This window comes from Streptomyces sp. NPDC016469, assembly GCF_040632905.1.
In the GTDB taxonomy this organism is placed as follows: Bacteria; Actinomycetota; Actinomycetes; order Streptomycetales; family Streptomycetaceae; genus Streptomyces.
The window spans coordinates 57,672-114,862 of sequence record NZ_JBEYCQ010000024.1 but is presented as its reverse complement, the minus strand read 5'-3'; the positions used below and the strand labels follow the sequence as shown (position 1 = coordinate 114,862).

The window sequence follows — 57,191 nt, the reverse complement described above, 5'->3', positions numbered from 1 at the left end:
GCGCATGTACGGCGAACGGCTCGTCGCCGCGTTCGGCGAGGTCAAGGCGCTGCTGGACCCCGACAACCGGATGAACCCCGGCAAGGTCACAGATCCGTACCGCGCCGACGAGAACCTGCGGCTCGGCCCGCACTGGCGGCCCGCGAACGACGAGACGCACTTCCACTATCCGGACGACGAGGGCTCCTTCAACCGGGCTGTGATGCGCTGCGTCGGCATCGGCAACTGCCGCTCCCACAGCGGTGGCGTGATGTGCCCCTCGTACCGGGCGACGGGGGAGGAGGAGCACTCCACCCGGGGGCGGGCCCGGCTGCTCTTCGAGATGCTGGGCGGCCACCAGGACACGCCCGTCACCGACGGCTGGCGCTCCACGGAGGTCCGCGACGCGCTCGACCTCTGCCTCGCCTGCAAGGGCTGCAAGTCCGACTGCCCGGTGGGCGTCGACATGGCCACGTACAAGTCCGAATTCCTGGCCCACCACTACGCGGGCCGGCTGCGCCCCACCGCGCACTACTCGCTGGGCTGGCTGCCCCTGTGGGCCCTGCTCTCCCGCATCGCACCCCGCCTGGTCAACGCCGCGCTCGACGCCCCCGGACTCCGCCGCGTCGCCAAGCGGGTCGCCGGGGTCGCCGACGAGCGGCAGCCGCCCGCGTTCGCCGAGGAGTCGTTCGTCCAGTGGTGGCGGGCGCGCGGCAGGCCGGAGCCCGACCCGGCGGACGCCCGGACCGTGGTGCTGTGGCCGGACACCTTCACCTCCTCCTTCCACCCCGGCATCGCCCGGGCGGCGGTCCGGGTCCTGGAGGACGCCGACTTCCGGGTCGCCGTCCCGGAGCGGGCCGTGTGCTGCGGGCTCACCTGGATCTCCACCGGACAGCCCGCCACCGCGAAGAAGGTGCTGCGCCGGACCGTCGAGGTGCTGCGGCCGTGGATCGAGGCCGGCACCCCCATCGTCGGCCTGGAACCCTCCTGCACGGCCGTCTTCCGGTCCGACGCGCCGGAGCTGATGCCGCACGACCAGGACATCCAGCGCCTCGCCGGGCAGTTTCGCACCTTCGCCGAACTCCTGGTCAACGACGCCCCCGACGACTGGCGGCCGCCCGTTCTCACCCGGCGGGCCACCGTGCAGACGCACTGCCACCAGCACGCCGTCACCAAGTTCGACGCGGACCGCGAACTCATGCGCCGCGCCGGGCTCGACGCCGAGGTCCTGGACGAGGGCTGCTGCGGTCTCGCCGGCAACTTCGGCTTCGAACGCGGCCACTACGACCTGTCCATGGACATCGGCGAGCAGGGCGTCCTGCCCGCCGTCCGGGGCGCCGCACCCGACGCGCTGGTCGTCGCCGACGGATTCAGCTGCCGCACGCAGATCGAGCAGGGCGAGACCGGCCGCCGCGCCATGCACCTGGCCGAGGCGCTCGCGCTCGGACTCGACGGGCCGCTGCCCGCCGACCACCCCGAGAAGGCCACCGCCCGCCCCGGCCGACCGGACCCGGCCGCGAGCCGACTGGTGACGGGCGCCGCACTCACCGCCCTGACCGCGCTCGGCACGGCCGCGTACGCGGCCCTGCGCCGGAACCGAAGCACGACGCACCACCGATAGGAGAGGAAACCATGGCGACCAAGGTCTCCGACTACGTCCTTCAGCGCCTGCGTGAATGGGACGTCGACCACGTCTTCGCCTACGCCGGCGACGGGATCAACGGACTGCTCGCCGCCTGGGGGAGGGCCGAGAACAAGCCGAAGTTCGTCCAGGCACGGCACGAGGAGATGGCCGCGTTCCAGGCCGTCGGCTACGCCAAGTTCTCCGGCAAGGCCGGCGTCTGCGCCGCCACCTCGGGCCCCGGAGCGATCCACCTGCTCAACGGCCTGTACGACGCCAAGCTGGACCACGTGCCCGTCGTCGCGATCGTCGGCCAGACCAACCGCAGTGCCATGGGCGGCTCCTACCAGCAGGAGGTGGACCTGCTCAGCCTCTACAAGGACGTCGCCTCCGAGTTCTGCGAGATGGTCACCGTCCCCGAACAGCTGCCCAACGTCATCGACCGGGCCATGCGCACCGCTTACGCCAAGCGCACCGTGACCGCCGTCATCATCCCGGCCGACGTCCAGGAACTGGACTACTCGCCGCCCACCCACGCCTTCAAGATGGTCCCCTCCAGCCTCGGCGCGAGCATGTCCGCCCCCGTCCCCGCCGAGGACGACATCGCCAGGGCCGCCGAGGTGCTGAACGCGGGTGAGAAGGTCGCGATCCTCGTCGGGCAGGGCGCGCGGGGCGCCCGCGCCGAGGTCGAACGGCTGGCCGAGGTGCTGGGCGCGGGCGTCGCCAAGGCGCTGCTCGGCAAGGACGTCCTCCCCGACGACCTGCCGTACGTGACCGGGTCCATCGGGCTGCTCGGCACCCGTCCCAGCTACGAGCTGATGCGGGACTGCGACACCCTGCTCGTGATCGGCTCCAGCTTCCCGTACACCCAGTTCCTGCCCGAACTCGACCAGGCCCGGGCGGTACAGATCGATATCGACCCTTACATGATCGGTCTTCGCTACCCGTTCGAGGTCAACCTCGTGGGTGACGCGGCCGCCACGCTGGACGCCCTGCTGCCGCGCCTCAAGCGCAAGAAGCACGGCTCCTGGCGCAAGAAGATCGAGAAGGACACCGCCAAGTGGTGGGAGGTCATGGAGCGCCGCGCCGCCGTGGCGGCCGACCCGGTCAACCCCGAGTACGTCGTCCACGCACTCGACGCCCTCCTGCCGGACGACGTCATCGTGGCCGCCGACTCCGGCTCCGCCGCCAACTGGTACGCCCGGCACCTGCGCTTCCGGGGCGCCATGCGCGGCTCCCTCTCCGGCACGCTCGCCACCATGGGCCCCGGTGTCCCGTACGTCATCGGCGCCAAGTTCGCCCACCCCGCCCGGCCCGCCATCGCGCTCGTGGGCGACGGCGCCATGCAGATGAACGGCATGGCGGAGCTCATCACCATCGCCAAGTACTGGCACGAGTGGGAGAACCCGCGCCTGATCGTCGCCGTCCTCAACAACGAGGACCTGAACCAGGTCACCTGGGAGATGCGCGCCATGTCCGGCGCCCCGCAGTTCCTGCCCTCCCAGTCGTTGCCCGACGTGCGCTACGCCGACTTCGCCCGCTCGGTCGGCCTGGACGGCATCCGCGTCGAGAAGCCCGACCAGGTCGAGGGCGCCTGGCACCGTGGCCTGGCCTGCGACCGGCCGTTCGTCATCGACTTCCGGACCGACCCGGCGGTCCCGCCGATCCCGCCGCACGCCGGCCTGGACCAGATCGAGGCCGCCGCCCTCGCCGTCCTCAAGGGCGACAGCGACCGGGCGGACGTGGTGCGCCAGGGCTTCAAGGCCAAGGTCCAGGAGATCCTGCCCGGGCACCACGACGGGCGCCCGGGCAAGTGAGCCCGCGCCCCGGCGAGGCGGACGCCCCCCTGATCGACCGGGTGGAGACCGCCGTCTACACCGTGCCCACCGACGCCCCCGAGGGCGACGGCACGCTGGCCTGGGACGAGACCACACTCGTCCTGGTCCGGGTGGGCGCGGGCCCGGCGAGCGGCCTCGGCTACACCTACGGGGCGCCCGCCACCGCCGCGGCAGTCGACCAACTGCTCGCCGGGGTGGTCACGGGCCGCAGCGCCTGGGACGTGCCCGCCGCCAACGAGGCCATGAGCCGGGCCGTCCGCAACGCCGGGCGCCCCGGGCTCGTCGCCCAGGCGCTGTCCGCCGTGGACATCGCCCTCTGGGACCTCAAGGCCCGCCTCCTGGACCTGCCGCTCACCCGGCTCCTCGGGGCGAGCGTCCAGGACGTCCCCGTCTACGGCAGCGGCGGCTTCACCCCGTACGACGACACCCAGCAGGACCGGCAGCTGCGCGGCTGGGCGGAGGGCCGGGGCATCCCCCGCGTCAAGATCAAGATCGGCGAGTCCTGGGGCCGCGAGGAGACACGCGACCTCGACCGGATCGCCAGGGCCCGCCGCAGCGTCGGGGACAGCACCGAGCTGTACGTCGACGCCAACGGCGCCTACACCCGCAAACAGGCCGTCCGCGTGGCGCGGAGCTTCGAGGAGCACGGCGTGACCTGGTACGAGGAACCCGTCTCCTCGGACGACCCGGCCGGGCTCGCCCAGATCAAGGCGGCCACGACGGCCGATGTGACGGCCGGTGAGTACGGTTACGCCCTGCCGTACTTCTGGCAGCTGACCACCGCCGGCGCAGTGGACTGCCTCCAGGCGGACGCCACCCGCTGCGGCGGCATCACCGTGTGGCTGCGCGCCGCCGCGCTCGCCGAGGCCGCCGGCCTGGACGTCTCGGGCCACTGCGCCCCGCACGTCCACGCCCACGCCGCGGCGGCCGTACCGAACCTGCGCCACCTGGAGTGGTTCCACGACCACGTCCGCATCGAGGACCTGTTCTTCGACGGGGCGCTGGACCCGGCGGGCGGCACCGTACGCCCCGGCGCGTCCGGCGCCCCCGGGCACGGACTGGAGCTGCGCACCGGGGTGGCGGAACGCTACCGCGTCCGGTGACCGGCCGGACCCCACGAGGAGGCGCATGACCCGCCCGCACCCCCCGCACGACAACCCGCCGCCCCACGTACTGCGCGAGTACGCCCTCATCGCCGACGGGGAGCGCGGCGCGCTCGTCGGCCCCCAGGGCGACATCGCCTGGCTGTGCGCCCCGCGCTGGGACTCCGGCGCGGTCTTCGCCGCCCTCATCGGCGGCCCCGGCCACTACACCGTCACGCCCACCGAGCGCTTCGTATGGGGCGGCTCCTACGAGTCCGGGACGCTGATCTGGCGCAACCGCTGGGTCACCGCCGCCGGTGTCATCGAGTGCCGCGAGGCCCTGGCGTTCCCCGGCGACGCGCGGCGCACCGTCCTGCTGCGCCGCATCCACGCCGTGGAGGGCGACGCCCGGGTGACCGTACGCCTCGAACCGCACGCGGACTTCGGCGCGCACCGCTCCCGGGAGGTGCGGCGCGAGCGGCCCGGGGTGTGGACCGGGCGCACCGGCCCCCTGCACTGGCGGTGGACCGGGGCCGAGGCGGCCCACCCCGTCCGCGACGGCCACCGCACGGGCCTGGCGGCGGAGCTGACCGTACCGGCGGGCGGTCACCACGACCTGGTCCTCGAACTCTCCGAGGACGAGGACCAGGTCCGGCGCGGCGAAGCGGTGGACCCGGACCGGGCCTGGCACGCCACCCAGGACGCCTGGGCCCGCGCCGCCGAGCCGCTGCCCGACTGCCTCGCCCCCGACGACGCACGCCATGCCCACACCGTGCTGCGCGGCCTCACCAGCGCCTCCGGCGGGATGGTCGCCGCGGCCACCACCAGCCTCCCCGAGCGCGCCGAAGCGGGCCGCAACTACGACTACCGGTACGTGTGGATCCGCGACCAGTGCTACGCCGGGCAGGCCGCGGCGGCGGCCGGCGCGCACCGGCTGACCGACGACGCCGTCCGCTTCGTCGCCGCGCGCCTGCACGAGGACGGGCCCGGTCTCGCGCCCGCCTACACCGTCACCGGCGCGCCCGTCCCCGACCAGGAGAGGCTGCCCGTCCCGGGCTACCCGGGCGGGGGCGACCGGATCGGCAACCACGTCAACCGGCAGTTCCAGCTCGACGCGTTCGGTGAGGCGCTGCTCCTGTTCGCCGCCGCGGCCCGGGCCGGCCGGCTGGACCCGGACGGCCGGCGCGCGGCGGACATCGCGGTCGCGGCCATCGAACGGCGCCACCACGAACCGGACGCGGGCATCTGGGAGCTGGACAACCGGGCCTGGACGCACAGCAGGCTCATCTGCGCGGCGGGCCTGCGGGCCATGGCCGCGAGCGTCCGCTGCCCCGAGGCCGCTTCGTGGGCCGGGCTGGCCGACACGCTCCTCGCCCGGACGGCCGCCACCAGCACCCATCCCACGGGGCGCTGGCAGCGCGCGGCGGACGACCCCGGTCTGGACGCCGCCCTGCTGATGCCCGCGATCCGGGGCGGCATCGGCGCCCGCGACCCGCGGACCGTCCGCACGCTCGACGCCTACCGCGCCGAGCTGACCCACGACCACTACGCGTACCGCTTCCGGCACGACGAGCGCCCCCTGGCCGAGGCCGAGGGAGCGTTCCTGCTGTGCGGCCACCTGATGGCGCTCGCCGAGCACCAGCAGGGCCACGAACGGGAGGCGGTGCGCTGGTTCGAACGCAGCCGGGCGGCCTGCGGGCCACCGGGTCTGTTCACCGAGGAGTACGACATCGGCCAGCGGCAGCTGCGCGGCAACCTCCCGCAGGCGTTCGTCCACGCGCTGATGCTCGAAACCTCCGTCCGCCTCGCCGCACCGGCCCCCACCGAAGGAGAGACATCGTGAGCCAGAGCGTCGTCATCACAGGAGCGAGCGCAGGCATCGGCCGGGCGGTGGCCCGGGCCTTCGGGGCACGCGGGGCCGACGTGACCCTGCTGGCCCGGGGCCGGGCCGGTCTCGACGCGGCCGCCCGCGAGGTGGAGGCGGCCGGCGGGCACGCGCTGGCCGTCCCCACCGATGTGTCCGACCACCGCGCGGTGGAGGCCGCGGCGGACGAGGCCGTGCGCGTCTTCGGCCGGATCGACGTCTGGGTCAACTGCGGTTTCACCTCGGTCTTCGCCCCCTTCACCGAGATCGAGCCCGAGGAGTACGAGCGGGTCACCCAGGTCACGTACCTCGGGTTCGTCAACGGCACCCGGGCCGCACTCACGCACATGACCCCGCGCGACGCCGGGACGATCATCCAGGTCGGCTCGGCGCTCGGCGAGCGGTCCATCCCGCTCCAGTCGGCGTACTGCGGGGCCAAGCACGCCATCAACGGCTTCACCTCCTCCCTGCGCACCGAACTCATGCACCAGGGCAGCGGGATCCGGGTCACGGTGGTCCAGATGCCGGCCGTCAACACCCCGCAGTTCTCCTGGGTCCTCTCGCGCGTGCGTGGCAACCCGCAGCCCGTCCCCCCGATCTACCAGCCGGAAGTCGCCGCCGAGGCCGTGCTGTACGCCGCCGACCACCCCGGCCGCAAGCAGTACTACGTCGGCTCCAGCACGGTCGCCACCGTCGTCGCCAACAAGTTCGCCGCGGGCCTCCTCGACCGCTACCTCGCCCGTACGGGTTTCGACTCCCAGCAGTCGGGAGACGACGGCGACGGCAACCGCGAGCACAACCTGTGGCAGCCGGTGGACGACGGCACCGACCACGGGGCGCACGGCACCTTCGACCGGGAGTCCCACCGGCGCGATCCGCAGCTGTGGGCCTCCCGGCACCCCGCCCTCGCCGCGGTCATGGCGGCGGGGGCCGCCTGCGGCGCCACGGCGCTCGGCCGGCGCGCGGTACGGGGCAGGTGAGCGCCGATGACGGCACACGGCATTCCGGAGATCAGCCGCCCGGACAAGGTCCTCTTCCCGGACGACGGCATCACGAAGGCCGACCTCGCCGACTACTACCGCACGGTGGCCCCCCGCATGCTGCCCCACCTGCGGGACCGGCCCCTCATGCTGGAACGCTTCCCCGACGGCATCGGCGGCCACGGCTTCATGCAGAAGGACGTTCCGGACCACTTCCCCGACCGGATCCACCGCGCCGAACTCCCCAAGGAGGACGGCACCGTCACCTATCCGATCGCCGACGACACCGCCACGCTCGTGTACCTCGCGGGGCAGGCGAGCATCACCCCGCACCGCTTCCTCTCCCGCGCCGACCGGCCCCGCCACCCGGACCGGCTGGTGTTCGACCTCGACCCGCCCGGCGACGACTTCGCCCCGGTCCGCGAGGCTGCGCTCGGACTGCACGGACTCCTGGACGAGCTGGAGCTGCCGTCCCTCGTCATGACCACGGGCTCGCGCGGACTCCACGTCGTGGTGGCGCTCGACCGCCGGGACGACTTCGACTCCGTACGGGAGTTCGCCCGCGCGGTCGCCGACGCGCTCGTCACCCGTGACCCCGACCGCCTCACCACCGAGGCCCGGAAGAAGGCCCGCGACGGCCGCCTCTACCTCGACGTCCAGCGCAACGCCTACGCCCAGACCGCCGTCGCGCCCTACGCGGTCCGGGCCCGCCCAGGCGCCCCCGTCGCCGCGCCCCTGGCCTGGGAGGACATCGAGGACCCGGCACTCGACGCCCGCCGCTGGACCCTGCGGGACGCCGAGGCGCTCGTGGACCGGAACCCCTGGCACCACCCCCCGCGGCCCCGCTCCCTCGGCCGCGCCCGCACCCTGCTCGACGCGCTGACCGCGTAGAACCGAACGGAGCACCACCGTGTCCAGAGCCACGACCGTGCGGAACCTGCTGGACGAGCACGGGCAGACGTACGCCGAGGAAGCCGGCATCCGGCTCCGCGACACGCCCATGCCGCTGTACCAGCTGCTGACCTTGTGCACCCTGTTCTCGGTCCCCATCAAGGCCGGCATGGCGGTCGCCGCCGCCCGCGAACTCTTCGGCGCCGGAATGCGCACCCCCCACGCCATGGTGGAGGCGTCCTGGCAGGACCGGGTCGACGCGCTGGGCCGCGCCCACTACCGGCGTTACGACGAGAGCACCGCCACCGCGCTCGGCGAGGGCGCCCGACTCGCCCTCGACCGGTACCACGGGGACCTGCGGAGGCTCCGCGAGGAAGCCGGCGGGGACGCGGGGAAACTGCGCGAACTGCTCACGGAGTTCCCCAGGATCGGGCCCGTGGGCGCCGACATCTTCAGCCGCGAGGTCCAGGGGCTGTGGCCCGAACTCCGCCCCGCCTTCGACAAGCGGGCCCAGGACGCGGCCGAGGAGCTGGGGCTGCCGCGCTCACCGGAGAAGCTGGCCGGTCTCGTCCCCGACGACGATCTGCCCCGGCTGGCCGCCGCGCTGGTCCGGGTCGGGCTCGAGTGACCCGCCCCGCCGTCACCAGCCCGTCCAGAGCAGGTGGTTGACGGCGAGGGCCACCACGGCCTGGACGGCGAGCCAACCCCTTCGGCCCCGGTCGGGCAGGAGTGCCGCCGCAGGGAGCAGCCAGACCATGAAGGGCTGCCAGATCCGCTCGGTCTCCGCCTTGCTCATCCCCGACAGATCGGCCGCCAGCAGCAGGAGCAGCGCCACCAGCACCAGTGGAACCAGCCGGTCCGGCGCGCTCGTCTCCCCGCCGCGCAGCGCCCGTACGGCACCCGGCGCACCCCCGAAGGTGCGGCGCAGCCCCGCGACCGTCGCCGGGCCCACGGCGATCACCGTGCAGGCGAGGTTCGCCCACACCCAGTACCCGTACGGCCGGAACCCGCCCGCGCCCTGGTGGTAGCGCTCCACGAGTACGTGGTACGCCTCCCACCAGTTGAAGCCCGCCACCGTGAAGGCAACCGGTGCCACCAGGGCCCCGAGCAGCGCGAGCGGCAGCGGCCGTGCGGTGCGGGCGAGCACGAGCACGGCCAGGAGCAGGAGCGCGATCAGCCCCAGCCCGTAACTCAGATAGCTGACCCAGCCGTAGAGGAGGCCCGCCCCCAGCGCGGCGGCCCCCGGACCGCGCACCGTACGCGTCGCCGCCAGGGCCAGCAGCGCGACGGACCAGGCGGCCACCGCCGCGAAGTACCCGTCCGCCGAGGTCCCGGCCCAGACCGCGACCGGGGCCAGGACGAGGAACGGTACCGCGCGCCGGGCGATGTCCTCACCGGCCAGGGCCCGCACCGTGACCAGCACGGCGAGCAGGGCGGACGCGCCGGTCAGAATGCACCAGACCCCGGCCCAGGCACCGCCGCCGAGTCCGACCCGGTCCAGGAACACGAAGGTGAGCGTGGCGCCCGGCGGGTGGCCGGCGACGTGGGCGGGCCAGTTGTCCGGCGCGTCGAGCAGGATGTGCGCGTCGAAGGTGCGCAGCGCGGCGCCGATGTCATCGAAGCGGTCGATGACCCGCAGGTACTCGTGCTTGGTGGTCAGGCGCTCGGCGATGCCGCGCCCCCAGCCGTCGATCAGCGCCAGCGAGAAGATCCACGCCGGCGAGGAGGCGTAGACCGCCAGGAGCAGGGACCGCCAGCGCAGCCGTCGGGCGAGGAGCGGCCCGTACGCGATCACGGCGACGGCCACCACGGGAGCGGCCACCGTCCCGGGGCCCGTGTGCGGGTACCAGGACGCCAGCAGTGGCGGCCAGTGCACGTACAGCGTCCGCGCGTAGTCCTCGACGGCCCGGCCGCCCAGGGCGGCGGCGACCACGAGCACCACGCCCGCCCCGGCGGCCACCAGGTCCCAGCGCTGCCCGGAGCGCGTGGCGGTGTCCGGTTCGGTACGGGGTTCGGTGCGGTCCTCGGTCTTCACGCACGCACCGTACGCACCGGGACACCGTGACGGCCGGTACCGGCCGGGCGCGTCACACAACCGTCAGATCCACGGTGCCTGCCGTACCTTCACCGGGGTGACGTCACCGTTTCGTCAGGAGTCGCAGCCGCCGGTCGCGCAGGCCACGGGCATAGCGTCGGGCCCATGGGCGACAGCCGTCGGAATGCTCCGACACCCTCCGCTTCCACTTCCCGGCCCCGCGCCGCCGCGCTCCTCGAACGGCTGCCGTCGGCACCCGGCTTCTGGCGCAGCCCGGTACGCGGCGTGCCGTTCACCGCCGTGCTGGGGCTCGTCCTGCTCGCCGGGATCACGCTGCTCTTCGTGACCGGCCTGCTGTCGTACGCCGCGTACAACCCGGATCTCGCCCCGGTCAACGACAAGACACCGGACAAGGGGCTGCTCGGCTTCTACCTCTTCCCCTGGCCGACTTCGCCGCACTGGCTCTACCGGCTGACGCAGGGACTCCACGTCACCGTCGGGATCGTCCTCGTCCCCGTCCTGCTGGCCAAGCTCTGGTCCGTGGTGCCCCGGCTCTTCACCCTGCCGCCGGCCCGGTCCCCCGCCCACGCACTGGAGCGAATCTCGCTGCTCCTGCTGGTGGGCGGGGCACTCTTCGAGTTCGTGACCGGTCTGCTCAACATCCAGCTGGAGTACCTGTTCCCCGGCTCCTTCTACCCGTTGCACTTCTACGGGGCGTGGGTGTTCTTCGCTGCCTTCCTCGCCCACGCCGGGCTCCGCGCGCCGCAGGCCGTACGGGTGCTGCGGACGGGCGGACTGAACGGGCCGGTCCCCGGCGACGTGCTGGAATCACCCGCCCCGGCGGCGCCCACCCTGTCCCGGCGCGGCGCCCTCGCCATGGTCGGCGGCGGCTCACTCGTCCTGCTGGTCACCTCGGCCGGCCGCAGCTTCGACGGGCCCCTGCGCCGCCTCGCGGTGCTGACCCCGCGCGGCGCCGCCGAACCCGGGTCCGGCCCCAACGGCTTCCAGATCAACAAGACCGCCGCCGCCGTCGGGATCACCACCGCCGACACCGGCGAGGGCTGGTGGCTCACCGTCAGCGGTCCGGCCGGCGACCTGCGGTTCAGCCGCGAACAGCTGCTGGCCATGGAGCAGCGGAGCGCGGCCCTGCCCATCGCCTGCGTGGAGGGCTGGTCCACCTCGGACCAGTGGTGGCGCGGGGTGCGGCTGAGCGACCTCGCGGCCCTCGCCGGCTACCCGGACCGGCCGCCCGGGGTGCTGGTGGAGTCCCTCCAGCGCAGCGGCCCCTTCCGCCGGGCCGCGCTCCGCGACAACCAGGTGCGCGACCCGCGTTCACTGCTGGCGTTGCAGGTCAACGGCGAGGACCTGTCACCCGACCACGGATACCCGGCCCGGATCATCGTCCCCGCCGCCCCCGGGGTGCTCAACACCAAATGGGTGTCCCGGCTGACCTTCGGAGAACTGTGAACGCCACCGGCCCCCGTGCCCTCCCGCGCCGCCGCTACGGCGCGGGACCCCTGCACCTCGTCCTGCTGGCCGCCTCCTTCGCGCTCGCCGGCTACGCGGGTGTGCGCCTGCTCGCCGGCGACTGGCTGGGCGTCACCGTGTGGTTCGTGGGCGCGGCCCTCGTCCACGACCTGGTGCTCGTACCTCTGTACGCGGCCGCGGACCTGGCCCTGCGCAGCAGCCTCGGACGGCGGCGGCCGGCCTCCGTGAACTACGTACGGGTACCGGCCTTCCTGTCCGGGCTGCTGCTGCTCGTGTGGTTCCCGCTGATCGCGCGACCGGAGCGCTACGAGCCGGCGAGCGGGCTGTCCCCCGATGTGTTCCTGGGGAACTGGCTGCTGACCACGGCCGCGCTGTTCCTGCTGTCGGCGCTCTGGTTCGGGGTCCGCGCGCTCCGGCTCCGCCGCAGGGCCACGAAGGTGCGGCCGTCCGCCTCCCACTGACCGTCGGCCCGCAGCCCGTGCGGGCGGGCGTACCCCAGCAGGGCGGAGGAGCCGAGCCGCGCCCACGGGAAGAGCCCGGCCGCCGGACACCCGTCCGGGGCACGCCCGTCGTCCAGCCGCACCCGGACCCGCTCGTCCAGGTCGTGCGGCACGGTCTCCGCGATGAGGAGGCCGCCGGGCGCGAGCAGTTCCGCCGCCCGGCGCAGCAGCCGGTCCGGGTCGCCGCCGATCCCGATGTTGCCGTCGGCGAGCAGTACGGTGCCCCAGCGGCCCTCCCCGGGCAGCGGGTCGAACACCGACCGGCGCAGCGCGTACCCGCCGAGCCGGACCGTCCGGGCGACCGCCGCCTCGCTGACGTCGATCCCGAGGGCCCGGTGGCCGCGTGCCGCCAGCGCGGCGACCAGCCGGCCGGGCCCGCACCCGACGTCCAGGACCGGGCCCTCGCAGCGGCGCAACGCCGACAAGTCCGCCGCGTCGGCCCCGGCGCACCAGCGCTCGACGTCCAGCGGCAGCAGCCACCCGTCCGTACGGCGCAGGAACAGCGGCCCGTGACCGTTGCGCAGGGCGTTGGCGTACGGGTCGGTGCCCCACGCGTCGGCGTCCGGACGGGCGGGGGGCTGGGGCGCGGGGGCCTTGCGCGCGGGCCCGGCGCCGAGGTCCGCGAGCGCGTGTTCGACGCCCCCGGGCCCGGCCTCCGGGTCCGTGGGCGAGTGGACCAGCACGTTCCGCTCCTGGCCGGTACGGCTCATCGGACAGCCGTCCGGCGCGTCCGGGCCAGTTCGGCGGCGAACCGCCCGTCCGGCGCGAGCGCGGCGACCTCCGCCGCGTCGGCCGCCGTGTCCACGTCCCGCAGCCGGGGCAGGTCCCGTACGGTCAGCCCGGCTTCGACCAGCCGGCGCCGCTGCACCGCACCCGTCTCCGGCACGGACATCGGGACCCCGCGCAGCAGCCCGGGGTCCGGCTCCGCCAGGCCCAGCGCCCAGAACCCGCCGTCCTCCGCCGGACCGAACCAGGCGCCGCACCCGTCCCAGGCCCCCGGGGAGAGCGCGGGGGCCAGGTCGGCCACCGTGATCTGGGGGGTGTCCATCCCGATCAGCAGCGTCGGCCCGGTGCACGCCCCGAACGCGGCGGCCAGCCTCTCGTCCAGCCCGCCCGCCCCCTGCCGCACGACCTCGATGCCAGGCGGCAGCCACGGCCCGGGCGCCCCCTCCAGGACGACGGCGCGCCGGGCAGCCGGCAGGGTCAGGACGGTGTGCAGGGTGTCGGCGAGCGCGGCCTCCGCGAGGCGCGCGGCCTCGGCGGGGGAGAAGGGCGGAGTGAGCCGGGTCTTGACCCGCCCGGGCAGTGGTTCCTTCGCGATGACCAGCACCGTCGTCGCACCGGCCGGCCCGGCGCCGGGCGCCGCCGCGCTCACTGGGGCACCCCCGCCGGGACCGGCGGCTCGGCCAGCACGGCCCGCATGTCGCGGACCGCGTGCCAGGTGCCCAGCCAGGTGCCGGTGACCTTCGACTTCCCGGTACGCGCGAGGTACGGGACGTCCGTCTCGGCCACCCTCAGCCCCGCGTCGGCCGCCCGCACCACCATCTGCAACGGGTAGCCGCTGCGCCGGTCCGTGAGCCCGAGTGCCAGCAGGTCCGCGCGGCGGGCGGCGCGCAGCGGGCCCAGATCGCGCAGCCGCAGACCGGTCCGTCGTCGCAGCATCCGGGACAGCGCGGCGTTGCCCGCCCGTGCGTGCAGCGGCCAGGCGCCGCGCTCCTGGGGGCGCCGCCGCCCGAGCAGCAGATCGCACTCGCCGTCGGCCACCCGGCGTACGAAGCCCGTGAGGAGCGCGGGGTCCAGCGAGCCGTCGCAGTCGCAGAAGCAGACGAACTCCGCCTCGGCGGCGAGCAGTCCGGCATGGCAGGCCGAGCCGAAACCGCGCCGGGGCTCGTGCACCACGGTCGCACCCAGCGCACGGGCCACCTCGGCGGAGCCGTCGGTCGAGCCGTTGTCCACCACGATCGCCCGCCAGCCCCGGGGCACCCGGGCCAGCACGCCGGGCAGGGCCGCCGCCTCGTCGAGACAGGGAAGGACGATGTCGGCGTGGGGGCCTGGGTCATCGTCGGCGCGGGGGCCTGAGTCATCGGAAGGAAGGATCACCCGGCTCACCCTACGGAGCAAAAACCGGCATTTCGGGCTTTGGATTCTTACGAAACATGGACGTCGCCCGCCACCGGCCCGCCCGCGTTTCCGGCCGCGCCGCCCCGGGTGCCAGGGTGGTTCCATGCAGACGCCCCCGGACACACCGCCACCCGCCCCCGCTGTCGGGGTGCCCCCCGCCGCCCCGGTGCGCGGCCATGTCCTCGTCGTGGACGACGACCCGACCGTCGCCGAGGTCGTCGCGGGATACCTGACCGGGGCCGGCTACGACGTCGCCCGGGCGGCGGACGGCCCGGCCGCGCTCGCGCTGTACGCGGCCCGCCGGCCGGACCTGGCCGTCCTCGACCTCATGCTGCCCGGGATGGACGGGTTCGAGGTCTGCCGCCGGATGCGGTCCCAGGGGCCGGTGCCCGTCATCATGCTCACCGCGCGCGGCGACGAGGACGACCGCATCCTCGGCCTCGAAACCGGCGCCGACGACTACGTCACCAAGCCGTTCAGCCCGCGCGAGCTCGTTCTGCGGGTCGACTCCGTGCTGCGGCGCGCCAGGGCGGCGGCGGTCCCCGCCGGGCAGTCACGGCTGCTGGAGGGCGCGGGGCTCGTCCTCGACCCGGCGGCCCGGAGCGCGACCTGCCGGGGCGGGCGGCTGGCCCTGACGCTCCGCGAGTTCGACCTGCTCGCCTTCCTCCTGCGCCACCCGGGCCGGGTCTTCACCCGGGAGGAGCTGATGCGCGAGGTCTGGGGCTGGGACTTCGGGGACCTGTCCACCGTCACCGTGCATGTGCGCCGGCTGCGCGGGAAGGTCGAGGCCGACCCGGCCCACCCGGAGCTGATCCGTACGGTCTGGGGCGTCGGCTACCGCCTCGACCTGCCCGCCCGTGACACCGAAGCCCAGGACGCCGGAACCCCGTCATGACCGACACGCTCCTCATCGCCCTCTTCGCTTTCCTCGGCGCCGCCGCGGCGGGACTGCTCGGGGCGCTCGCACTGCGGCTCACCCGCCACCGCTCGCTCGTCGTCTCCCTGAGCATCGTGGCCGCCGTGGCCGTCACCGCGATGCTCGCCGGCACCCTGGCCGTCGCCTGGGCGATGTTCCTGTCATCGCACGACCTGAGCGTGGTCACGACCGTCGTCGCCATGGCCGCCGTGGTCTCCCTGGTCACGGCGATGCTGCTGGGCCGCTGGGTCGCCGCCCGCAGCCGCGAGCTGACCCTCGCCGCCCGCTCCTTCGGCGACGGCGGGACCTTCGCGCCGCCCGAGGCCCCGGCCACCGCCGAGCTCGCCGCCCTCACCCGCGAACTCGCCGCCACCAGCGCCAAGCTGGACAGTTCGCGGATGCGGGAACGCGCCCTGGAGACCTCGCGGCGCGAACTCGTCGCCTGGATCTCGCACGACCTGCGCACCCCGCTGGCGGGACTGCGCGCCATGTCCGAGGCGCTGGAGGACGGCATGGCCGCCGACTCGCCGCGCTACCTGCGCCAGATCCGTACCGAGGTCGAGCGGATGAACGACATGGTCGGCGACCTCTTCGAGCTCTCCCGCATCCACGCGGGCTCGCTCGCGCTGACCCCCACCCGCGTCTCCGTCTACGACCTGGTGGGCGACGCCCTCGCCGGCGCGGACCCGCTCGCCCGCGAGCACGGGGTGCGGCTGGTCGGCGGACGGATCGAGGAGGTGCCCGTGGAGGTGGACGGCAAGGAGATGAGCCGGGTCCTGGGCAACCTCCTGATCAACGCGATCCGCCGGACGCCCGCCGACGGCACGGTCGCCGTCGCGGCCCACCGCGCTCCGGACGGGGTGGTCCTCTCGGTGACCGACGGCTGCGGCGGCATCCCGGAGGAGGACCTGCCGAGGGTCTTCGACACCGGGTGGCGCGGCAGCCATGCCCGTACACCTCCGGCCGGCGCGGGCCTCGGGCTCGCCATCGTGCGCGGCATCGTCGAGGCCCACGCAGGCCGGGCGGAGGTCCGCAACGTCACCGGCGGCTGCTGCTTCGAGGTGACGCTGCCGCCGGCGTGAGCCTCGGCCCGGCCCCTGGCGTGAGCCTCGGCCCGGCCCCTGGCGTGAGCCTCGGCCCGGCCCCTGGCGTGAGGATCAGGCGGGCAGCCCCGCCCCGGCCTCCCGCAGCGGCGCCGCCGCGAAGTCGGCCATGCCCTCGGCGAACCCCACTGCGGGCCGCCAGCCCAGCTCCTCCCTCAGCCGCCGCGAGTCCGCCGTCACATGGCGTACGTCCCCGAGCCGGAACTCGCCGGTCACCACCGGCGCCGGACCACCGTGCGCCGCCGCCAGCGCCCCGGCCATCTCGCCGATCGTGTGCGGCTCGCCGCTGCCGGTGTTGTACGCCGCGAAGCTCCCAGGAGCGCGGGCGCCGACGGCCTCCAGCGCCACCGTGTTCGCGGCGGCCACATCCCGTACGTGGACGAAGTCGCGCCGCTGCCCGCCGTCTTCGAAGACGCGCGGCGCCTCGCCCCGGGCCAGCGCCGACCGGAAGAACGAGGCGACACCCGCGTACGGCGTGTCCCTGGGCATGCCGGGGCCGTACACGTTGTGGTACCGCAGCGCGACCGCGCTCCCGCCCGTCGCCCGCGCCCAGGACGCTGCCAGGTGCTCCTGCGCCAGCTTCGTCGCCGCGTACACGTTGCGCGGGTCGGCCGGCGCGTCCTCCCCGACCAGACCGGGGGCCAGCGCCGCCCCGCAGTCCGGGCAGCGCGGCTCGAAGCGGCCCGCCGCCAGGTCGGCCGGGTCGCGGGGGCCGGGGCGCACGGTGCCGTGGCGCGCACAGGCGTAACGGCCCTCGCCGTACACGACCATCGACCCGGCGAGCACCAGGCTCCGCACCCCGGCCCCCGCCATCGCGGCGAGCAGGACCGCGGTGCCCAGGTCGTTGCACCCCACGTATTCCGGGGCGTCCGCGAAGTCCTTGCCCAGGCCGACCATCGCCGCCTGGTGGCACACCGCGTCGACGCCGTCCAGCGCACGGTCCACGGCCGCGCGGTCCCGTACGTCCGCCACGATCAGCCGCCCGCCGGCACCCCCGGCGGGGCGCTGTACGGAAGGACCGTGTGCCGAGGGGAGCAGTGCGTCGAGCACCACCACCTCATGCCCGGCCGAGGTGAGACCGCGGACGATCTCCGAACCGATGAATCCGGCACCGCCGGTGACAAGTACGCGCATGCGCGCCACGCTAGGACGCGCACGGCCCCGTCACGTGCTCCGGCGGTGGCACGTCACGGGACCGTAAGCCTTCGGCGGCTAGCGGAGCTCCTGGATGCGGACGAGGTTGCCCGCCGGGTCGCGGAACGCGCAGTCGCGGATGCCGTAGGGCTGCTCGGTCGGCTCCTGGACCACCTCCGCGTCACCGGCCTGCACCTTCTCGAAGGTGGCGTCCAGGTCGCGGGTGGCGAGCAGGATCCAGCCGTAGGTGCCCTTGGCCATCATCTCGGTGATGGTGCGCCGCTCATCGTCCGTGATCCCCGGGTCCGCGGCCGGCGGCGCCAGCAGGATGGAGGTGCTCGGCTGGTCCTTCGGGCCGACGGTGATCCAGCGCATCTTGCCCTGGCCGACGTCGTTGCGGACCTCGAAGCCGAGCGTGTCGCGGTAGAACGCGAGGGACTCCTCCGGGTCGTCGTGCGGGAGGAAGCTGGTGTGAATGGTGATGTCCATGAAGATCATGCTAGGCACGGGGCCGGCGCCGCGCTTCTCGAATCCTGACCGGTTCCCCACGCCCTCGCCGGCGTCCTTCCGTACCGCCCCGCTGCCCGAAGGGGCACCCCGCCGTGCCCCGCACCGGACAGAGCCGGGCTGGACGGGGCAGCGACGCGTCCCCCAGGGTGGAAGGCCGGTAGGAGCGGGCGGCCCGCCGCGGCCGCCCCGGTGCGGTCAGGGGAGACGACGGTGAACGCACAGGACCATGAGCACGAGCACGAGCACCACGTGAAGCCCGTGGAGGACCACGAGCGGCTGCCGGCCGGCCCCCCGCACGACGCGACGGCCGAGGCGCCCGCCGGCTCCGACGCCCACCACCTCTTCCGGGCCGCCGCCACCGGCCGGACCGACGTGGTGGGCACCGCCGGCATGGGCGTTCTCCAGCGCACCGTCGGCAACGCCGCGCTGGGCCCGGTGCTCCAGCGCGCCCGGGCGGCGGCACCGGAGCAGGCCGAGGAGCCGCGCTCGCCCGTGCACGACGTCATCTCCTCCGGCGGCGGCACCCCACTCGACACCGAGACCCGGGTGGACCTGGAGAACCGGATGGGCGCCGACTTCTCCGACGTACGCATCCACAACGACTCGGCCGCGCACGAATCGGCGAAGGGCGTCGGCGCGCACGCCTACACCGTGGGCAACAACGTCGTCTTCCAGCGCGACGCCTACGACCCGTCCTCGCCCCAGGGCCGTACGACGCTGGCGCACGAACTGACCCACGTCATCCAGCAGCGCAGCGGACCCGTCGAAGGCACCGAGGCCCCCGGCGGCATCCGGGTCAGCGACCCCTCGGACCGCTTCGAACGCGAGGCCGTCGCCAATGCCGACCGGGTGCTCTCCGGCCCGGCCCCGGCCGCCCCGGCGGCCCCCACCGCCGCACCCTCCGCCGCGCCCGCCGTCCAGCGCGCGGCCACGGAGGACGAGGACGAGCAACCCGCCGACGTCCAGGGCTCGTTCGTACAGCGCGCGGAGGAGAAGAACCCGGAGGAGGAAGAAGAAACCCCTCCGGCCTGATGTGTCGTCAGTTGCCGCCGGTGCTGCGCATCGTGCCGCCCAGGAACATCGACTCCGCGCACCGCGCCGGCGCCTGCGCGCCCACCGGCCTGCCCACCTTGCGGCAGTCGATGGTCATGGTGACCTTGCCGCCCGCCGGGACCACGATCGGCGTCACGAAGTGGTAGTCGGAGTCCCGGAAGTTCTCCAGGCCCAGGCTCAGTACCCGGGTCTCCCTGCCCGCGGAGACGGCCAGCGTCCCGGCGTCGCCCTGCGGGTTCTGGACCACGATGTCGGTCAGCTGGAACGTCTTCCCGGCCGGCACGGTGAGCGCCGTCCCCGTGTTCGTCCCGCCGCCCAGCGAGTCCTGCACCCTGACCTGCGCGCTGGTGGGTGTCGCCGCTCCCGCGTCGGCCGCCGCCGACGGGCTCGGGGTCGCGCTCGGCGTGGGCTTAGACTCGCCGCCCCCGCCCGAACCGCTCCCGGCGGAGTCGCCCCCGCCCGCCCCGGAACCGCCCGAGCCGCCCTGCTCCGGCGCCTTGCTCTTGTCGGCCGCGGCGGCGGACCGCACCGCCTCCGGGGTGACCGCCTCCCGTGCCGCCGACTTCACGGCCGGGCGCAGCAGCGCGTACCAGAGGCCGACCAGCGCGAGCACCAGGACGGCGGCGGTGATCAGGGCCCGGGGCAGCCAGCGGGGGAGCAGGGGCTCCTGCTCGTAACTGCCGTCCACGAGGACCGGCTCCACCGGGTCCTGCCCCTCGACCACCTGTGTGGCGGCGAACACCTGGAAGGGGTGCGTGACCGGCGTGCCGCGCCACATCCGCTTGACGGGGCGCACCCGCAGCCGCGCGAACTCCGCTTTTCCGGGCGCTACCCGGAGCTCGGGTGCGGCGAAGACGACGCGTGCCCGCTCGGTCCCGGGCTGGGCGCCGAGGCGTACCGTGACCGGGGTGTTGCCCCGGTTGTCGACCGCCAGCTGGTGGCGTCCGGCCAGCGCTCCGTGCGAACCACGCGGGACCAGCTCGGCCGTCGTCTCGGTGAACGGCAGCACGGTCACCCGGCCCTCGGGCACCACCGTCTCGCCCTGCTCGCCGGTCGGCACCACCCGCACCCCGAAGGGCGTCTCGCCGGCGGGCACCGTCGCGTCGCGGGGCGGCCGCAGCATGAGCGACACGGTGCCCGAGTCGCCCGGGTAGAGGGACAGCACGGCCGGCTCCACCGCCGCCCAGGCGGCACACGCACCGACCACCTCGAAGCGGTACTCCTCGACGGTCCGGCCGGAGTTGCGGACCTGAAGGGGGACACCCGTCTCCGCGCCCGGTGCGGCGCTGACGGTGGACACGTCGAGGCTTGCCGTGAGACTCATACGGCGGACCGTAAGGTCGCCGCCCACGTCGTACATCGGCCGTGAAGGAACACTTTCGGGCACATCCGGTGCCCCGGCCAAGCGATGTGGTTTCCTCCTCAATGAACCAGGGCATCTTCCGTCCGCCTCCTCACCGGTGAGGCGCACGAACACGGCTGCGAGGCGTGTGCCAGAAGTGCTTCCGGCCGTCATACAGGGGGAGCACGATATGGAGCGCACGACCGTCGCGTTACGGGCCCAGGACCCGATCTCGCAAGCCGGAGTGGCCAGCCAATTGAGGACACGGCCCGAAGTGAACGTCGTGGACTGGAGCGAGGAGGGGCCCTGGCCCGAAGTCGTCGTCATGGTCGTGGACGCCGTGGAAGAGGACGTGCTGACGACACTGCGTCACATCCAGCGGACCACCGACTCCCGTGCCGTGCTCGTCACCACGGACATCGACGAACAGAAGCTGGTGAGCGCCGCGGAATGCGGGGTCGTCGGGGTCATCAGGCGGGCCGAGTCCACGCCCGAGCACCTGGTGCACGTCATCGGGACGGTCGCCCGGGGCGAGGGACACCTCCCCTCCGACCTGCTCGGCCGGCTCCTCGCGGAGGTCGGCCGGCTCCAGGGCCAGGTGCTCGCCCCGCGCGGCCTGCACTTCACCGGACTCGCCGCCCGCGAGGTGGACGTCCTGCGCCTCGTCGCCGAGGGCTACGACACCGCCGACATCGCCACGAAGCTCGCCTACTCCGAACGCACCATCAAGAACGTCCTGCACTCCGTGATGACCCGGCTCCAACTGCGCAACAGGTCCCACGCGGTGGCGTACGCGATGCGCCAGGGCCTGATCTGACGCGGCCCGGCTCCATGCGGCCCGGTCGGCTGCCCCAAAGGGCAGCGGGCGCTACCCGCCGAAAGGGCTGACTTCCCGCTGCGCGCGGCGCCCGAACGGGGGACCGTGTGGGCGCTGTTCTTCGGTGGGAGGTCCGGGTGCGGGGGAGAGAAGCTGTGCGGTGGATTCGGCCGGCGGGACGCCCACCCGGACGGCCCGGCGCGCGCCGCCCGGCGGCGCTCGCCCTGCTCCTGCTGGCCACCGCGTTCGTCCCCGGGCCGGGCTCGGCCGGCGCCGCCCCCGCCGTGCCCGTCCCCCCGGACCCGTGGGTCACCCCGGCGACCGTGCACGAAGCGCTCGATCCGGGTGGCTCCACGAGTGTCGACAAGTCGGTGCGTACGCCGGCGATCCCGCCGAAACCCGAGGTCGTCCTGCTGGTGGACGGCACGGGCAGCATGGAGGAGCCCATAGCCAGCGTGCAGCAGAACCTGCCCGCCATCACCCAGAAGGTCCTGGCCGCACGGCCCGAGTCGCGCTTCGCCGTCGCCACCTTCGGGGATCAGCAAGTCGATCCAGGCGCCGGCTTCAAGGTCCTCCAGGGCCTCACGGACGACCTCGTCAAGGTGCAGCAGGGAGTCGACAAGCTGACGACGGACCTGGGGGCCTACAGCATGGGCCCGTCCGAGGACTGGATCAACGGCCTCTGGCAGATCGCCGACGGAGCCGGCGGCGAGACGGTGTTCCGCGAGGGCTCCAACCCGGTGATCGTCCTGGTCAGCGACGCGTCCAGCCACGCACCGAGCGCCGGCCACACCATTGACGACACGATCTTCGCCCTCCAGGACAAGGGCGTCCGGGTGGTCGGCGTCGACGTGGACAGCGCACTCGGCGACGGGCTCAACGGCACCGGCAACGCGCACAATCCCGACTACCCCGACCAGGTCGAGAAGCCGCCGACCGACGCGGGCCAGGCCACCCGCATCATCGAAGCCACCCAGGGCCGGCTCCTCGAAGGCATCCAGGGCGACGAGGTCGCCCAGGCCATCGTCGACGGCATGGACAACCTCCCCACCTCCGTCGGCCACCAGCTCAGCGACTGCAGCCCCTACCTCACCGTCGCGCTCGACCCGCCCACCCGCCGGGTGACCAGCGGCGAAACCGCCCACTTCGCCGAGACCATCGACGTCGCGGCCGACGCCCCGCAGGGCGCCCACCTCACCTGCACCGTCCAGTTCCTGCTCGGCCCGCAGATCCCGGGCACGGCCCGACTCGCCCCCACGGCCGCGCCCGACCCCGACTTCCAGCAGACGATCACCATCGACGTGAACGACGTCGACGTGCCCGTCGTCACCGTGGACGACCGCATCGCCAGGGCGGACGACGAGGACGGTACGAGGATCAGCTACCGGGCGACCGCCAGGGACGCCCAGGACGGCCGCCTCCCCGTCGCCTGCACCCCCGCGTCCGGGTCCCTCTTCCCGATCGGCCCGACCACGGTCACCTGCACCGCCACGGACGCGGCGGGCAACACTGCCACGGACACCGCCGTGTTCCAGGTGCTGCCGCCGCCACCGCCGCCGCTGCCTCCGCCCCCCGCGACGGACGTCGCCGTCAAGGCCGACCTCAGCCCCGGCCGCAGGTACATCGGCCGCCGGACCGACGCCCGGTTCACCGTCACCAACGCGGGGCCGGACACCGCGAGGGACGTCGTCCTCGCCACGAGCTGGCCGAAGCCCGGCAAGGCGAAGGACCGCACGCTGACCTCCCTCGGCCGCTGCACGGCCGCCGCCCCCTGCACCATCCCGCCCGGTGGCCGGATCGAGCTGACCCAGACCGGCACGTACCGTGCGCCGGTCACCGGAGACGTACGCGCCACCGTGAGCGGCATGCTGGGTGACCTGCACCCCGTCAACGACCGGGACACGGCGAGGCTTCGCGTCCTCAAGCTCTCCCTCACCGTCACCCCGCAGGTCGCCAAACCCGGCCAGCCCGTCGTGGCGCGCGGCAAGGACTACCCGCCGGGCGAGACCGTACGTCTGACCTGGAACACCGGCATCACGGCGGACCGCACCGGCGTACGCGTGGGCCGCGACGGCACCTTCGAGGTCCAGGTGCTGGTGCTGCGCAAGGACACCCTAGGCCCCCGCGTGCTGCGCGCGGGCATCACCGGGCTCCCACGGCTGGAGAAGCCGGTCCTCGTGGTCCAGCGCAACCTCCAGCCACCGGACTTCAAGGGCCGTACGTGAGAGGGGCGGGCACCAGGTGATCCACGAGGTGGACGACGTACTCCGGTCCCTGATCCGGGCGGAGGTGCTCGGCGGCGGCCAGATCACGGTCGTCTTCGACGCCCCCACCCGGGAGTGGGCCGCCAAGGTCAACGCCCCCATGGTCAACCTCTACCTGTACGACATCCGCGAGGACATGCGGCGGCGCGAGCGCGGTCTGCACAACGAGTACGACGAACGCGGCGCCGTCGTGGCGCGGCGCCGCCCGCCGCGCTACTTCAAGCTCTCGTACCTGATCACCGCGTGGACCAAGCGCCCGGAGGACGAACACCGGCTGCTGTCCTCCCTGCTCGCGTGCCTCCTGGCGTACGAGGCACTGCCCCCGGAGCGGCTGGCCGGATCGCTCGCCGATATCGGGGCCGCCGTGCCCATGTCGATCGCCCTGCCCCCGCCGGAGGACCGCTCCTTCGCCGACGTGTGGAGCGCGCTCGGCGGCGAGCTGAAACCGTCGCTCGACCTGGTGGTGAGCGTGCCGGTCACGGCCGCGCCGACGTACCCGGCGGGCCCGCCGGTCGGCGACGAGGGCCTGCACGCACGGTTCGGCGACATGCCCGGCTCCCCGGAGCCGGTGCGTGGCGGTCTGCCGGTGTACGGAAGCCGTCCCGGCCGTCCGGTACGGGAGGAGCCCCCGGCCACCGCGGCGCGTCGCGGCCTGGGGCTGCGGATCACCGAGAAGCGCTCGGCCGGCGACGCCGCCGCGGCTGAGGAGGACCCCACCGCATGACGTCCCCGGGCCACCCCCACGACGACCAGAACCTGCGCCACCTCCTCGCCCGGGCGACCCTCGTGGAGCAGCGCGTCCGCCGCGCGGTGGAAACCCGTCAGCGCACGGATCCGGACCCCGAGGACGCGTTCCGGGGCCTGTACCTGACCGACGAGAACATCGCGCGACTGCTGAACGAGGAGGAGGCGCGGGGGTTCCCGGACCTGGTGGGGGAGGAGGGCGAGACCACCGGGCCGTCCCGGCTCACCGCTCTGGAGACCGGCTTCGGTCTCACCCCGCTCGACACCGAGATCCTGCTCATCGCGCTCGTGCCGGACCTGGACGACCGCTTCGAGGCGTTCTACGGGTACCTCAACGACGACGTGACCCGCCGGCGCCCGTCCATCGGCCTGGCCCTCGGCCTGTGCGGGGTGTCCCCGGCCGACGCCGTCGCGCGCGGCCGGCTGGCGGCTGCCGCCCCGCTCCGGGACGCCGGCCTGCTGCTGGCCGAGGACCTCGACCGCCCGTTCCTCAGCCGGGCGCTGCGCGTGCCGGACCGGGTCACGGCGCATCTGCTCGGCGACGACACGAGGGACCCGCGCATCGCGGACGTCACGGCGCCCTGGGAGGCGGTGGGAGGCGTGGGCGACCCGGCGGCTCTGGCCCGGGTCCTGGCCGGCGGCGTCCCCCTGGTCTACCTGAGCGAGGACCAGGGCGGTGCGGGCACGGCCCTGGCCGCGTCGGCGCTGGAGCGGGCGGGCCGCCGGGTCCTGGGCGTGGACCTCGCCCGGCTGGCGGCGGACCCGGCCCCCGCCGACGCCGTACGGGCGCTCGTCCGCGAGGCGCGGCTGACCGGGGCGGGCCTGGTGTGCGCGCCGCTGGACGCGGTGTCCCGCGAACACCCGCACCTGCTGAGGCTGCTGACGGGCACGCCGGTGCCGACGGTGATGGTGGGCCGGGTGCCGTGGGACGCCTCCTGGTCCACGGTGCCGCCGCTGCTCGTACACGCCCCGAGGGTGGAGCCGTCGGCGCGCGGGGCGCTGTGGAGTGAGGCGTACGGGCGTACGGGGTCGGGCGCCGTGCCGGCCGGCGTCGACCCGGACCACCTCCTGGCCCCGTTCCTGCTCACCCCGGAGCAGGTCCGGGGGGCGGCCCTGAGCGCTGCCCAGACGGCTCGGCTCGACGGCGGAACCCTCACCCCGGACCACGTACGCCGGGGGGCCCGCGCCCAGAACGCGGCCGGCCTCGACCGCCTGGCCCGCCGCATCGAACCCACGGTGACCTGGGACGACCTGGTCCTCCCACCCGACGCCCACGCGCAGCTCCGCGAACTCACGGCCCGCGCCCGCCACCGCGACCGGGTGCTGGGGGAGTGGGCGATGCGGCCGGGGGGAGGCCGGGGGCGGGGGGTCTCGGCGCTGTTCGCGGGGGACTCCGGCACGGGCAAGACCATGTCGGCGGAGGTGATCGCGGCCGACCTCGGTCTCGACCTCTACACGGTCGACCTGGCGACGGTGATCGACAAGTACGTGGGCGAGACCGAGAAGAACCTGGAACGCATCTTCACGGAGGCGGCGGGGGTCAACGGGGTCCTGCTCTTCGACGAGGCGGACGCGATTTTCGGGAAGCGCTCGGATGTGAAGGACGCGCACGACCGCTACGCGAACGTGGAGAGCGCGTACCTCCTCCAGCGCATGGAGTCCTTCGACGGCCTGGCCATCCTCGCCACCAACCTCCGCGCCAACCTGGACGACGCCTTCACCCGCCGCCTGGACCTGGTCGTGGACTTCCCGGTCCCGGACCCGGCCCAACGCCGCGTGCTCTGGGACCGCTGCCTGGGCCCCACCCTCCCGCGCGCCTCGGACCTCGACCTCGCCTTCTGCGCCGAGAACTTCGAGCTGGCGGGCGGCAACATCCGCTCGATCGCGGTGACGGCGGCGTACTTGGCGGCGGAGGCGGGGGGAGCGGTGACTATGGCGACGCTGATCCATGCGGTGCAGAGGGAGTACCAGAAGCTGGGGCGTCTGACGCTGGCCTCGGAGTTCGGGCCGTATCTGGGGCTGCTTGCGTGAATGAAGTGACATGCGTCAGTGCACCCGAGTGCCCACCAATGGCTCAGTACTCGCAATCGACCGCATTCGGCGTTCCGTAAGCGGCGAACCACCACCAATGCTCGCCGGGCATGTTCCGGGGAATCACCTCGGCCGGCAGAGGCGTCGCATTGCCTGCGGCCTCACGCATCTCTTCATCCGTTGCCTCCACCCAGTCGGACGCGACCAACGCCGCAGGGGACAGGCCGGCCTCACGGAGCAGGACTTCCACTACGCTACGGGTGAAGCATGCGTCGTACCAGCCGGTGGGCGTTTCGCTCTCGAGCGCGAAGTCCAGTTCGGTGAGGTACACGGCGAAGTCGCCGCCGTACTCGTCCAAGGCGTGCAGGACGCGGGCGTAGAACGCGTTCAGGCGCTGGCCGGCCCACGGTGTCGAAGTGTTCTGCAGACTCAGTAGCCAGATGCCGAGCACGGTCGCAAGCGCGTCGCCGAGTGTTGCTGCTCGAGCTCGGTCGCTTCCGCGAGTCTTCGCCAGAACGTCTATGGCGCGTTCGAATCCGGCGAAGTAGCCTTCCGCATCCGGGCGGGGAAAGCCGTATCGCACCATGGTTCGTGTCTCCCTTTCAGTTCTTGAGGAAGGAACCGAAGGTCGCCATCACGACCCGGCCGTCGGCCCGTGCGTATATCATGACGGTGAGCGTAACGGGCTGTCCCGCGTCATCCATCGTCTCCACGATGAACCGCACCTGCCTGGATCCGCCTCCTGCCGGATAGAACTGCGCCCGCCCCTCTCTGACCACCGTCTCCGCTGCGGCGTGGTAGTTCGCGATGAACGCTCTGGCCTCTCGGCGGCTTTCCGGGATTTCGTTCCGATGCGCCCGGGAGTGGTAGGCGGCACCGGTTGTGGAACCGAATTTTAGCTGGCCGGCTTGGGCCCTGATCTGGGCCTCAAGCTGGTCGTCCGTGAGATTGGGATCGGCCCTGACGCCATCCTTGTCGAGGTTTTCGACGTTGGCCCGGTCACGATAGAGGGCGCTGGTCGCGCCACTGGGCGACCCTTGCAGCTCGGCCAAGGCAGTACGCGCAGTCTCTTCCTTCAACTCGCGCTTGGTCGGCTGCTCACGCAGCCCCTGGGCGAAGTCGTCCCGCATCTTCTTCGCCGCTGCGGCTCGTTTGTCAGCCCATAACGTCATGTAGTACTCGAATACGTTCGCGAACTCACCGGGATTGCCGGCGGTTCCCTGTCGGCGCAGCGCGAAGTCCATTCCGAGTTTTTGCAGGTCTGCTTTAACGACCCCTGGCGCGTTGCGGGCGGTTCCTACCACTTTGATCGCGCGGCTCTCCATCTCTCGGATGAAGTCGTCGACTGATCCGCGGCCTGGCCGGTATGTGGCCACTGCCGCGGCCTTGCCGCTGTCGCACCCCAGCGTCGTGGCCAGTCCTACAAACTGCGCTTTGAGGTCGTCCAGCTGCTGTTGCTGCGCTGCGTCGACCGCGGGCAGCACGCGGGATGGCGTCTTCATGGTCTGGACGTGCACGTGCTCGCCCTTTGTGTCGGTCGTTTCGGTGACCAGACGCATCGGTACGTTGTGCCGTTTTGACAGTGAGGAGAGCTGCTCGGTGGCGGAATCGTGTTGCGGGCCGGCCGCAAGCATGCGGTCGGCAGCGGTGATGGCGACGCGTTCCTTGGCCGGATCCTTCGTGCTGGCGGCGTCCGCGCCCTTGTTCCCGTCCTTCTTCTTCAGCTTCGCCCAGAGCGCCTTGCCCTTCTTGGCGATGAAGTTCACGATCTTGTCGATCGCTCGGTTCACCGGGCGCGACACCGCGTGGAAGACGCTCTTCACCTTCGCGGCCAGGCTGCCGATCCCCAGCAGGGAGGCGAGGAAGCCGATCAGAAGGGGGACGCTCGCGGCCAGGGCGGTTTCGACCATCTTGGGGACGCCCGCCTTGCCGCCATTGGCTATCGCCACCACCGCGTCCAGGACCGAGTTGACGAACTCCACGATCTGGGCGCCCTGGTTCACCACGAACGTGACGATGTCGATGATTCCCTTGACCGCGCGGACGAACGCGGAGGCGGGGTTCAGGAGGGAGAGGATCCAGGTGATGCCGGCGATGATGACCGTGGGGATCAGGTAGCTCGTGAGTTTTTCGAGGATGGTGGACTTGAGGTCGCCCGCCTCCTCCTGGATCTCCTTGACCGCCCCGGCCGGGCCCTCCCGGGCGATGTTCTGGGCGACCGGGACCGAGGACTCGACCGCCGTCATCGCCTGGTCGGGGACGCCCTTGCGGGTCACGCGGGCCCGGATGTTGGCCCAGGTCAGGCCCAGGAGGGAGCCGATCAGCTGGATGATGCCCTTCATGTCGAACTTCTGGGGGAGTTCGAGGCCCGCCTTCACCGCCGTGCCGAGCAGCCAGGACACGAGCCCGGTCTTCAGGTGGCCGGCGATGTTCGTGATGAAGAGGTTCAGACCCGCGCCGACGGCCGCAACCAGGTTGCCCAGGAAGCCGATCGGGTCCTTGATGATCTTCATGATCGCGCCGGCGGCCTTGGCGAGGATGCCGAGGAGGAGGTTCTTCAGCTCGTTGATCGTCTTGATCGCGCCGACAATCGCGTCCTTCGCCTTGTCGATCAGCCCCTTGTTGGCCTCCTGGAGCTTCTTGATCTCCTCGTCGACCTTGTTGAGCGCCGCCGTGTACTTCTGGGCGAGGTCCTGGACCAGCTGTTCCGACTTCTCGTTGACCGTCGCTTCCAGGTCGTCGAACTTGCCCGCGAAGTCCTTCGCGGCCTCCTCGCCGAACTGACGCAGATCGGCGGGGAGTCTGTCGACCTCCGCCTTCAGCTCGCCCCGGCCCTTCGCGATCCGGGCCTTCGCCTTGCCCAGCTCGGTTCCGATGATGTCGGCGACCGACGAGATCACCGTCTGCATCTGGGACACATACAGCTTGCGGGCCTCCTGGTAGAGACTGTTCGCCTCCTCCGGCAGGCCCGCGAACTTGTCCTTCACCCAGCGGGCCTTGCCGGTCCAGCCGGAGTACCGCTTGTCCTTGTACTTCTTCATCCGGCGCTTGTGGTCCGCCGTGAACGCGTCCCGGGCCGCCTTCTCCCCGGAGGTGAAGGCCGCGTCGACCTTCTGGTCCAGGCCGGACAGCGTCGTCTCGACGTCCTTCTTCGTGCCGTCGTAGACCTTCTGGAGCTTCGCCGTGACCTCGGCGCGCTTCTTCTCGTCCTTCGACTTGGTCTCGCCCTTGCCGCCGTCCACCTTCTGTCCGGCCTGCGCACGCGTCGTGGTCAACGTGCTCATCGCGGCGGCGCCCGAGGCTGCGGCGCCCGCCTTCGCGGCGCTCAGCTGCTGGTTCTCGGCCGATCTGCCCTTCGCCGGGGCCTTCGCGGAGTCCGCCTCGGCGGTCTTCTTCGCGCTGAGCGCCTCGTTGAACTCCGGCTCGTTGCCCTTGGCGAGCTGCTCCTCGGTGACCTCGGCGTCGGCCATCGCCTTGTCGTTCTGCGCCGGGCCCTGGGAGAAGTCGGTGACCGCCGCCGGCTGCTTCTCGGGGATCGCGGCCGCGGCGGACGGCGCCCCGGGGTTGCCGGGCGGCTGGTCCGGGGTGAGCGGGGTGACGGGCTTGTCCTTGGCGGCCGACGTGTCCGGCGGGGCCTTCGTCGCCGTGTCGATGTCCTTGGCCGACGCCTCCTTGCCGTCCGAGACCTTGCCGTCGACCTCCGCCTTGACCCGCTCCGCCTTGCCGGACTTGGAGAACTTGTCGGCGTCGTCCAGGTTCTTGGGCGCCTGCGCGTCGATCGCCTTGTTCACCGCGTCGATGAACGCCTTCTTGTCGAACTCGCCCGGCTTCGCGGCGTTCATCTTCTCCGCGTTCGCCGCCTTGCCCTGCGCCTCCTTGTCATCCGGAGGGGCGACGGCGGCGTCCTGTGACGCCCTCGACTCCGTCGCGGCCGGCCGGTGCTGGGCCATCCGCTGCTTCTTCGCCGCGATGTCCGCCTTGACGCCCCGGAAGCCCGGGGCCTGGGCGGGCGACGGCTTGACGGGGGCCGTGTAGCGCTGGGCGACGAGACGCGAGACGGCCGCGTTGCCGGCCGCGCGTTGCAGCCGCTGAAGACTGCGGCGGTCCGGGGCCGCCGCCGGGGCGGGCGCAGGCGTGGGGGCGGGGGCCGCTTCCGTACGAGGAGAGCCGGTACGGGACCCGGCGGCGGGCGACTTCTCGGGACCCGCCTTCATACGTCCCCTCCCGCCAGCACAGCTCCGCCCGCACACGGTGGCTAGCCAGGCTGCCGGGCGCCCCCGGGGCGGAGGGAGCGCCGGCGGGACGGGGGCGGGGCAGGCCCGTGCGGTGCGCCCGGCGCCGCCTCCTTGCCTCATCGGGCAGCTCCCCATGCACGGCAGGGCGGCCGAGTATCCGTTCCCGGTGATCGCCGAAGTGGCGAGAATCGCCGGTGTTCCCCGGTCGGGCAGCTGTCACGCGACTGGGTGGGAAGCACGTCGAGGAGCACGTCAAGGAGAGGCCCCCTATGCCGTCGTACCTGTCCCCGGGTGTCTACGTCGAAGAGGTCGAGTCCGGTTCCCGGCCGATCGAGGGGGTGGGCACGTCGGTCGCCGCCTTCGTCGGGTTCGCCCAGCGCGGCCCGTTCGACGAGCCGACGCTGATCACGAACTGGAGCCAGTTCGTCAGCACCTTCGGTGACTTCGTGGACGGCACGTACCTCGCCACCTGCGTCTACGGCTTCTTCGCCAACGGCGGCGGCATCTGCTACGTCGTCCGCATCGGCGACGGCTCGGACACCGTGGCCGGGGGAGCGGAGGGCGAGCTCGCGGCGGGCTCCGAGGTCCAGGTCGGGCCGTACGCCGTCAAGCCGAAACCGGGAGTGGCCGGCGAGATCAGCGTGGAGGTCGTGGAGGCTGAGGGCGAGGACCCGCCGTCCGACGTGTTCCAGCTGATCGTGAAGCGCGACGGTCAGGTCGCGGAGACCTATCCGTCCGTGACGACCAAGCGGAGCAAGGAGAACGTCGCCACCCGGGTCAACGCCACGTCGGAGCTGATCGAGATACGGGAGTCGGGGCGCGGCGCCGCCCCCGCCCGTCCCGCGCCCCAGTCGGTGACCCTCGCCCCCGCCGCCCCGCCCGCCGGAAGCGCCGGGGCGCTCGCCCCCGAGGTGTACGTCGGCGACGCCGACCGCCGCACGGGCCTGGGCGGCCTCGAAGCGGTGGACGACGTCACGATGATCGCCGTGCCCGACCTGATGGGCGCGTACGAACGCGGGCTGCTCGACCTGGAAGCGGTCGTCGCGGTGCAGCAAGCGCTCATCGGTCACTGCGAGTTGATGGGCGACCGGGTCGCCATCCTGGACCCGCCGCCCGGCCTGACGCCGCAACAGGTCCGGGTCTGGCGCACCGACCGGGCGAACTTCGACTCCAAGTACGCCACCCTCTACTACCCGTGGATCAGCGTCGCCGACCCCGCGTCCGGCCGCGCCACCCTCGTACCGCCGAGCGGTCACATCGCCGGGATCTGGGCCCGTAACGACGACTCGCGCGGCGTGCACAAGGCTCCGGCCAACGAGGTGGTGCGCGGAGCGGTGGCCCTGCAGACGCAGTTGACCAAGGGCGAGCACGACCTGCTCAACCCGATCGGGCTGAACTGCATCCGCGCCTTCCCCGGACGCGGCATCCGGGTCTGGGGCGCCCGCACCCTGGCCTCCGACCCGGCGTGGCGCTACCTGAACGTGCGGCGGCTCTTCAACTACCTGGAGGAGTCGATCCTCGCCGGCACGCAGTGGGTGGTCTTCGAGCCGAACGACGACGCCCTCTGGGCCCGGATCCGGCGCACGGTCTCCGCGTTCCTGGTCAACGAGTGGCGCAAGGGCTCGCTGTTCGGCCTCACCCCGGACGAGGCGTTCTACGTGAAGTGCGACCGCGAGACCAACCCGCCGGAGAGCGTCGACGCGGGGCAGGTCGTGTGCGAGATCGGCGTCGCGCCCGTCAAGCCGGCCGAGTTCGTCGTGTTCCGGCTGTCCCAGCTGACCGGCGGGACCGGAGGCGTGGACGAGTGACCGGCGCGCGCCGACCTTCAGTGACCGGCCCGTTCCCGAACCTGGCGTAAGGAGCCTGTGGTGCCACTTCCCGATCTCGACAGTTCCGTCGGGCACTCCTTCGGTCTCGAATTCGACAGCGTCGTCATCAAGCAGATCACCGAGGTCAGTGGTCTGAAGATGGAGCAGGACGTCATCGAGCTGAAGCAGAACACCGCCGACGGCAAGTACGCCATCAAGAAGCTGCCCGGCCGCCCCAAGGCCGGCGAGGTCACCGTCACGCGCGGTCTGACCGAGGACAACAGCTTCGAACGCTGGATCAAGGACTCCCGCTTCGGCCGCATGACGAACGCCCGCCGCAACGGCGCCGTCATCGTGTACGACTACGAGGGGCTGCCGATCAAGCGGTACAAGCTCATCAACGCCTGGCCCAAGTCACTGGAGATCGGCACGCTCAAGGCCGGTGACACCTCGGTGCTCACCGAGAAGCTGGCGATCACGTACGAGAGCATGGAGCTCGACTGATGCGGCGTACGGTCCAGTTCCAGACGCCACCGGAACGGGACACGGGTACGGGACGGTCCGAACCGTTGCGGACCGAGTTCACCTTCGAGCTGCCGCGCGGTTACGTGGACGAGTCGGGCACCGTGCACCGCAGCGGGGTGATGCGGCTGGCGACCGCGCGGGACGAGCTGGTTCCGCTGCGCGACGACCGGGTCCGCGAGAACTCCGCGTACCTCTCGGTCGTGCTGATCTCCCGGGTGGTGACCCGGATCGGGACGGTCGAGGACATCCATCCAGGTGTCATCGAGGACCTGTTCGCATCGGACCTGGCGTTCCTCCAGGACTTCTACCGCCGGATCAACGCCGAGGGGCACACCCGCGCGGCCGTCACCTGTCCGTCCTGCGACGAGGAGTTCGCGGTGGATCTCGCCGGCGGTCGCCTGGGGGAATCGTGACGTACGCGGCCGACCTGCTCTACGAGGAGGTCGCGTACCTCGCCTACCACTTCCACTGGCCGCTGGACGACCTGCTGGACCTGGAGCACCCGGAACGCCTGAAGTTCGTCGCACAGGTCGCCCGCCTCAACGGGCAGTAGCCAGGAGCACGGAGGAGGACGAGGAACCATGGGGCTGATGTCCTGGCTGCGCGGCGGCCGTTCCACCGACGCCCCGCCCTCGCGGCTCCCCGGACCGGCGGGGCCGGACCGGGCCGACCGGGTCGACGTGAGCCGGCTGGAACCTGTGCAGCGGTCCGTCACGGGCCAGGAGCTGCTGACCAACCCGGCCGGTTTCGAGGCGGGACTGATCATACGTCAGAATGCAGCTTTGGGGCAGCCGTTGGGTCACCTGGTGACTCCCGAGGCCCCCGCCGGCCTGGTACGCGGTGTGGTCGACGCCGCCCCGGGAAGCCCGCCCCCACCGGTCCAGCGGGCCGTCGAGATGCCGATGCCGGCGCGCCCCGGTACGCGGCGCGACGCGGTCGCCGTCCAGCGGGCGTACGGGGACGGCCTGCCGAACCTCACCTCGGCCGGACCGGCCTCGGCATCCGCCGGTCTGCCTCTACGCCAATTGGTCGGCGAGCAGCCCCTTGTACCCCCGGACGGGCGCACCGAGCCGGTGGGCCCCGCGCCTCACGCGGACACCACCGAGCCCGGCACCCCGGCCCCGGGCGCCCCGCCCGTGCAGCGCACCTCCGCCGACGGACCACCGAGTCCGGCGCCACCCCCGCCTCCGTCCCGCCGCACCGGCGGCCTCGGGGCACCGCTGTCCGGCCTGCCGCCCACGGCCCAGCGCAAGGCGGTCCAGCCCCCGGAGCCGCCCCAGGCGCAGCGGGACAGCGCCCCGCCGCCGGCCCACGCGGCCGAGCCGCCGGCCCATGCGGCCGACCCGGTGCCCGGCCCCGGCGAGAGCGCGCAACCGCTGATCCCCGAGGCACCCGGCACCCCGGACACCCCCACCGGGACGGAGACGGTCGCGCCGCTCCTGGGGGACGCCCCGCTGAAGCCGGAGGGCGGCGCACCGGCGGCCGCCGAGCCCCCGTCCCGCGACCATCCCGCCGCCCCGGTGCAGCGCACCACCGACCCGCCGCCCGCAGCCCCCGACCGCCCCACCGCACCCCTGCTCGGGGACCGGCCCCTGACCCTCCGTACGGCCGACGTCCCCGGCGGCACTCCGGCCGTCCAGCGCGCGGCGGAAGGCGCCGGCGCCGACGGCAGCGCGCCCGGGCCGTCGCCCTTCGTCCCGGCGCCCCCGGACCAGCCGCCCGCCGTGGCCGTCCGCTGGACCGCGACCGAGCCGGTCGCGGGCATCACATCGGGAGCGCTGGGAGCGCTGGGAGCACCGGGGGGACTGGGGGCGCGGAGTGCCCCGGCGGCACCGTTGCAGCGTGCGGTGGCCCCCGTACAGCGGGGGACACCCCCGCCACCCGCCCGGCCGGAACCGGCGGGCGGACGGGGGCCGCGCGTCCCCGCCTCCGTGCGGAACGCCGGGGCCGTCGCCGTGGCGGCCGGGGTGGCGCAGCGGATGGCCGACGGGAGCGTCGTCTTCCCGTCCGCACCCCGCGACGGCACCTCGCGGCCGGTCGTCCAGCGGGACTCGGAGACCGCCGAGGAGCCCCCGCCGCCGCCCCTGCCGGAACCCGGTCCGGAGCCGGGGCCCGAGCCCGAGCCGCCGGCCACGGAACAACCGGCGGCGACGACGAGCTCGTCCGTGAACCCCGACGGGACACCGCAGGCGCCACCCGTCACCGACGAGCTGGTCCGGGCGCTCTACGCACCCCTCAGCAGACTGCTGAAGGCCGACCTGAGGCTCGAACGCGAACGTTCCGGCTCCCTCATCAACACCCGTCACTGATCGAGAGGCACGCGCCATGGCCACCGCCCCCGCCCCGGACGACCCCGCTGTCAGCGTCTGCTTCGTCGTGACGATCGACGACATCGAGCTCGGGTCGTTCAACACCTGTGACGGGCTGGGCTGCGAAGTCGTCCTGGAGACCCGCGAGGAGGGCGGCAACAACGGGCACGTGTGGCAGCTGCCGACCCGGCTGAAGTACTCCAACGTGAAGCTGTCGCGTCCGCTCACCCGGGAGACCGAGAAGGTGGCGCGCTGGTTCGCCACGATGACGACCGGGTTCAGCCGCAAGACCGCGCACATCGAGGCGCGGACCGGCGACGGCCGCAAGGTGGCCCAGTGGGGGCTGCTCGAAGTGGTGCCCGTGCGCTGGACCGGGCCCTCGTTCACCCCGGAGTCGCCCAAGGTCGCGATGGAGACGATCGAGATCGCCCACCACGGCTATGTGATGGAGGGCTGAGCGCGGTGAGCGGCGCGGGACCCATCGCCTTCAGCGCGGCCGGGACGTCCGGGGTGGCGTCCGCCGCGAAGGGCGGCTCGGCCAGACCGAAGCTGGAGCACGCCTACCTGGAGCTCCGTACACCGCCCACCGGGGGCGGGCTGACCCCAGGCGGCCCGTGCGGGCGGATCGACTTCCAGTTCAACCCGAAGGAGTTGAGCCTGACCAAGGCGGCCTCCTGGAAGCGCACCCCGGCCAAGGGCGCGAAGAGTTCGGGCCCGCCGGAGTACCAGGGTTCGCAGCCCAGCAAGTTGACCGTCGAGATGTTCTTCGACGCGGGCGACACCCAGGACACCCGGGTCGTGACGGCGGTGGAGCAGCTGTTCGCGTGCTGCGTACCGACGAACGAGACCAGGCAGCAGCAGCGTTCTTCGCCGCCATGGGTGGTGTTCCACTGGGGAGGGCTGACCGGATTCCCGGGTTACGTGAGCCAAGTCGCCGCCAAGTACACGCTGTTCACCACGTCGGGCGTGCCGATCCGGGCCGTGTGCCAGGTCACGATGGAGGAGATCAGCGGGGAGACGCCCGGCCAGAACCCCACGTCAGGGGCGCTGGCGGCCAGGCGGGTGCACCGGGTCGCGTCCGGGGACTCGCTGCCGTCGCTGGCCCACCGGGAGTACGGCGACGCGGGCGCCTGGCGGGTCATCGCCGAGGCGAACGGCATCGATGACCCGATCAGGCTGGCCCCGGGCACGCAGCTGCTGCTGCCCGCGCTGGACGAGTTGAGCCGGCTGGACGACAACGGCGGCCGGGGGGTGGGGCGATGACGCGCCCCGGGGTCACCAGTGCGCTGGTGGTCGAGTTCGACGGCCGCCCGCTGCCCGCGAAGTTCCTCAACACGCTGGTCGAGGGATACGTGGACGACAGCCGTACGCTCCCCGATCTCTTCCTGCTCAGGTTCCGCGACCCGGACCGCGTCCTGCTCGAACAGACCGGCCTGAAGATCGGCAGCGAGGCCCGGCTCCTCGCCAGGGCCGGCGGGGGAACCGCCCCGAAACCGCTCCTCGAAGGAGCGGTCACCGCCCTGGAGGTGGAACTGGACGAGACCGGCACCTTCACCGTGGTCCGGGGACTGGACGAATCACACCGGCTGCTGCGGGGCCGGCGCGTCGCGAGCTACCAGAACATGACCCTGTCCGACATCTGCGGCCAGGTCGCCCAGCGCGCCGGACTCAAACCCGGCACCGTGGACATCGCAGGCCCGGTCATCGAGCACCTCGCCCAGCCCAACGTCACCGACTGGGAGTTCGTGCGCGGACTCGCCGAGGAGGCGGGCGCCCAGGCATACGTGCGCGACGGGCAGTTGCACATCACCCGGCCCGCCGAGGCGAGCGGGGCGCCGGACAGCTCCGCGCGCGCCGACCGCGACCCGCTCGTCCTCGAACTCGGCAGCAACCTGCTGCGCTGCCGCGCCGGGGTCTCCGCCGCCGAGCAGGTCTCCGAGGTCGAGGTGCGCGGCTGGGACATCGGTGCCAAGGAGCCGCTGGTCGGCCGGTCGCCCGCCGGGAAGTCGGCGACGCTGGACCTCGGCCTCACGGCGGCCGAGGTCGCCGCCCCCTTCGGCGACGCCCGGTTCGTCGTCACCGACGCCGCGTACGGCACCCAGGCACAGGTGGACCAGGCGGCGAGGGCGCTGGCCGAGCGCATCGCGGGCTCGTTCGCGGAACTGGAGGCGGTGATCCGGGGCAACCCCGAGGTCACGGCGGGCAGCGCGGTCGCCCTCAACGCGGTCGGCGCGCCCTTCGAGGGCCGCTACACCGTCACCTCCTCGCGCCACGTCTTCGACGCCGTACGCGGCTACGAGACCTGGATCACCGTGTCCGGTCAGCAGGAGCGCTCGCTGCTCGGGCTCACGGCGGCCTCCGGCGCGTCCGGGAGCGGTCCGCGCTGGGCGGGCCTGGTCAGCGGGACGGTCACCGACACCCAGGACCCGGAGGGATCGGGCCGGGTGAAGGTGCGCTTCCCCTGGCTGTCCGACGAATACGCGAGCGACTGGGCGCGCACGGCGCAGTCCGGCGGCACGGGGGGTGGCGAGGCATTCATCCCCGAGGTCGGCGACGAGGTGCTGGTCGGCTTCGAGCAGGGCCACCTGGACCGGCCCTACGTGCTGGCAGGGCTGTACAACGGCAAGGACCGGCCCGGCGGGGGAGGCGGCGCCGGGGCCCCAGGGACATCCGGCACCCCCGGCGCGCCCGACGCGGGCGGCGGCGACCTGGTCGACCCCACCACCGGCGCCGTCAACCGCCGCGCCTTCGCGTCCAGGAGCGGCAACCAGCTCGAACTGCTGGACGCGGCGAACGGCCCGCAGGGCGTACGGCTGCGGACCGGCGACGGGAAGCTCACCATCGACCTGGACCGCCGGGGCACCGCCGTCGTGATCAACAGCGACGGCAGCGTCACCATCGAGGCCAAGGAACAGGTGTCCGTCACGGCAGCCAAGGGTGTCTCCCTGGACGCCGGGCGCGGCGAGCTGAAACTCACCGGAGAGAGCGTCACCCTCACCTCCCGCAGCGGGCTCGCCCTGAACGGCGGCAACGGCAAGGTCGCCCTGTCCACCGACGGTGCGGTGGAGGTGCGCGGCGGCCAGGTCACGGTCGACGGCAGCCGGCGCACGGACGTGAAGAGCGGTGGCTCGGTCTCCGTCAACGCACCGATGGTCCAGCTCAACTGACGTACCACCACACCCACAGCGAACAGGAGCGCCCCGCATGCCGTCAGCAGCAGCCGCCCGGGTCGGCGACCCCACGGGTCACCCGGGCACGGTCGGGCCGCCCGGGGTGGTCTCGGTGCTGATCGGCGGCAGGCCCGCGGCCACGGTCGGCACCACCCACCAGTGCGCCTCGCCGCTCGGCCACCCGCCGACTCCGATCGCGCCCCCGGGCAGCCGGAGCGTGTTCATCGGCGGCAGGCCCGCCGCCCGTGTCGGTGACCTGAGCGGCTGCGGGGCGCCGATCCTCTCGGGCTGTCCCACGGTGCTGATCGGAGGCTGAACGGACATGGGAGAGCAGTTCATCGGGGCCGGCTGGGCCTTCCCGCCGCGTACGGATGCCACCGGGTCGATCGCGCTGGTACGCGGCGAACGCGAACTGGAGGAGTCGATCCGGCTGATCCTCGCGACGTCACCGGGCGAGCGCCCGATGCGGCCCGAGTTCGGCTGCGCGGTCAACGACTACGTGTTCGCCCCCGCCGACGCCGGAACGGCCGGGCAACTCGCGTACGAGGTGCGCCTCGCCCTCGAACGCTGGGAACCGCGCATCGAGGTCGCCGACGTCACCGTCCGCTTCGACGCGGCGGACAGCGGGGTGCTCTACATCGACATCGGTTACACGGTGCGCGGCTCCAACGACCCGCGCAACCTCGTCTTCCCGTTCTACGTGATCCCGCCGCACGGACCGGAGACGAACCCCGACGACGAGGAGGCCGGCGCGTGACGCTGCCCAGTCCCCAGCTGGACGACCGCCGCTTCCAGGGCCTGGTGGACGAGGCCAAGCGCCTGGTCCAGCAGCGCTGCCCGGAGTGGACCGACCACAACGTGTCGGACCCGGGCGTGACGCTCATCGAGGCGTTCGCCACGATGGTCGACCAGCTTGTCTACCGGGTGAACCGGGTGCCGGAGAAGAGCTACCTCACCTTCCTCGACCTGATCGGCGTGCGGCTGCACCCGCCGACGGCCGCGCGCACCGATGTGACCTTCAGACTGTCCGCACCCCGCCCCGACCCGGTCGTGGTGCGCGCCGGGACCGAGGTGGCGACCGTCCGTACGGAGACGGAGGAGGCGGTCGTCTTCACGACCTCGTCCGAACTGACCGTCGTGCCCTGCTCGTTCGCCCACCTGGCGACCTGGCCGGCCGCCGGGGAAGTGGTCGACCGCACCGAACAGCTCGCCATCGGGCGTGACGTGGCCTGCTTCGGCGCCACCCCCGCCCCCGGTGACTGCCTCTACGTGGGCCTGTCGGCCGCCGTGCCGGCCGGGGTGGTCGTCCTGCGGCTCGACTGCCGCGTCGAGGGCGTCGGCGTGGACCCGCTGCGCCCGCCCCTGGTCTGGGAGGCGTGGGACGGGACCGCCTGGGCGGCCTGCGAGGTCGAGAAGGACGACACGGGCGGCTTCAACCGGTCCGGCGAACTCATCGTGCACCTGCCGAGGACCCACACCCCGGCCGCCGTCGTCCGGCGCACCGGCGGCTGGCTGCGCTGCCGCCTGATCGAGGCCGAGCCCGGCCGCCCGACCTACCTGGCGCCCCCCGTGGTCCGGTCCGTCACCGCCTTCACCATCGGCGCGACCGTCGCCGCCGAGCACGCCGAGACCATCACCGACGAAGTGCTCGGCGCGGCGGAGGGCGTACCCGGCCAGGCGTTCACCCTGGCCCGCTCGCCCGTCGTGCCGGGGGACTTCGTGGTCGAGGTCGCGGACCCGGCGAGCGGCCCCGAGCCGGAGTACACCCGCTGGACCAGGGTCGACGACTTCGCGCACTCCGGCCCGGAGGACCGGCACATCACCCTGGACCCGAACTCCGGCCGCGTCGAGTTCGGCCCAGCCGTACGCGAACGGGACGGCACCATCCGCTACTACGGGGCCGTCCCCGCAAAGGGCGCCACGGTCCGGGTGCGTGCGTACCGCACCGGAGGCGGGCTGCGCGGCAACGTCGCCCGCTCGACCCTGAAGATCCTGCGCAGCGCGATTCCGTACGTGGCCCGCGTCGAGAACCGCAGACCCGCGCTCGGCGGGGTCGACGGGGAGAGCGTCGACAGCGCCCGGGTGCGCGGCCCGATGACCCTGCGCACCCTCCACCGGGCCGTCGTCCCGCACGACTACGAACTCCTCGCCCGCGAAGTCGCCCCGGACGCCGCCCGCGTCCACTGCATCCGGGCCGGGGCCGACGGCGACGAGAGCGACGCCACCGCCCAGGGCGTACGGCTCCTCGTCGTGCCCGCCGGGCGCAGCGACGACCAGGGCCGGATCGAGTTCGACGAGCTGGTCCCGCCCGCCCAGACCCTGCGCCTCATCGCCGGACACCTGGACGAGCGCCGCCCGATCGGCGCCCGCCTCGCCGTCGAACCGCCGTTCTACCAGGGCGTCACCGTCGTCGCCTCGGTCCAGGCCGAGCCGGGCGCGGACCGCGATCGGGTGCGCGACGCGGCACTGGCCGCGCTGTACGGGTACTTCAACCCCCTGACCGGCGGTCCCAACGGGCAGGGCTGGCCCTTCGGGCGCCCGGTCCAGTCCGGCGAGGCGTTCGCCGTGCTCCAGCGGGTGCCGGGCGTGGACCTGGTGGAGGACGTACGCCTCTACCGAGCCGACCCGGTGACCGGCGAGCGCACCGACGCCACCACCAAGATCCCGCTCGACCGGCACGCGCTGGTCTTCAGCTACGAGCACCAGCTCCGCGTGAGGGGAGCCTGACACCATGCGCACCGGCGTCCCCGGGCTCCCCACCCCGCACCCCCTGGTCGACCAACTCCCCGCCGTCTACCTGGAACAGGACTTCCTCCGCCGCTTCCTCACCGCGCTGGACGACGTCCTCGCCCCGGTCCTGCTCACCATCGACAACCTCCCCGCCCACCTGGACCCGCGCAGCGCCCCGGACGACTTCCTGGCCTGGCTGGCGCAGTGGGTGGCGGCGGAGGCCGCCGAGGACGGCCCGGTCGAACGGCGCCGTGAGACGGTACGCGGTGCGGTGGCCCGGCACGCCCGGCGCGGGACGGCGGGCGGCCTCGCCGAGGCCGTACGCCTGGTGACCGGCGCGGACCCGGAGATCACGGAGAGCGGTGGCACCGCCTGGTCCACCGGACCCGGCACCACGCTTCCCGGCGCGCCGCGCCCCTGGGTGACGATCCGGGTCCGGGAGGGGCGCGGCCGGACCGTCGACCGGGCCCGGCTGGAAGAACTCATCGGCACGGAGGTGCCGGCCCACGTGGGCTTCACGCTGGAGATCCTGCCCTCGGACGGGGGCGCGGGGGGTGCGACGCGGTGATCTGCGAGTCGTGCGGTACGAGGAACGAACCGGGCCGCGAATTCTGCGTGTCGTGCGAGGCGTTTCTGGCGTGGGAGGAGGGCGACGAGCCCGCGCCCGGGCCCCCCGTGCCTCGTGCGCCCGCGCAGCCAGGTCCGCCGGTGACGAGCCCGTCGGCGCCCGCCCCGCCGCCCCCCGCCGCTCCGGAACCAGGACGGGGCGCCGTGCCGCCGACCCCCGTACCTCCGGACCCGCCCCGCCCGTCGTCCCCCACCCCACCGCATCCGGCCCACCCGGCGAACCCCCTCCCCGCCATCCCCCCGCAACGCCCGCCGACCCCCGCGTTCCGCGCCCAGGCCCCGGACCGGCCGGACCCGTCACCCCGTACGCCCCCCGGCGCCGCCCCCCGGCGCCCCGGCGACCGGCCGGACACTCCGCCCGGCCCATCCGCGGCCTGGACACCCGACGGGTCGGCCTCCGAACCGCCGCCCGCCGCGCCGGTCGGGGCCGCGCCCGTGCGGTGCCCCGGCTGCGGCGCCGAGAACGCACCCGACCGCACCCTGTGCGTCCGGTGCGCCCTGCTCCTCGACCCCGGGGCCCCGCCCGCCGCGCGCCCGCCGTGGTGGCGCCGCCTCTTCCGGCGGGGCCCGGCGCGGGGCCACGAGGCCGGGGCCCGGCCGCGACGCCGTCGGCGGGGGCCGAGGCTCGGGATCCCCCTCGCGCTGCTCCTCGTTCTGGCCGGGGTGTGGTTCGCGCTGCCGCATCTGTCCGGCCTGCTGGGCCTCGCCAAGGAGGAGACCGGCGCGCCGGAGTCGATGCCGCCTTCCGCGTGCCACGCGTCGAGCGCGGCCTCCGGGCACGCGGCGGGCGCCGCCGTGGACGGCTTCAACAACCGGTACTGGGCGCCCAAGGCCACCGGCGGCGGGGCGGGGGACTTCCTTGAGTGCACGTTCGACTCGCCGGTCCGGCTGAGGAAGATGGTGGTGTTCTCCGGCACGTCGACGCGTACGGACGAGTACCTGACGCAGGCCCGGCCGGCCCGGCTCATCGCCGAACTGACCGCGAAGGACGGCACCAAGAGCACGAAGGCGATCCGGCTCGCCGACCGGGCGGGCCAGCAGACGTTCGACGTACGGGGCTCGGAGACCGTCCGCATCCGGCTCACGGTCGACTCCGCGTACGGCACCGGAAAGGGCCGCCGGGTGGCGATCGCCGAGGTCGAGTTCTTCGGCCACCGCTCCTGACACGGCTGAGCACCACGCGCGCCCGGCTTGCGACGGAGGGAGGGGGACGGCAGGGTTCGGAGCTGTGCCCACTCTCCTGATCGTGCATCACACCCCCTCGCCGAACTGCCAGGCCCTCTTCGAGGCCGTCGTCTCCGGCGCGACGACGGACGAGATCGAGGGCGTACGCGTCGTACGGCGCGCCGCGCTCGCCGCGACGGCCTCCGACGTACTCGAAGCGGACGGGCTGCTCCTCGGCACCCCGGCGAACCTCGGATACATGTCCGGGGCGCTCAAGCACTTCTTCGACCAGATCTACTATCCGTGCCTCGACACCACCCGGGGCCGCCCCTTCGGCTACTACGTGCACGGCGGCAACGACGTCACGGGCGCTGTGCGCGGCATCGAGACGATCACCACCGGCCTCGGCTGGCGCCGGGCGGCGGACGTCGTGAAGGTGACGGGCGAGCCGGCCAGGGCGGACAACGAAGCGTGCTGGGAGCTGGGAGCCACGCTGGCGGCCGGCCTGAGCGAATAAGGGCTGCGCGACCGGCCTCCGGACGCTACGCTGTGCCGCGATGACGACTCACTCTCTCCAAAGATTGGGGGCCCCGTCCGCGCAAGGTGAGTGCTGATGACCACTCACCGGCCCGACGAGGATCCCTTCCTGTCCTTCTGGCTGCGCGTGCGCGAGTTCGCCGTGCCGCCCTCCATGATCGAAACCGCCACCGCCCGGCGTCGTACCGGCGACTGGGCGGGCGCGTGTGCCGCGGCCGGTATCGACCTCGACTTCACGCCCCGGGCCCTGGCCCGCACGTACGGGCGGGAACTCGCCGCCCGTGTACGCGCGGACCTGCGCCATCTGGCTCCGGACCTGCTGCGCTGGCACATGCCGAGGATCGCTCCGCGCGGGCTGCTGCGTCCCGGGCTGACGATCGCGCTCGCGCGGTACGACTCCGAGCCGCGCCCCGGGACCGCTGGTGCACCGGCCTCCGTGCATGTGGTGGCCAGAACACCGCCTGCCTGGGCGGACGCCGGGCAGCGGATCAGCCTCGGCCTGTGGGACGGCACCGGCTCCGGGACCGTACGCCTGCATCCGCACCCCTACCCCAGCCGGCGGTTCCGGCTCGACCTGCACCGCCATCTGTGGGACGCGCGCAGCGCCGCCGACCTGCGGATACGTTCCGGAGTCGAGGACGGCGCGGGCACGGACCAGGACCTCATCGGCCAGGTACCGCCGGGGCGGCGCTGTGCGGTCGGCCGCTGGGCGGCGGAGGCCGCGCTGCTGCTCGACGCCGAAGGCCGCACATCGGGCCCCGTCACCGTACGGCTGGGCGGCCGGCACCGGCTGCTGCTGCACGCGACCGCGGACGGCCGTCTGCGGCTCGCGGACGCGGGGGCAGCCGCCACCCGCACCCCGCTGGTGCTGCCCGACGCGGCGACCTGGGCGCTGCCCGACCTCGAACTCCTGCGGTCGGGCGCGGTCGAGGCCGACCGGCTGCACCCGCTCGTCGCGGACGCGCTCGCCCCCGGGCACGCGCCGGCCGGTCCGCCGCCGGCCCCGGCGGGCGCCGGCGCCCCGCGTGTCGTGGACTGCCGGGGCGCCCGGCACCGGATCGGCCTGGTCGACGGGGTGCTGTCCGCCCTGGACCACGATCCGGCCGAGATCCGGCGCGAGGAGCTGCTGGTCGCCCTGACCGGGACCCCGCTGCCGTGCCTCCGTGCGATCGACGAGGCCCACCGCCGCCCGGACTGCCTCACCGGGGTGCGGGAACGGCTCGACCACGGCGACATCGCCGGAGCCCTCGCCGTGGTCGAAGGTCTCCTCGGCCCCGGCGCGCAGCTCCGGGACGGCCCACTCCGCGACGAACTGGAGACGGCGGCGCTCCGCAGGGTCACCCACGGCCTGTACCGCGCCGACCTGATCGAACCCGGACCCAGCAGCTGCTACCCCGTCCCCCCGCCCGCCCCCGCACGCCGCACACGCCCACGCCGGGCGGGGGCGCGCTGACGGGTGGGCCCGCACCAGCCGGTCCCGGGGCCGGCACCCCTTGAACCCCGCCACGACTCCCAAGGTGATGACCCATGCCCGTAAGCACCCTTTCCGCTCCGCCCACGGCCTCCCAGCTCGACATCGCCGGGACGCTGACCGCCCTGCTGCGCGACACGACGACCGAAGCGCGCCCCGACACCCAGCTGGAAGCCCTGACGCTGGCCGTCGCCGCCGACCTGCCCGTGCTGCTGTGGGGCGAGCCGGGCATCGGCAAGACCGCCGCCCTGACCCAGCTCGCCGACGACCTGGGCCTGCCCCTCACCACGCTCATCGCCAGCGTGCACGAGCCGTCCGACTTCTCCGGGCTGCCCGTCGTCGGGGACGATCCGGCGGAACAGGGCGTCCCCATGGCACCGCCGGACTGGGCCGTACGGCTGGTCCGGGCGGGACGCGGCCTGCTCTTCCTGGACGAACTGTCCACGGCCCCGCCCGCCGTGCAGGCGGCCCTCCTCCGGCTCGTACTGGAGCGGCGGGTCGGGGCGCTTCAACTGCCGCCCGGGGTACGCATCGTGGCGGCAGCCAATCCGCGGTCGTCGGCGGCCGACGGATGGGAGCTGAGCCCGCCGCTGGCCAACCGGTTCGTCCACCTCCAGTGGACCCACGACGAGGACGTCGTCGTACGCGGTCTCGGCGGGACCTGGCCCCGGGCGACCCTGCCCCGGCTCCGGCCCGAACTCCTCGGCGAATCAGTCGACTTCGCGCGGCGAGCGGTGTGCGGGCTCCTCGCGGCCCGTCCCGCGCTCGTCCACCGGCTGCCCAGCGGCGAGACCCGCAGGGGCGGTCCCTGGCCGTCGCCCAGGAGCTGGGACATGACCCTCACGCTGATCGCCTTCGCGACCGCCGCCGGCGTCTCCCGTGATGTGCTCTCGCTGATCGTCCGGGGCACGGTCGGGGACGGGCCGGGACTCGAACTCCTCGCGGCCATCGACCGGATGGACCTTCCGGACCCCGAAACACTCCTCGCCGACCCTGCGTCCGCCGTGCTGCCCGAGCGGGGAGACCTGCGGCAGGCGGTGCTCGACGGAGTGGTGGCGGCGGTGCGCAAACGCCTCGACCGGTCGCGCTGGGACGCCGCCTGGACGGTGCTCGTGCGCGCGGTCGAGACCGGAGCGCCGGACCTGGTCGTCGTCCCCGCGACCACCCTCGCGACGCTCAGGCAGGAGGAGTGGGACGTGCCCGCGTCGATCGAGGCGCTGGCAGGGGTCGTGTCGGTGTCGCGGCGCGCCGAGGACGCGGCGGCCCGCGCCGCCGTCGCGACGAAGGGCGGCCGGTGACCGGGGACGAGCTGGACCGCGACAAGCTCTTCGCCGCCCGGCTGCAGGCCGTCGGGGCCCGCCCGTTCCTGGCGACGGCGTTGTTCGCCCTCCACGTGGTCGAGTCGCCGCGCGTCCCGACGATGGCCGTCGACCGTCACTGGCGGTGCTACGTATCGCCGTGGTTCGTGGACCGCACGCCCGTGGAGGAGCTCGCCGGAGTGTGGGTGCACGAGGTGTCGCACCTGCTCCGGGACCACCACGGGCGCGGCGACCGGTTCGCGCGCACGCACGGACTGACCGGTGCGGCGGAGCGCCTTCGGATGAACATCGCGGCCGACTGCGAGATCAACGACGACGTGTACGGGGACGGTCTGGCCGCCCCCGAGGGAGCCGTGTGGCCCGCGACGCTGGGGCTCCCCGAGGGAAAGCTGATGGAGGAGTATCTGCGTCTGTTCCGGCTCGGGCCCCGTACGCAGGACTTCGCCTGGCTGGACTGCGGCAGCGGCTCCGACGGGCTCGACCGGGAGTGGGACCTCGGACCCGACGGCGCGCACGGGCTGAGCGAGCAGGAGCGCGACGCCGTGCGCTTCCGGGTGGCCCAGGGCATCACCGGCCGCCCGGGCCATGCGCCGAAGGCGTGGAAGCGGTGGGCGGAGGAGGCGTTCCATCCGCCCCAGGCATGGCGCGACCTGCTGGGGGCCGCCGTCCGGTCAGCCGTTTCCGGCCCCGGCGCGGGCGACGACTACTCGTACGGGCGTCCCTCGCGACGCTCGGTGGGCCTGCCCGGGGTGATCCTGCCGAGCCTGCGGCGCAGGCCACCGCGCGTGTCCGTGGTCATCGACACCTCGGGGTCGGTCAGCGACGTGGAGCTGGGCAGCGCGCTGCTGGAGGTGTCCGCGATCACCCGTGCCGTGGGCGGGCGCCGGGACCTGGTCACGGTGCTGTCCTGCGACGCGGCCGCCCGGGTCGTGCACCCGCTGTGCAGTGCGGAGGGCATCCCGCTGGTGGGCGGCGGCGGAACCGATCTGCGCACGGGCTTCGCCAAGGCCCTGCGGACGCACCCCCGGCCCGACGTCGTCGTGGCCCTGACCGACGGCCAGACCCCGTGGCCCTCTGTCCAGCCGGCGTGCCGGACGGTGGTGGGCCTCTTCGACCGGCCGGACCGGGGCTCGTGGGACGAGGAGGATCCGGACCACGTACCGGACACGCCCCCCGAGTGGGCGCGCGTCGTCAACATCGGCTAGTCGGAGAGCCGTTGATCCGGGTGACGGGGCACCCGTTCGATCCCGGAGGCGCCCGCCCGCAGCCCGTCCGTGACCAGGTCGAAGAGGCGGGCGGCACGGGGCTGCCAGTCGCTGTGCGGATCCAGTTGCCACAGGCCCGCTATGGCGAGGAGGAAGTCGTCCGGGGTCACCCCGGCGCGTATCGTGCCCGCCGCCTCGTTCGCCGCCAGCAGGAGCGTGATGGCCTCGGTCACCGGACCGTGGCCGACCTGCGCCAGGCTGCCGTGCCCGCTCGTCGCGGCGCGCAGGGCGTCCGCCAGGCCCGCCTTCGCCATGGCGTACCGGGCGAGGCGGTCCATCCACTCCCGCAGGGCGCGGTCGGCCGGGCGGTCGGCCAGGAGCTGGGCCGCCGCGTCGGCGACCTGCCGCATCTCGTACCGGTAGACCTCGAGCACCAGGGCCTCGCGGTGGGGGAAGTTGCGGTAGAACGTGCCCTGGCCCACGCCCGCCTTCCGCGCGATCACGCTCACCGGGGTGTCCGCGGCCCGGGTCAGCTCGGCGAGCGCGACGGCCAGGATGCGCTCGCGGTTGCGCTGCGCGTCCGGCCGCGTGGGCGTGCTCCTCGCGTCCCGCACCCTCCCCCCTCTCCCGAGCCACGGCCGGGGACGGCCTTGCTCGCCGGACACCCGTCCGTTAGGTTCGACAACCAAGCGGACAACTGTCCGCTTGCCTCCACCACAGCGCCGGATCAGGCCACTTGACCGACCGGCTTCCGTCGGCCCCCCACCCGCTCGCCGCGCTCTCCGCCTCCCGCACCGGCCGCACACCGTCCCGTGCGGAGCGGTCCAGCCCCTGCGAAAGAAGGCTGATCATGGCCCCATCGACGTCCAGCGCCGTCACCCTGCGCGTCAACGGCGAAAAATACACGCTGACCGTCGACCACCGCACCACCCTGCTCGACGCGCTACGCGAACGCCTCGACCTGACCGGCACCAAGAAGGGCTGCGACCAGGGCCAGTGCGGCGCCTGTACGGTGCTGCTCGACGGCCGCAGGGCCGTGGCCTGCCTCCAGCTCGCGGTGGCGGCCGAGGGGCGCGAGATCACCACCATCGAGGGCGTGGCGGACGGCGACCGCCTGCACCCCGTGCAGCAGGCGTTCCTGGACCTCGACGGATACCAGTGCGGCTACTGCACCCCGGGCCAGATCTGTTCCGCCCTCGCGGTCATCGAGGAGCACGCCGCCGGCTGGCCCAGCGCCGCGACCGAGGACGTACGGCCCGAGGCCGGGGTGCCCGCGCTCACCGCCGACGAGATCCGTGAGCGCATGAGCGGCAACCTCTGCCGCTGCGGGGCGTACACACAGATCGTCCAGGCGGTCGCCCACGCCGCCGAGGGCGCCGCCGGGCAGGCCAAGGAGCGTGTGGCATGAGGGAGTTCGGCTACGAACGGGTCCATGACGTCGCCGGAGCGGTGGCCCTCCTCGGCGCCGATCCCGGCGCCCGGCTCCTCGGCGGCGGCACCAACCTGGTCGACCTGATGAAGGCGGGCGTGGAGCGCCCCAGCCTTCTCGTCGACGTGAGGGAACTCCCCCTGGACGAGGTGGGGTTCAGCCCCGAGGGCGGTCTGCGCATCGGAGCCACCGTCTCCAACAGCGACCTGGCCGCCCACCCCGACGTACGCCGCCACTACCCGGCCCTCGCCCAGGCGCTGCTCGCCGGAGCGTCCGGGCAGCTGCGCAACATGGCCACCGTCGGCGGCAACCTCCTCCAGCGCACCCGCTGCGGCTACTTCGCCGACCTCGCCAAACCCTGCAACAAGCGTGCCCCCGGTACCGGCTGCCCCGCCCTCGCGGGCGACCACCGCAACCACGCAGTCCTCGGCGCGTCGGAGCACTGCGTCGCCACGCACCCCTCCGACATGGCGGTCGCCCTCGCGGCGTTCGACGCGGTCATCTCGTACGCAACGGCAGAGGGGCCCGGCGAGTTGCCGATCGAGGCGTTCTACCTGCCCGTGGGCGGCACCCCGCACATCGAGACCGCGCTGCCCGCCGGTGCCGTGATCACCGGCGTCACGCTGCCGCCCGCCCCGGCCGCCGCTCACTCCCGCTACCGCAAGGTGCGCGAGCGTGCCTCGTACGCCTTCGCGATCGGTTCGGTCGCCGCCGCCCTCGATGTACGCGACGGTGTCGTGCGCGACGTCCGCCTCGCCCTCGGGGCCGTCGCCTCCCGTCCGTGGCGGGCCCGTACCGCCGAACGGGCCCTGACCGGCGGCCCGGCCGACGCGGCCGCTTTCGCCGCGGCGGCCCACGCCGAACTGGCCGCCGCCCGGCCGCTGCCCGGGAACGGCTACAAGGTGACGCTGATGCGCAACCTCGTCGTCGCCGAGCTCACCCGACTCGCCGAGGAGGCCGCCCGATGACCACGACGACCGGTACCACCACCGCCTCCGGGGCCGTCGGCTCGGGCCGGGCCCGGGTGGAGGGCCGCGACAAGGTCACCGGCGCCGCCCGCTACGCCGGCGAGATCCCCTTCGCCCGGCTCGCCCACGGCTGGCTGGTCCTCTCCACGATCGCCCGGGGCCGGATCACCGCCGTGGCGGACGAATCCGTGCTCGCCATGCCGGGCGTGCTCACCGTGCTCCACCACGGCAACGCCCCGCGCGTCGAAACGGATTACGTGGGCATGCTCGGCCGGCCCAACCCGGTCGTCGGGCTCTTCCAGCACGACCGGGTGCCGTTCGTGGGCTGGCCGGTGGCCCTCGTGGTGGCCGAGACCCCCGAACAGGCCAGGGAGGCCGCCGAGGCCCTCGTGGTCGGCTACGAGGAGGAACCGCACGACGTGGCGTTCCGTGCCGGTCGCGACGACGCCTACCGGCCCGAGGGCTCCCCGATGGTGCGGGCCGACACGGACAAGGGGGACGTCCAAGCGCGGATCGACGGGGCCGCCTTCGTCGTGGACGCGGAGTACACCACCCCCGAGGAACACCACTGCTCGATGGAGCCGCACGCCGCGACCGCCCGCTGGGACGACGGCCGGCTCGACGTCACCGACTCCAATCAGGGCAGCTCCTGGGTGGCCGGAGAACTCGCCCAGCTCTTCTCCCTGGACCCCGCCTCGGTGCGCGTGCGCTCCGAACACATCGGCGGCGCCTTCGGATCGAAGGGGTTGAGCGCCCATCAGGTCGCCGCCGTCATGGCGGCGACAGCGCTGCACCGTCCCGTACGCGTCGTCATGACCCGGCGGCAGATGTTCTCGCTCGTCGGCTACCGCAGCCCCACTGCTCAGCGCGTCAGGGTCGCGGCCGACGCCGGAGGACGGCTGTGCGCCTTCGACCACGAGGCGCTGAACCTCACGTCCGGCGTGCACGAATTCATCGAGACCAGCGCCGTGCTCGGCCGCGTCCTGTACGACGCGGACGCGCACCGCACCCGGCACCGGATCGTACGGCTCGACGTGCCGACGCCGACCTGGATGCGCGCCCCCGGCGAGGCACCCGGCTCCTTCGCCATCGAGTCGGCCCTCGATGAACTCGCCGAGAAGTGCGGCGTGGACCCCATCGCCCTGCGGGCGCGCAACGAACCCGCCAACGGCCCGGTCTCGGGCCTCCCGTTCAGCAGCCGCAACCTGCTCGCCTGCTTCGAGGAGGGCGCCCGCCGGTTCGGCTGGGCGGACCGCGATCCGCGCCCCGGCCTGCGCCGCGAAGGCCGCTGGCTCATCGGGACCGGGACGGCCGCCGCCTCCTACCCCTCGGGCGTCGGCCGCTCCACCGCCGCCGTCACCGCCGAGGCGGACGGCACCTTCACCGTACGGGTCAACGCGGCGGACATCGGCACAGGGGCCCGCACCGCCATGACGCTCGTCGCCGCCGAAGCGCTCCAGGTGGACCCGGACCTGGTCCAGGTGCGCATCGGCGACAGCGACCTGGGCCACGCGATGATCGCGGGCGGCTCCACCGGCACGCGCTCCTGGGGCTGGGCGGTGCGCCTCGCGGCGGCCGACCTCCGCGAACGGCTGGCACTGGGCGGCGCCGTCCCGGCCGAGGGGATCACCGCCCGCGCGGACACCGCCGACGCCATCGCCGCCCTGCCGCAGCGGGAACGGCACTCATTCGGCGCCCAGTTCGCTGAGGTCGCCGTCGACGTCACCACCGGCGAGGTACGCGCCCGCCGCCTGCTGGGCATCTTCGCGGCGGGCACGATCGTCAACCCCCTCACCGCCCGCAGCCAGCTCATCGGCGGCATGACCTGGGGCCTCTCCATGGCGCTCCACGAGGAGGCGGTCCGCGACGCGGCAACCGGTGGGCACGTCAACGCCGACCTCGCCGGCTACCACGTCGCCTCCCACGCCGATGTGCCGCTCATCGAGGCGGACTGGGTGGACGACCCGGTGCCCGGCGACCCCGTCGGCATCAAGGGCATCGGCGAGATCGGCATCGTGGGCGTCGCCGCCGCGATCGCCAACGCGGTGTGGCACGCGACGGGCGTACGCCACCGGGAGCTGCCGATCCGCCCGGACCGCGTCCTGCGCGCGGGGGACAACCCCTAAGCGCCCAGCCGCATTTCGCGCCCCCGCCAGCGACGCCGCAGCCAGCGGTCGTGGCTGGCGACCACGACCGCGCCGGGGCCGGGGCCCAGCGCCTCCTCCAGCTCGTCGCACAGCGCGGGGGAGAGGTGGTTGGTCGGCTCGTCCAGCAGCAGCAGCTCCGGCGGGCGGGCCATCAGCAGCGCGAGCGCGAGCCTGCGCCGCTGGCCCGCCGACAGCTGCCGCACCTGCTTGCCCAGGTCCGCCGCGCGCAGCAGCCCGAGCGAGAGCAGCGGCACCCGTTCCGCGCGCTCGGCGCCCAGCACCCGTACGTAGGTGTCGGCGACGGTACGGTCCGGCCGGGCGAACACGCTGTCCTGCGCCAGCACCCCGACGGACAGGCCCGGCCGCCGGGCCACCTCGCCGACCGCGACCGGCCGGCCCGCGAGCACCGCGATCAGCGTCGACTTCCCCGTACCGTTGCCGCCCGTCACCAGCAGGCGGTCGGATGCCCCGACGTCGAGCTCGTCGACGGCCAGCCGTCCGGGGAACCGCACCCCGCGCAGGGACACCAGGGTGCCCGGCTCGGGCGGCTCGGTCCGCTCCGGGTACCGGAACCGCAAGGGGCTGGGCGGCTCGGCGACCTGGCGGCGCTCCGCCTCGTCCAGCCGGCGGGTGGCGTTGCGCACCCGGCGCGCGATCTGGCTCTGCACCCGGCCGGCCCGCAGCCCGTACCCCATCTTCTCGCTGTCGCGCGGCCCCCGGTCGGGCGCGACCTGGCGCGCGGTCACCGCGGCCGACCGGCGCAGCTCCCCGATCTCCTCCTGCTCCTCGGCGTACCGGCGCTCCCAGCGCGCCCGCTCCGCCCGCTTCTCCGCCAGGTACGCGCTGTACCCGCCGCCGTAGCGTACGGGCCCGTCCACCGCCGGATCGAGGTCGACGAGGTCCGTGCAGACGGCGTCCAGGAACGCCCGGTCGTGGCCGGCGATCACCACGGGCCCGGGCATCGTGCGCAGTTGCTCCTCGACGAACGCGGCGGCCTCGTCGTCCAGGTGGTTGGTCGGCTCGTCGAGGAGGAGGGCGGTCGGCCGGCGGACCAGCAGCGCGGCGAGCGCCAGCCGGCCGCGCTGACCGCCCGAGAGCGAGCGGAGCGTCCGCCCGTGCGGCAGGGAGCCGAGCCCGAGCCCGCCGAGCACGACGGCCGCGCGCCGGTCGGCGTCCCAGACCTCCCGCTCCTCGGCCTGTTCGAGTCGTCCGCCGTACGTCTCCAGGAGCCGCGCGTGCTCCGGAGAGTCTTCCGGTGTACGGGAGAGCAGCCCGGACAGCCGGTCGAGCTCCGCGAGGTCCGCCCGGGCCTCGCGCAGGGCGTCGTCCAGGACACCGGCGACGGTGGAGTCAGCGTGGTACGGCATCTCCTGGTGCAGGAACCCCACATCCGCGGGCCGGGTGACCTGCCCGGCGTCGGGCTCGTCCACCCCGGCGAGCAGCCGCAGGAGTGTCGACTTGCCGACCCCGTTCTCACCGATGAGGCCGATGCGGTCGCCGGGGGACGCGGTGAGCGACACCCCGTCCAGGACACGTTTCGTGCCGAGGACGCGGACCAGGTCGTGGGCGAGGAGGGCGCGGCTCATGCTTCCGGTGCCCCCGTCTCGCGCAGTTCCCCGTCCGCCAGCCGCAGCCACCTGCCCACGCCGATCCGTTCCAGGAACCGTTCGTCGTGGCTGACGACCATGAACGCGCCCCGGTACGAAGCGAGCGCGCTCTCCAGCTGGCCGGCGCTCACCAGGTCCAGGTTGTTCGTCGGCTCGTCCAGGAGCAGCAGCTGCGGGGCCGGCTCCGCGCACAGCACACAGGCCAGCGTGGCCCGCAGCCGCTCACCGCCCGACAGCACACCGACCGGCAGATGGGCGCGGTCGCCGCGGAAGAGGAAGCGCGCGAGCAGGTTCATCCGCTCGGCCTCCTCCCGGTGCGGGGCGTACGCGGCGAAGTTCTCGGCCACCGTGCGCCCGAGGTCGAGCAGGTCGAGCCGTTGCGAGAGGTACGCGATCCGCCCGTCGGCGCGCCTGATCGACCCGCCGCCCGGCTCCAGGTCACCGTTGACCATCCGCAGCAGGGTGCTCTTGCCGGCGCCGTTGGGCCCCGTCAGCGCGATGCGTTCGGGGCCCCGGATCGTCAGGTCGACGCCCTCGCCGGAGAACTGCTCCCGGCCGCCGAGGCGCACCCGCAGCCGCTCGGCGAGGAGCACCGTGCGGCCGGCGGGCACATCGGTGTCCGGCAGGTCGAGGGTGATGCGCTGTTCGTCGCGTACCGCACGCCCCGCCTCGTCCAGGCGGGCCTGCGCCTCGCCGACCCGGGAGGCGTGTGTCTGGCCGGACTTGCCGGCCGCCTCCTGGGCGCCGCGCTTCATGTTCCCGGCGAAGATGCGGGGCAGGCCCGCGTTCTTGAGGTTGCGTGCCGCGTTGCTCGCGCGCCGCTCGGCCCGTTCGCGGGCCTGCTGCATCTCGCGCTTCTCCCGCTTCAGCTCCTGTTCCGCGTTGCGGACGTTCTTCTCGGCCACCTCCTGCTCGGCCCGCACGGCTTCCTCGTACGCCGTGAAGTTGCCCCCGTACAGCCGCAGTTCCGATGTGCCGAGCTCGGCGATGCGGTCCATGCGGTCCAGGAGCGCGCGGTCGTGGCTGACGAGCAGCAGCGTGCCGTTCCACGACTCCAGCGTGTCGTAGAGGCGGTGCCGTGCGTCGAGATCGAGGTTGTTCGTCGGCTCGTCGAGCAGCAGGACGTCTGGCCGCTTCAGCAGCTGGGCCGCGAGGCCCAGCGAGACGACCTGCCCGCCGCTGAGCGTGCCGATGCTCCGGTCCAGGGCGATGCCGTCGAGACCGAGCCGGTCGAGCTGGGCGCGGGTGCGCTCCTCGATGTCCCAGTCGTCGCCGATGACCGCGAAGTGCTTCTCGTCCACGTCGCCGGACTCCACGGCGTCCAGCGCGCGGATCACCGCGTCGACGCCCAGTACCTCGGAGACCGACAGGTCACCGGTCAGGGGGAGGCTCTGCGGGAGATAGCCGAGCGTGCCGTCGACGGTGACGGAACCGGCGGTCGGGCGCAGCTCGCCGGCCAGCAGTCTGAGCAGTGTGCTCTTGCCGGAGCCGTTGGGGGCGACGAGACCGGTGCGGCCGCTGCCCACGCTGAAGGACAGGCCGGAGAAGACCGGGGTGTCGTCCGGCCAGGCGAAGGAGAGGTTCGAGCAGATGAGGGATGCGTCGGACATACGGGGACCTCGCGTGTGAATCCGGGGACGGGGGTACCACGGCCCCGGAGGAATGGTCAGAGGGAACAACGACATGGCCACTGCGGTGGCGCCCTGGGCGCCCGCTGCGGCTATGGGGCTCCGGGATCACCCGGAGATGTCGTCGTCGCCTGCCATGTCTGGTCTCCTCGTACACGCTGAACGGCCCGTCGACCTTAGCAGCTGTCCCCTCTCACGGCCTTTCGCTTTCGGTGCCGGCCCGGCGGCGCAGATCGGCGATGCCCTGGTCCAGGGCCGCCTCCAGGTGATCCGGGCTGCCGGTGGACAGCAGGATCACCACTCCGCCCTGGATCCCGGCCAGCAGGGCCGCCGTCGAGCGGTCCGCGTCCCGGTCGGCGTCGGTCTTCCCGATCGACTGCATGTGCCGGATTCCGGCGGCCAGCGCGGCCTGCCGGCGTTCCGGCAGTTCGGTGGCGACGGCCTGCGCGCCCGACGAGGCCGGACCGATCCGGGAGACCGCGATGTCGAGCGGGCAGTCCCGGCCCTGCTCGCGGTAGCGGGCGACGACCTTGTCGCGCCGGCTCAGCCAGGCCGGGGCCGGGGACGGGGTCCGGCAGTTCGGTCCAGGCCATGACCTCGGGGCCGCCGTGCCGGGTGATGCTGATCGCGTGCATCGGGTGTGCCTCTCCGTGAGCCGTCACCGCGGCTCGTGTGCCGCGGGGAGGTCAGGCCACCGTAGAAACGCAAAAATGGACCCGTAAGTCCAGTCCGGTCGGGCCGGGTGGCGGGACGGACGGGCCGCCCCGCCACCTCGCGGAGTCACCGGCGCGGGCGATGGCCGAACCGGACCGCCTCCCACGGCGTGCCCGCCGGGAAGGACTCCGCGCGGCGCTGCCCGGACGGGCGTGCGAGGGCCCGTACGACGGCCGGCTTCGTGCCCTCGATCCGCGCCAGCCAGCCAAGGAGCTCCCGGCGCAGCTCGTCGGCGACCGCGCGGTGCGATTCCAGGCCGGCGAGATTGTCCAGCTCGTACGGGTCGGCCGCCAGGTCGTACAGCTCCGTCTCCGTGTACTGGTCCGCGCCCGGATCGTTCCAGGCGTCCGCGCCCGGCGCCTCCACGGCGTACTTCCACCGCGAGGTGCGCACCGCGCGCCCCACCCGGTCCTCGCTGATCTGGACGAACACCGAACCGGGCCGTTCCGGATCGCGCCCCCCGCCGGCCAGCGGCAGCAGGGAGCGTCCCTGGACGCCCGGCGGGACCGGGAGGCCGGCCGCCGCTAGCAGGGTCGGCATCAGGTCCACCGTGCTGACCGGCCGGCGGACGAGCCCGCCGCCGCTGAAGCCCGGCCCGGTGACCGCCAACGGCACCCGGACCGACGCCTCGTGGGCCGAGCGCTTGTACTCGCTGTTGCGGGTACGGAAGTGGGAGCCGTGGTCCGCCGTCCAGGCCAGGACCGTGTGCTCCTCGGTGCCCAGGCTCCGCAGGGCGTCGCGCAGCCGGCCCACCCCCTCGTCGACCCGCTTGATCTGGCCCAGGTACCCGGCGAGGTGGCGGTGCGCCCCGCCCTGCTCGGCCCCCGGGGAGAGCGCGGCCAGGTCGGGCGGCAGCCAGGCGCCCTCGTAACGCTCCCGGTAGCCCGCCGGGGCCGGGTAGTCGTCGGTGGGGTTCTGGTGGTGCGGCTCCAGCAGCGACAGGAAGAGCAGGTACGGCCGGTCGTGGTGGTCGGCGACGAACCGGATCGCCGCGTCGATCAGCGCGTCCGAGCGGTAGCCGGGGAGCCGCACCGGCTCGCCGCCCTCGTCGTGCACCACCGTGCGGTACGCGTCCGAGGTGAATTCCAGCCGGTCGGACGCCAGCCATGCGCTGTAACCGCCCCGCAGGGCGGGCGGCACCGGCCCGTCGGGGTTGTCGTCGCCCGCCAGGTGCCACTTCCCGATGTAGCCGGTGGCGTATCCGGCCGCCGCGAACTCACCGGCCAGCGTGGGGATGCCCCCGGGGAGCGGGAGACCGTTGCGGAAGACGCCGGTGGCTGTCGGG

General features: G+C 73.6%; 49 protein-coding genes (2 of these 49 cut by a window edge). 35 read left to right on the top strand and 14 right to left on the bottom strand.

What is annotated here, in order from left to right; all coding sequences use genetic code 11:
• The 7 genes in view from ABZ565_RS25650 to ABZ565_RS25620 are tightly spaced (at most 25 nt apart) and all read left to right on the top strand, a layout consistent with a single transcriptional unit that may run on beyond the window.
• Nucleotides 1–1,600: the 3' portion of an FAD-linked oxidase C-terminal domain-containing protein gene (locus ABZ565_RS25650; RefSeq protein WP_361031301.1), read on the top strand. 1,514 nt of this gene lie to the left of the window's left edge; 1,600 of the gene's 3,114 nt are visible here — the last part of the coding sequence; the start codon falls outside the window, past its left edge; it ends in the stop codon at nucleotides 1,598–1,600.
• Between the two features lie 11 nt (nucleotides 1,601–1,611).
• Nucleotides 1,612–3,417 carry a thiamine pyrophosphate-requiring protein gene (locus ABZ565_RS25645; protein ID WP_361031298.1) on the top strand — a complete coding sequence of 602 codons (1,806 nt, stop codon included), beginning with the start codon at nucleotides 1,612–1,614 and terminating at the stop codon, nucleotides 3,415–3,417.
• Complete coding sequence (locus tag ABZ565_RS25640; protein WP_361031295.1) at nucleotides 3,414–4,541, top strand: enolase C-terminal domain-like protein; 1,128 nt, start codon at nucleotides 3,414–3,416, stop codon at nucleotides 4,539–4,541. The genes ABZ565_RS25645 and ABZ565_RS25640 overlap by 4 nt, the downstream gene beginning before the upstream one ends.
• Before the next feature lie 25 nt (nucleotides 4,542–4,566).
• The gene (locus ABZ565_RS25635; protein WP_361031292.1) at nucleotides 4,567–6,363 is read left to right on the top strand and encodes a glycoside hydrolase family 15 protein; all 1,797 of its coding nucleotides are present in this window, start codon (nucleotides 4,567–4,569) and stop codon (nucleotides 6,361–6,363) included.
• Nucleotides 6,360–7,364: an SDR family oxidoreductase gene (locus ABZ565_RS25630; RefSeq protein ID WP_361031290.1), complete on the top strand. Its 1,005-nt coding sequence runs from the start codon at nucleotides 6,360–6,362 to the stop codon at nucleotides 7,362–7,364. The genes ABZ565_RS25635 and ABZ565_RS25630 overlap by 4 nt, the downstream gene beginning before the upstream one ends.
• 6 nt (nucleotides 7,365–7,370) lie before the next feature.
• A complete protein-coding gene (ligD, locus tag ABZ565_RS25625) occupies nucleotides 7,371–8,255 on the top strand; it encodes a non-homologous end-joining DNA ligase (RefSeq protein WP_361031287.1) in 885 nt (294 codons plus the stop codon).
• A 19-nt stretch (nucleotides 8,256–8,274) separates the two neighbouring features.
• Complete coding sequence (locus ABZ565_RS25620; RefSeq protein ID WP_361031284.1) at nucleotides 8,275–8,883, top strand: endonuclease; 609 nt, start codon at nucleotides 8,275–8,277, stop codon at nucleotides 8,881–8,883.
• Between the two features lie 12 nt (nucleotides 8,884–8,895).
• Here ABZ565_RS25620 and ABZ565_RS25615 read toward each other — a convergent pair whose 3' ends face one another.
• Complete coding sequence (locus ABZ565_RS25615) at nucleotides 8,896–10,290, bottom strand: hypothetical protein (protein ID WP_361031281.1); 1,395 nt, start codon at nucleotides 10,288–10,290, stop codon at nucleotides 8,896–8,898.
• Nucleotides 10,291–10,455: 165 nt separating this feature from the next.
• Between ABZ565_RS25615 and ABZ565_RS25610 the strand changes: the two genes are divergently transcribed.
• Complete coding sequence (locus ABZ565_RS25610; protein ID WP_361031278.1) at nucleotides 10,456–11,757, top strand: molybdopterin-dependent oxidoreductase; 1,302 nt, start codon at nucleotides 10,456–10,458, stop codon at nucleotides 11,755–11,757.
• Nucleotides 11,758–12,082: 325 nt separating this feature from the next.
• Here ABZ565_RS25610 and ABZ565_RS25605 read toward each other — a convergent pair whose 3' ends face one another.
• Genes ABZ565_RS25605 through ABZ565_RS25595 form a run of 3 tightly spaced genes read right to left on the bottom strand, consistent with a single transcriptional unit; the run spans nucleotide 12,083 to nucleotide 14,378 of the window.
• Nucleotides 12,083–12,988 (bottom strand): methyltransferase domain-containing protein, encoded by a 906-nt coding sequence (locus ABZ565_RS25605; protein WP_361031275.1) that lies wholly within the window; start codon nucleotides 12,986–12,988, stop codon nucleotides 12,083–12,085.
• Nucleotides 12,985–13,653: a DUF2064 domain-containing protein gene (locus ABZ565_RS25600; RefSeq protein WP_361031272.1), complete on the bottom strand. Its 669-nt coding sequence runs from the start codon at nucleotides 13,651–13,653 to the stop codon at nucleotides 12,985–12,987. Before ABZ565_RS25600 ends, ABZ565_RS25605 begins: the two co-directional genes overlap by 4 nt.
• Nucleotides 13,650–14,378 (bottom strand): glycosyltransferase family 2 protein, encoded by a 729-nt coding sequence (locus ABZ565_RS25595; RefSeq protein ID WP_361031269.1) that lies wholly within the window; start codon nucleotides 14,376–14,378, stop codon nucleotides 13,650–13,652. Before ABZ565_RS25595 ends, ABZ565_RS25600 begins: the two co-directional genes overlap by 4 nt.
• 124 nt (nucleotides 14,379–14,502) lie before the next feature.
• Here ABZ565_RS25595 and ABZ565_RS25590 point away from each other — a divergent pair, with 124 nt between their 5' ends.
• Nucleotides 14,503–15,294 (top strand): response regulator transcription factor, encoded by a 792-nt coding sequence (locus ABZ565_RS25590; RefSeq protein ID WP_361031267.1) that lies wholly within the window; start codon nucleotides 14,503–14,505, stop codon nucleotides 15,292–15,294.
• Nucleotides 15,291–16,397: a HAMP domain-containing sensor histidine kinase gene (locus ABZ565_RS25585; protein WP_361031264.1), complete on the top strand. Its 1,107-nt coding sequence runs from the start codon at nucleotides 15,291–15,293 to the stop codon at nucleotides 16,395–16,397. Before ABZ565_RS25590 ends, ABZ565_RS25585 begins: the two co-directional genes overlap by 4 nt.
• Nucleotides 16,398–16,472: 75 nt before the next feature.
• Here the strand turns inward: ABZ565_RS25585 and ABZ565_RS25580 are convergent, their stop codons facing one another.
• Nucleotides 16,473–17,552: an NAD-dependent epimerase/dehydratase family protein gene (locus ABZ565_RS25580; protein ID WP_361031261.1), complete on the bottom strand. Its 1,080-nt coding sequence runs from the start codon at nucleotides 17,550–17,552 to the stop codon at nucleotides 16,473–16,475.
• 78 nt (nucleotides 17,553–17,630) lie between these two features.
• On the bottom strand, nucleotides 17,631–18,041 hold the full coding sequence (locus ABZ565_RS25575) for a VOC family protein (RefSeq protein WP_147974155.1): 411 nt from the start codon (nucleotides 18,039–18,041) through the stop codon (nucleotides 17,631–17,633).
• 231 nt (nucleotides 18,042–18,272) lie between these two features.
• Between ABZ565_RS25575 and ABZ565_RS25570 the strand changes: the two genes are divergently transcribed.
• Nucleotides 18,273–19,094, top strand: a complete 822-nt coding sequence (locus tag ABZ565_RS25570) for a DUF4157 domain-containing protein (protein ID WP_361031257.1) — start codon at nucleotides 18,273–18,275, stop codon at nucleotides 19,092–19,094.
• A 7-nt stretch (nucleotides 19,095–19,101) separates the two neighbouring features.
• Here ABZ565_RS25570 and ABZ565_RS25565 read toward each other — a convergent pair whose 3' ends face one another.
• Nucleotides 19,102–20,439: a hypothetical protein gene (locus ABZ565_RS25565; RefSeq protein ID WP_361031254.1), complete on the bottom strand. Its 1,338-nt coding sequence runs from the start codon at nucleotides 20,437–20,439 to the stop codon at nucleotides 19,102–19,104.
• Between the two features lie 208 nt (nucleotides 20,440–20,647).
• On the opposite strand from ABZ565_RS25565, the gene ABZ565_RS25560 reads away from it, so the two are divergent.
• From ABZ565_RS25560 to ABZ565_RS25545, 4 genes are all read left to right on the top strand, one after another.
• On the top strand, nucleotides 20,648–21,274 hold the full coding sequence (locus ABZ565_RS25560) for a response regulator transcription factor (protein WP_361031251.1): 627 nt from the start codon (nucleotides 20,648–20,650) through the stop codon (nucleotides 21,272–21,274).
• A 155-nt stretch (nucleotides 21,275–21,429) separates the two neighbouring features.
• A complete protein-coding gene (locus tag ABZ565_RS25555) occupies nucleotides 21,430–23,499 on the top strand; it encodes an HYR domain-containing protein (RefSeq protein ID WP_361031248.1) in 2,070 nt (689 codons plus the stop codon).
• A 16-nt stretch (nucleotides 23,500–23,515) separates the two neighbouring features.
• A complete protein-coding gene (locus ABZ565_RS25550) occupies nucleotides 23,516–24,262 on the top strand; it encodes a DUF4255 domain-containing protein (protein WP_361031245.1) in 747 nt (248 codons plus the stop codon).
• On the top strand, nucleotides 24,259–26,313 hold the full coding sequence (locus tag ABZ565_RS25545; RefSeq protein WP_361031242.1) for an ATP-binding protein: 2,055 nt from the start codon (nucleotides 24,259–24,261) through the stop codon (nucleotides 26,311–26,313). The genes ABZ565_RS25550 and ABZ565_RS25545 overlap by 4 nt, the downstream gene beginning before the upstream one ends.
• A gap of 43 nt (nucleotides 26,314–26,356) precedes the next feature.
• On the opposite strand, the gene ABZ565_RS25540 is transcribed toward ABZ565_RS25545, so the two are convergent.
• Both ABZ565_RS25540 and ABZ565_RS25535 read right to left on the bottom strand, forming a co-directional pair.
• The gene (locus tag ABZ565_RS25540; RefSeq protein WP_361031239.1) at nucleotides 26,357–26,899 is read right to left on the bottom strand and encodes a hypothetical protein; all 543 of its coding nucleotides are present in this window, start codon (nucleotides 26,897–26,899) and stop codon (nucleotides 26,357–26,359) included.
• 16 nt (nucleotides 26,900–26,915) lie between these two features.
• Entirely contained in the window at nucleotides 26,916–30,527 is a 3,612-nt protein-coding gene (locus ABZ565_RS25535) for a hypothetical protein (RefSeq protein WP_361031236.1), read from the bottom strand.
• Nucleotides 30,528–30,817: 290 nt separating this feature from the next.
• Between ABZ565_RS25535 and ABZ565_RS25530 the strand changes: the two genes are divergently transcribed.
• The 17 genes from ABZ565_RS25530 (at nucleotide 30,818) to ABZ565_RS25450 (ending at nucleotide 47,413) form a co-directional block, all read left to right on the top strand.
• Nucleotides 30,818–32,356 (top strand): phage tail sheath subtilisin-like domain-containing protein, encoded by a 1,539-nt coding sequence (locus tag ABZ565_RS25530; protein WP_361031233.1) that lies wholly within the window; start codon nucleotides 30,818–30,820, stop codon nucleotides 32,354–32,356.
• A 60-nt stretch (nucleotides 32,357–32,416) separates the two neighbouring features.
• Complete coding sequence (locus tag ABZ565_RS25525; RefSeq protein ID WP_018099792.1) at nucleotides 32,417–32,860, top strand: phage tail protein; 444 nt, start codon at nucleotides 32,417–32,419, stop codon at nucleotides 32,858–32,860.
• Complete coding sequence (locus ABZ565_RS25520; RefSeq protein ID WP_361031230.1) at nucleotides 32,860–33,294, top strand: hypothetical protein; 435 nt, start codon at nucleotides 32,860–32,862, stop codon at nucleotides 33,292–33,294. Before ABZ565_RS25525 ends, ABZ565_RS25520 begins: the two co-directional genes overlap by 1 nt.
• Nucleotides 33,291–33,434 (top strand): DUF6760 family protein, encoded by a 144-nt coding sequence (locus ABZ565_RS25515; RefSeq protein ID WP_018099790.1) that lies wholly within the window; start codon nucleotides 33,291–33,293, stop codon nucleotides 33,432–33,434. Before ABZ565_RS25520 ends, ABZ565_RS25515 begins: the two co-directional genes overlap by 4 nt.
• Before the next feature lie 28 nt (nucleotides 33,435–33,462).
• Nucleotides 33,463–35,190 (top strand): hypothetical protein, encoded by a 1,728-nt coding sequence (locus ABZ565_RS25510; RefSeq protein ID WP_361031227.1) that lies wholly within the window; start codon nucleotides 33,463–33,465, stop codon nucleotides 35,188–35,190.
• Nucleotides 35,191–35,206: 16 nt separating this feature from the next.
• Nucleotides 35,207–35,647, top strand: coding sequence for a phage tail protein (locus tag ABZ565_RS25505; RefSeq protein ID WP_143616874.1), 441 nt, complete (start codon nucleotides 35,207–35,209; stop codon nucleotides 35,645–35,647).
• A 5-nt stretch (nucleotides 35,648–35,652) separates the two neighbouring features.
• On the top strand, nucleotides 35,653–36,453 hold the full coding sequence (locus tag ABZ565_RS25500; RefSeq protein ID WP_361031224.1) for a peptidase M23: 801 nt from the start codon (nucleotides 35,653–35,655) through the stop codon (nucleotides 36,451–36,453).
• Nucleotides 36,450–38,357, top strand: a complete 1,908-nt coding sequence (locus ABZ565_RS25495; RefSeq protein ID WP_361031221.1) for a VgrG-related protein — start codon at nucleotides 36,450–36,452, stop codon at nucleotides 38,355–38,357. The genes ABZ565_RS25500 and ABZ565_RS25495 overlap by 4 nt, the downstream gene beginning before the upstream one ends.
• Before the next feature lie 37 nt (nucleotides 38,358–38,394).
• Complete coding sequence (locus ABZ565_RS25490; protein WP_361031218.1) at nucleotides 38,395–38,676, top strand: PAAR domain-containing protein; 282 nt, start codon at nucleotides 38,395–38,397, stop codon at nucleotides 38,674–38,676.
• A gap of 6 nt (nucleotides 38,677–38,682) precedes the next feature.
• Nucleotides 38,683–39,117, top strand: coding sequence for a GPW/gp25 family protein (locus tag ABZ565_RS25485; protein WP_164404606.1), 435 nt, complete (start codon nucleotides 38,683–38,685; stop codon nucleotides 39,115–39,117).
• Nucleotides 39,114–41,087, top strand: coding sequence for a putative baseplate assembly protein (locus tag ABZ565_RS25480; RefSeq protein WP_361031215.1), 1,974 nt, complete (start codon nucleotides 39,114–39,116; stop codon nucleotides 41,085–41,087). Before ABZ565_RS25485 ends, ABZ565_RS25480 begins: the two co-directional genes overlap by 4 nt.
• Before the next feature lie 4 nt (nucleotides 41,088–41,091).
• Entirely contained in the window at nucleotides 41,092–41,658 is a 567-nt protein-coding gene (locus ABZ565_RS25475) for a phage tail protein (protein WP_361031212.1), read from the top strand.
• A 494-nt stretch (nucleotides 41,659–42,152) separates the two neighbouring features.
• Nucleotides 42,153–42,881 (top strand): hypothetical protein, encoded by a 729-nt coding sequence (locus ABZ565_RS25470; protein ID WP_361031209.1) that lies wholly within the window; start codon nucleotides 42,153–42,155, stop codon nucleotides 42,879–42,881.
• 64 nt (nucleotides 42,882–42,945) lie between these two features.
• Nucleotides 42,946–43,398 carry a flavodoxin family protein gene (locus tag ABZ565_RS25465; RefSeq protein ID WP_361031206.1) on the top strand — a complete coding sequence of 151 codons (453 nt, stop codon included), beginning with the start codon at nucleotides 42,946–42,948 and terminating at the stop codon, nucleotides 43,396–43,398.
• 96 nt (nucleotides 43,399–43,494) lie between these two features.
• Nucleotides 43,495–44,871: a hypothetical protein gene (locus tag ABZ565_RS25460; protein ID WP_361031203.1), complete on the top strand. Its 1,377-nt coding sequence runs from the start codon at nucleotides 43,495–43,497 to the stop codon at nucleotides 44,869–44,871.
• Nucleotides 44,872–44,945: 74 nt separating this feature from the next.
• Entirely contained in the window at nucleotides 44,946–46,187 is a 1,242-nt protein-coding gene (locus tag ABZ565_RS25455) for a MoxR family ATPase (RefSeq protein WP_361031200.1), read from the top strand.
• On the top strand, nucleotides 46,184–47,413 hold the full coding sequence (locus ABZ565_RS25450) for a VWA-like domain-containing protein (RefSeq protein ID WP_361031197.1): 1,230 nt from the start codon (nucleotides 46,184–46,186) through the stop codon (nucleotides 47,411–47,413). The genes ABZ565_RS25455 and ABZ565_RS25450 overlap by 4 nt, the downstream gene beginning before the upstream one ends.
• Here ABZ565_RS25450 and ABZ565_RS25445 read toward each other — a convergent pair.
• Complete coding sequence (locus tag ABZ565_RS25445) at nucleotides 47,410–48,027, bottom strand: TetR/AcrR family transcriptional regulator (protein WP_361031194.1); 618 nt, start codon at nucleotides 48,025–48,027, stop codon at nucleotides 47,410–47,412. The two genes, ABZ565_RS25450 and ABZ565_RS25445, sit on opposite strands and share 4 nt — an antisense overlap.
• A 236-nt stretch (nucleotides 48,028–48,263) precedes the next feature.
• On the opposite strand from ABZ565_RS25445, the gene ABZ565_RS25440 reads away from it, so the two are divergent.
• The 3 genes from ABZ565_RS25440 to ABZ565_RS25430 are packed head-to-tail and all read left to right on the top strand — an operon-like array spanning nucleotide 48,264 to nucleotide 51,936.
• A complete protein-coding gene (locus tag ABZ565_RS25440; protein ID WP_361031191.1) occupies nucleotides 48,264–48,821 on the top strand; it encodes a 2Fe-2S iron-sulfur cluster-binding protein in 558 nt (185 codons plus the stop codon).
• Nucleotides 48,818–49,810, top strand: coding sequence for a xanthine dehydrogenase family protein subunit M (locus ABZ565_RS25435; protein WP_361031188.1), 993 nt, complete (start codon nucleotides 48,818–48,820; stop codon nucleotides 49,808–49,810). Before ABZ565_RS25440 ends, ABZ565_RS25435 begins: the two co-directional genes overlap by 4 nt.
• The gene (locus ABZ565_RS25430) at nucleotides 49,807–51,936 is read left to right on the top strand and encodes a xanthine dehydrogenase family protein molybdopterin-binding subunit (protein WP_361031185.1); all 2,130 of its coding nucleotides are present in this window, start codon (nucleotides 49,807–49,809) and stop codon (nucleotides 51,934–51,936) included. The genes ABZ565_RS25435 and ABZ565_RS25430 overlap by 4 nt, the downstream gene beginning before the upstream one ends.
• Here ABZ565_RS25430 and ABZ565_RS25425 read toward each other — a convergent pair.
• The 4 genes from ABZ565_RS25425 to ABZ565_RS25410 all read right to left on the bottom strand — a co-directional run.
• Nucleotides 51,933–53,543 (bottom strand): ABC-F family ATP-binding cassette domain-containing protein, encoded by a 1,611-nt coding sequence (locus ABZ565_RS25425; protein WP_361031182.1) that lies wholly within the window; start codon nucleotides 53,541–53,543, stop codon nucleotides 51,933–51,935. The genes ABZ565_RS25430 and ABZ565_RS25425 overlap by 4 nt on opposite strands.
• Nucleotides 53,540–55,174, bottom strand: a complete 1,635-nt coding sequence (gene abc-f, locus ABZ565_RS25420; RefSeq protein ID WP_361031179.1) for a ribosomal protection-like ABC-F family protein — start codon at nucleotides 55,172–55,174, stop codon at nucleotides 53,540–53,542. The genes ABZ565_RS25425 and abc-f overlap by 4 nt, the downstream gene beginning before the upstream one ends.
• A 211-nt stretch (nucleotides 55,175–55,385) precedes the next feature.
• Nucleotides 55,386–55,574: a hypothetical protein gene (locus ABZ565_RS25415; protein ID WP_361031176.1), complete on the bottom strand. Its 189-nt coding sequence runs from the start codon at nucleotides 55,572–55,574 to the stop codon at nucleotides 55,386–55,388.
• Between the two features lie 398 nt (nucleotides 55,575–55,972).
• Nucleotides 55,973–57,191: the 3' portion of a sulfatase-like hydrolase/transferase gene (locus ABZ565_RS25410; RefSeq protein WP_361031174.1), read on the bottom strand. Its footprint extends 242 nt past the window's final position; the window shows 1,219 of its 1,461 coding nt (coding positions 243–1,461); its start codon lies beyond the right edge, outside the window; its stop codon occupies nucleotides 55,973–55,975.

What these genes read in the sequence shown, in the direction of transcription:
- ABZ565_RS25645 (WP_361031298.1), top strand. Translation starts at nt 1,612, where the DNA reads ATGGCGACCAAGGTCTCCGACTACGTCCTTCAGCGCCTGCGTGAATGG.
- ABZ565_RS25635 (WP_361031292.1), top strand. Translation starts at nt 4,567, where the DNA reads ATGACCCGCCCGCACCCCCCGCACGACAACCCGCCGCCCCACGTACTG.
- ligD (WP_361031287.1), top strand. Translation starts at nt 7,371, where the DNA reads ATGACGGCACACGGCATTCCGGAGATCAGCCGCCCGGACAAGGTCCTC.
- ABZ565_RS25610 (WP_361031278.1), top strand. Translation starts at nt 10,456, where the DNA reads ATGGGCGACAGCCGTCGGAATGCTCCGACACCCTCCGCTTCCACTTCC.
- ABZ565_RS25605 (WP_361031275.1), bottom strand. Translation starts at nt 12,988, where the DNA reads ATGAGCCGTACCGGCCAGGAGCGGAACGTGCTGGTCCACTCGCCCACG.
- ABZ565_RS25590 (WP_361031267.1), top strand. Translation starts at nt 14,503, where the DNA reads ATGCAGACGCCCCCGGACACACCGCCACCCGCCCCCGCTGTCGGGGTG.
- ABZ565_RS25585 (WP_361031264.1), top strand. Translation starts at nt 15,291, where the DNA reads ATGACCGACACGCTCCTCATCGCCCTCTTCGCTTTCCTCGGCGCCGCC.
- ABZ565_RS25580 (WP_361031261.1), bottom strand. Translation starts at nt 17,552, where the DNA reads ATGCGCGTACTTGTCACCGGCGGTGCCGGATTCATCGGTTCGGAGATC.
- ABZ565_RS25575 (WP_147974155.1), bottom strand. Translation starts at nt 18,041, where the DNA reads ATGGACATCACCATTCACACCAGCTTCCTCCCGCACGACGACCCGGAG.
- ABZ565_RS25565 (WP_361031254.1), bottom strand. Translation starts at nt 20,439, where the DNA reads ATGAGTCTCACGGCAAGCCTCGACGTGTCCACCGTCAGCGCCGCACCG.
- ABZ565_RS25560 (WP_361031251.1), top strand. Translation starts at nt 20,648, where the DNA reads ATGGAGCGCACGACCGTCGCGTTACGGGCCCAGGACCCGATCTCGCAA.
- ABZ565_RS25545 (WP_361031242.1), top strand. Translation starts at nt 24,259, where the DNA reads ATGACGTCCCCGGGCCACCCCCACGACGACCAGAACCTGCGCCACCTC.
- ABZ565_RS25540 (WP_361031239.1), bottom strand. Translation starts at nt 26,899, where the DNA reads ATGGTGCGATACGGCTTTCCCCGCCCGGATGCGGAAGGCTACTTCGCC.
- ABZ565_RS25535 (WP_361031236.1), bottom strand. Translation starts at nt 30,527, where the DNA reads ATGAAGGCGGGTCCCGAGAAGTCGCCCGCCGCCGGGTCCCGTACCGGC.
- ABZ565_RS25530 (WP_361031233.1), top strand. Translation starts at nt 30,818, where the DNA reads ATGCCGTCGTACCTGTCCCCGGGTGTCTACGTCGAAGAGGTCGAGTCC.
- ABZ565_RS25520 (WP_361031230.1), top strand. Translation starts at nt 32,860, where the DNA reads ATGCGGCGTACGGTCCAGTTCCAGACGCCACCGGAACGGGACACGGGT.
- ABZ565_RS25510 (WP_361031227.1), top strand. Translation starts at nt 33,463, where the DNA reads ATGGGGCTGATGTCCTGGCTGCGCGGCGGCCGTTCCACCGACGCCCCG.
- ABZ565_RS25505 (WP_143616874.1), top strand. Translation starts at nt 35,207, where the DNA reads ATGGCCACCGCCCCCGCCCCGGACGACCCCGCTGTCAGCGTCTGCTTC.
- ABZ565_RS25495 (WP_361031221.1), top strand. Translation starts at nt 36,450, where the DNA reads ATGACGCGCCCCGGGGTCACCAGTGCGCTGGTGGTCGAGTTCGACGGC.
- ABZ565_RS25490 (WP_361031218.1), top strand. Translation starts at nt 38,395, where the DNA reads ATGCCGTCAGCAGCAGCCGCCCGGGTCGGCGACCCCACGGGTCACCCG.
- ABZ565_RS25485 (WP_164404606.1), top strand. Translation starts at nt 38,683, where the DNA reads ATGGGAGAGCAGTTCATCGGGGCCGGCTGGGCCTTCCCGCCGCGTACG.
- ABZ565_RS25475 (WP_361031212.1), top strand. Translation starts at nt 41,092, where the DNA reads ATGCGCACCGGCGTCCCCGGGCTCCCCACCCCGCACCCCCTGGTCGAC.
- ABZ565_RS25460 (WP_361031203.1), top strand. Translation starts at nt 43,495, where the DNA reads ATGACCACTCACCGGCCCGACGAGGATCCCTTCCTGTCCTTCTGGCTG.
- ABZ565_RS25455 (WP_361031200.1), top strand. Translation starts at nt 44,946, where the DNA reads ATGCCCGTAAGCACCCTTTCCGCTCCGCCCACGGCCTCCCAGCTCGAC.
- ABZ565_RS25440 (WP_361031191.1), top strand. Translation starts at nt 48,264, where the DNA reads ATGGCCCCATCGACGTCCAGCGCCGTCACCCTGCGCGTCAACGGCGAA.
- ABZ565_RS25435 (WP_361031188.1), top strand. Translation starts at nt 48,818, where the DNA reads ATGAGGGAGTTCGGCTACGAACGGGTCCATGACGTCGCCGGAGCGGTG.
- ABZ565_RS25430 (WP_361031185.1), top strand. Translation starts at nt 49,807, where the DNA reads ATGACCACGACGACCGGTACCACCACCGCCTCCGGGGCCGTCGGCTCG.
- ABZ565_RS25425 (WP_361031182.1), bottom strand. Translation starts at nt 53,543, where the DNA reads ATGAGCCGCGCCCTCCTCGCCCACGACCTGGTCCGCGTCCTCGGCACG.
- abc-f (WP_361031179.1), bottom strand. Translation starts at nt 55,174, where the DNA reads ATGTCCGACGCATCCCTCATCTGCTCGAACCTCTCCTTCGCCTGGCCG.
- ABZ565_RS25415 (WP_361031176.1), bottom strand. Translation starts at nt 55,574, where the DNA reads ATGCAGTCGATCGGGAAGACCGACGCCGACCGGGACGCGGACCGCTCG.